The organism is Candidatus Phycorickettsia trachydisci (assembly GCF_003015145.1).
Lineage (GTDB): Bacteria > Pseudomonadota > Alphaproteobacteria > Rickettsiales > Rickettsiaceae > Phycorickettsia > Phycorickettsia trachydisci.
The window spans coordinates 461,372-519,042 of the sequence record NZ_CP027845.1 but is presented as its reverse complement, the minus strand read 5'-3'; the positions used below and the strand labels follow the sequence as shown (position 1 = coordinate 519,042).

The window sequence follows — 57,671 nt, the reverse complement described above, 5'->3', positions numbered from 1 at the left end:
AAGCGCTAAAATCTTTCTCAGAAAGTATAATTAAAAATTCTGAACGCTACCAATCACACTAATTAATAATTACTTAAAAGCTTTGGATTTATATGGATAGTCTCTGAAGTTCTACGTAAAAATGTACGTATGTGATAGTTGATTTAAATAAAGCTGTATGGACTAATTTTACCACAATTATTGAAATGGTGGGCGATGACAGGGTCGAACTGCCGACCTCCTCGGTGTAAACGAGATGCTCTACCACTGAGCTAATCGCCCTAGCTATCTAAATATACTACATGAATTAAAGTTACAAAGCAAGTTATTAAACAATGATATAAAAATTCAAAAAGATATAACGCATTTAAAATTGAAATTTTTAATCTTGCAGTATTGGCTTAAGAAAGGCTTACAGCCTAAAGAGAAGGATATTTTATTGTTTTAGTTTTATTTTAGCGTGAGCGTTTTAGCTTTTTTGGTTTTTTGGGTAGAGAAGTTTTGTTGTTGATATTCAAAACCACAGCAGCCACATCTTGAGTAATTTTCACTAACTCTGCAAATACTTCTGGTTCTAAACCATGAGCAAAATTTATATCTGAAACATGATTATTATCAATTATACTTTTTGGATTACTATTTTTATTTATTTTATCGTTTTTGTGAGACGTATTTTGTAAAAGCTGATTACGAATACGTTCAGCAGAAGATTGATCGGATCTTGATTTCATCTAAAGTGCCTTATTATTCTTCATTTGATGTAAGTATATAGCTTATTTTGAAACTTTAGAAAAAGTTTCACAGTGATATCGATTTATTTTAAAGGTTAGTTGTAAAATATCATTTAGCAACTAACATAAAATTCACTAAAAAATAATAACAGTCAAAATTACTAAAACTTGATTTTTAGATATAATATTTGTTTACTCTCGATTAAGTCTATTTCAAAAGTACTATCAAACTCTGATATTTTAACGGCTGGGAGTTTTATCTTTTGATTCTTCAGTGCCTTTTTCCTTATTTTTTGATTCTATTCTTTGAGCATACGTCTTTTTTAGTTGATTTGTCCTACCTATTTCTTGTTTTGTTAAAAAACCTGATACAAGCCCTAGTACATTTCCTTCTCCTAAAACCTCTCTACTTGGTTGAACATGTGCCAACGGATCGTCTTTGCGTAAAGTAATTGCTTTTTCTGTGTTATCATAACCTTCTAATCTGTATCTCTTACCCGAGGATGGTTGTTTAATTGTTTCTACTTGTCGCATTGTCCCTACTTGATCACCTGGAATAGTACCATTTGTAGTGTATAACGGATTTTGAGCCCCTTGCAAATTACCTTGTAAGTATTTTTCGCCAATTATTGTATTGATTTCTTCTATTTGATTTGATAATTCAATGTTTTTGGGATACTTAGGCTGTAATTTTATTAATATTTCTCTATATTCTGACAATTCTTCTAAATTATATTTTTTATTATTTTGAAAAATTTTTGGTATTAATTTAAGCATTTTATCTTCCAGAAATTTCAACATTTCTGGTGCAAGGGAGGTAAGTGAACTACCTATCAAATCATTCAAATCTTGCTGGTTTGATTTTTTTAAACTTTGTTCGAGTGAAGAATGATAACCTTTTATTATTTTGAGAAATTCTAATTTGTCTGATATCTTATTTTCATCAAAATTAACACTCGCTATAAAATCTTTGAAAAGTGCATCAAAATCGTTTTCATCCATGATTACCTACCTGTTAAATTATTCTTATAATTTAACATTATAAGACTTTTTTGATGCGAAGGTCGTAAAAAGTGATACAATTTGCTTTAATGAGAAGGGCTGTAATTTATCCGCATCTAACAGTTCATGCAAAATACTATCGGTATTAGTAAATTATTTTAGGTTTTATAAGAAAAATTTTATGTTGAGATGAAGAGGATGAATATTGATTCATCAAGAAATTACTAAAAAATTAGTTTTCGTTCAGCTCGTCTTCCACTCCGAGTAATTGGGTCTTTGTTGCGTAGCTTAATTCAATCTTCTCAACATCCGTCATGCTTAATTTATCTGCTTTGTTTTGACTTTTTTCTATTATCCTTTCAGTATCTGATTTAGGTCTTTTTATGGAACTATATATGCTTTTTGAGGGTTTGGTGGTTTGGCATAATCGACCAGCCTCCAATTTACCTAAAAATTCAGCTATATTTTTGCAAATATTTCTCTCTCCTAAAGATGGATTGGTATACATTTCGGGATTTTCTTTTATAAGCTCACGATGATACGTTACGCCTGAAGCATTTTCTTCTCTAGTGGTTAAATGTGCTTCTATCTTTGTGTTATATAGCGTATTACTAACCTGATCACTAATATGGTTAAGTAATGATTCATCAAATAATTCGAGCGTTTTCTTAAATTTTATATTATCATTAAACTCAGGATTAATATTAAGTAATTTTGCTATCTCGTACTCTTCTACTTCCATGTTTTTATTGGTATATCCTTCTTTAATCCTTTTGTATAGGGTATTGATTATAAATTCTTTCATCTCAAAATTTTCCATAAACACAGGAAAATCTAAGATGGTTTTGCCATTTTTAAACTTCAAACAAGCGTTATGATTGATGAGTATTTGAGCCACTTTTATATTCTTTTCTTTTATAGCAATCAACAAAGGAGTCCAATGGCGAGTAACTGCATTCACATCTGCTCCGTGATTTAACAATATCTCCACTACATCTATGTTGCCTACTTCTGCAGCTTCATGTAAAGGCGTTTTCCCTTTGTGCGTTTTTGCATCTACGTTTGCTCCTTTTTTTAACAATTTGTGAATTGTATCTATATTTTCTACCTGAACAGCACGATACAAAGGTGTATATCCAAATTCAGATGTTATATTTGCATCAGCCCCAGCATCTAATAGTAGTTGAACCGCATCTGTTTCACCCGCATGAGCAGCTATATGTAAAGCCGTATTTCTATCTTGATCTAGTGCATTTACGTCTGCATTTGCATTTAATAGTTCTTCCATTATATCTACGTATGCTGCAGCATACATTAGGGGTGTCAATCCTTGATCATTTTTTAGATTTGAATCTGCCCCTTTACTTAATAACAACTGCACTATACCTTTATTGTGCTCTTTTGATGCGATATGTAAAGCAGAAATTCCTTTGGTATTAGTTACATTTACATTTATTTCTAGTTCTAAAAACTTACGCACTATATCTATTCTGTCTAGATATGCAGCATAAAGCCAAGGTGTCAATCCTTTACTATTCTCTATCTCTAAGTTTGCACCTGCATTTAATAATATTTGGATCACTGCTTCCTTATTTCCGATCATTGCTTCGTGTAAAGCTGTATTTCCATATTCGTTAAACGCATTTACATCAGCGCCTTTTTCTAACAAATAGCTAATCATATATATATTTTCCTGGCTTACAGCCATCATCAAAGGTGTAAACCCTTGAGGATTTGCCAAATTAGGATCGGCTCCAGCTTCTAATAGCGTATTGACTAGACTTGTATTATTATCGTATATAGCTTTGTCTAGAGGTGTTAGCCCACGATGATCTCTTTGACTTATCTCTAAATTTTCCATAAGGGATTTTAATGCTTCTTTTTCTATAAAATACCTTGATATTATTTAAAGTATAAAACTTTTTTTAATCTTTTGCAATACTATGTTAAGTTCTTTTGCAAATTAAAAAATTATCCTTAACAAACTATGCAGAAAACTATAGGTATCAGTAGATTATCGTCTATTTTGAGCTTGGTAGAGAAAAATTCAGCTATTGTTGTTATTAATACTGCTGAGGCTAGTTTATAATACGATATCTCCCACAACAAAAGCTTTGCTGCGCTTATTGCAATAGCCAGACCAGATAAGAAAAATACTAAGCTTCCTTCTAAAGACTTACCACAAGATAGTTTACGACCGTATTGTTTGCCAATTATAGAGGCTAGGCTATCTGATATAATTAAAATTAACCAAGAAGTAATAGCTTTTTCCTTAGAAAAAAAGATAGCGGTTAGTAAGAACCCTAGAAACATGTAGCTGCTGCCAGATAAATTTTTTAGACCGCTCTTTTCGTGAGGCTTCATGATAGAAGCAAAAATTTTATCTATAGCCCCTTGTATTTCAGGTATGTAGTTCCTACTTATATCTATAGAAAGTATGAGCAAATTTAAAAAAAATAACAAAGTGATTATAGATGATTTGCTCCAAAAGTGGTATAATATAGGGAAGATGATTGAAAGGCCATGAAAAGCTTTTCTTTTAAACTCGAAGCTAAGCATTATTAAAATTATTTAAAATATTGAAGTTTTATTTGAATTAGGACTTTTGTATGTATAATTAAAATTTTAGGCGTTATAAATAAATTGTCAAAAACATTTTAGTATGAACAAATTTCCTATTACTCATCAAGGAGCAAAAAAAATGGAAGAAGAGTTAAAACAACTCAAACACATGCGTCCAGAAGTAATTCAAGCCATAGCCACTGCACGCGAGCAAGGTGATCTTTCGGAGAATGCTGAATATCACGCTGCAAGAGAAAAACAAGGCTTTATTGAAGGACGTATTGCAGAGCTAGAAAATAAAATTTCGAGAGCTGATATAATAGATTTTACAAATCTTCATCATGATACAGTAACTTTCGGTGCAACGGTTGAGTTACTTGATGAAGATACAAATGAGAAAAAAAGCTTCTCTATAGTAGGAGAATATGAAAGTGATATCTCAAAGGGTTTAATATCTAATGTTTCTCCTCTTGCTGAAGAGTTAATTGGTAAGCGTGTAGGTGATATAGTTGAGGTAAATACCCCAAGAGGCTTAGTGAGTTATGAAATTTTAAGTATACAATATAAAGAATTAAATATTTAAAATGAAACAAGATTTTGAATTAGATTTGGAAGAAGTATCGCAAGAGCAAGAAGAGACTTCATCTAGTGAACTGGTTCCTACGGAACAAGTAGTAGAACTCCCAAGTCTTTCATATGAAAATTCACTTCAGAGGTATTTGTCTGAGGTTAATAGAATACCATCCCTTTCAGCAGAAGAGGAATTCTTGCTTGCAAAAAATCTTTTAGAGCATTCAGACAAAAAGGCAGCTGGTAGGTTGATTACAAGTCATCTAAAATTAGTCGCAAAAATTGCTTTGTCTTACAGACACTACGGCTTACCTATTAATGAGCTTATTTCAGAAGGCAATCTTGGTCTAATTCATGCTGTTAAAAAATATAATCCTGACCTTGGTTTTAGATTATCAACATATGCTGTTTGGTGGATCAAGGCTAATATTCAAGATTACATTCTAAAATCATGGTCCTTAGTTAAAATTGGTTCTAGTGCAATGCATAAGAAGCTATTTTTTAACCTAGCAAGAATTAAAAATAAAATCTCTTCCATGTATTCTCGTGAAGTAAATGATCAAGATTATGAGAACATTGCTAAAGAACTTGGACTGGCCAAAAAAGATGTAATAGAGGTCGATGAGCGTTTATTCAAGCGTGATATGTCTTTGAATCAGCCAGTACAAGATGATCAAAACAGCGCTCAGATGATAGATTGTTTGGTTGATACGTCTCCTGATCAAGAAAACACTCTTGTGTTAAATGAGGAAAATATGATTAAAAAACAAGCTTTAGTCCAAGGTCTAAAGAGCTTAAATGAAAGGGAGCTATATATAATTAAACATCGTAAACTAAAAAACCCTGCCAGCACTTTAGAAGAACTGAGCAATAAGTTTAGCATATCTAAAGAGAGGGTACGTCAAATTGAAGGTAGGGCGTTTGAAAAGTTGCAAAATTTCGTACTTAGTAAGTTTGCGGAAGTTCAGCAAAACCCACAATTATTATCATGACCCACGTTGTAACTCAGGCTTGCATTAAATGTAAATATACGGACTGCGTTGAGGTATGTCCCGTTTCTTGTTTTTATGAAGGACGTAACATGGTCATTATTGATCCTGATGTCTGCATAGATTGCGGTGTATGCGTTGCTGAATGTCCAATAGGAGCTATTAGGCCAGAAAATCCAGATCACGCCGATATGATTACGACAGCTCGTAAGTTATCCAAAGTATGGCCGAACATTACACATGCTAAAAGGCCTTTGTCTGATGCTGATGATTATAAAGATGAGGATGATAAATGGGATAAGTACTTTAAAGAAGAGAATATAGATTTATGATAATAGATGAAATAAATAGTCTGATGTCAATCATCAGCGGGTATCTTTGAAGTAGATAAACTTCAACAAAAATTAGCTCTATTAGAACAAGAGATAAACTCTCAAAATCTTTGGGATACTCCCCAAAAAGCTCGAACTATTCTTAAGGAAAAAAGTGATTTAGAAAACACTTTAGAAGGTTATTTGCAACTTAATGAGCGTTTCTTAGAATATTCTGAATTTTTAAAAGATGATCTAGATGAAGACTTGCGCGCCGAAATAGAAGCTGAATTGTTAAGAATTAAGCAAGAAGCTGAAGAGTTTAAGATGAGTATGATTTTCAGTGGCGTCGATGATAACCAAAATTGTTTTATGGATCTGAATGCAGGATCTGGGGGTACTGAAAGCCAAGATTGGGCTGAAATGATGATGCGTATGTATCTAAGATTTGCAGAAAAACTTAAGATTAAGACTCAGATTATTGATACCTTATACGGTGAAGAAGCTGGTATTAAATCTGCAACTATTAGATTCAGCGGATATAATTCATATGGATGGCTTAAAACTGAAACGGGAGTACATCGTTTAGTGCGTATGTCACCCTTTAACGCGGCGGGGAAAAGAATGACTAGTTTTGCAAGCTGTTATGTATACCCTGAAAAAGATGATCAGATTAACATACAAATTGATGAAAAAGATTTGCGAATAGAAACCTATAGATCTTCAGGAGCCGGAGGACAACATGTTAATACTACGGATTCAGCCGTAAGGATTACTCATATCCCAACAAACACAGTTGTTACATGCCAAAATGAACGCTCTCAGCATAAAAATAAGGCAACTGCCATGAGTATGCTTAAGTCTCGTTTATATGATTTAGAAAAACAAAAACGTCAAGAAGCAGAAAATATTGCAAATTCTAAGAAGGCTGATAATACGTGGGGAAATCAAATTAGATCTTATGTGCTTCAACCAGACCAGATGGTTAAGGATTTACGCACTGGCCACCAAAATTTTGACGCCAAATCCGTTTTAGATGGAAATTTGAAAGATTTTGTCATAGAAGCTTTATGTCAAAAAATTTAAGGCCTCTTTTATCATATAAGGTTTACTTGCATTATAAATTACTATAATCATTAAAACTAGGGTAACTTATCATAGTTTTAATGAGACACTTAGTTTTTTTATCTTGCATCTTTTTGTTCACTTGTGCATTTGCAAGCGACAATTTTATTGCTCCAACTGATCAAAATAATAAAAAGCAACAAGAAACATTAGATACAAACGAACAAAAAGATCTGCCCCCCGTTTTTAAGGTTAATAGTTATAGTTTGTTAGATGAGATGAGACTAACACAAAAAATATATAAGAAAACAGTTTCTTCAACTAAAAAATTTGACCAAAAAAATATAGCAACAAGCAATGCAACTGATTTTATACCTTATGCAGATCCGTTTGATCAAATTTTGAATATATATGATAAGAATAAGATGTTAAGTTCATATCGTCAGTATAAAGTTGGTAAATTTGCCGCAAAAGTAAGACGAGTATCTTTGTTTGAGCAAAATCCTAAGGATGTTTTTACTACTTTTAGGATAGATTATGAAACTGGTTTAAATATCGTGCCATATGTTGAAGCTGTGCCGTTTGATCGTATCTCTAATAAGCCTATGCGCAACATTACGCCAGATATGAAAAAGCGCTCTACTTTATTCTTAATTGGTACCAAGATAGAGTTTTAATATGGAAGAAATTAATAAGCTAATAAAAAGCTGGATTAAGCATCTTACATTGGTAAAAAATTATTCTTCTAACACAATTTTAGCGTATCAAAAAGATATAGAAGATTTTTTAAATTTCTTAAAAAGTTACAAAGATGGTTTGGAGTTAAAAGTCCTAATTAATCTAGATGTATTAAGTTTTAGAAGTTGGATTGCAAATCGTAAAATGAAGAACTATAACAATCATTCAACTTGTAGAGCAATTTCGTCAATTAAAAGCTTTTATAAATTTCTAGCTAAGTACCATAATTATGTAAATCCATCTATTTCAAGCATCAAAGGTCCGAGAAAGGTTGACCTATTACCAAAAGCTCTACTTAATAAAGAAGTGCAAAGCGCAATCGATTCAATCGCTCATCTTGATAATAAAGAACCGGAGTGGGTTAAAAATCGTAATCAAGCAATTTTGGTTTTGATGTACGCTACGGGTATGAGGATTTCAGAAAGCTTATCTTTATCTAAAAATAGCTTCAATGGTAATGTCATAAAGGTGTTGGGGAAGGGGGGTAAAGAAAGATGTCTTCCTATGCTTCCTGTAGTGAAAAAATATATAGATTCCTATTTACAGTCTCTTCCTTGGGAGATAGGTGGTCCTAATGAACCTATTTTCAGAGGAGTGAAAGGTAAAAAGCTTGCTTCGGCAGTATTTGCTAGACAGCTCGTAAATCTGCGCAGGACTATAGGATTGCCCGAACATTGTTCAAGTCATGCCCTGCGTCATAGCTTTGCAACTCACTTGTTAGAAAATACCGGTGACCTCCGTTCTGTACAAGAATTGTTGGGTCATAGTAATGTTTCTTCAACTCAAAAGTATACTAAAATTAATTTAGATTATTTAAAGAAAGTATATGCAAATAGTCACCCTTTTTCACAAAAGCGCTAGCTAGTTAAAATAAATAAAAATTTTGTTGCCTATCAAGATAAATGGAATTATTATTAGAAAATGCTCAATAATGATATTTAAAATATGTCTAACACATTGATACCGTCTAGTATTTTACCTAAAGATTACGAGCCTTCCGAAGCTGAGCCGTATATGTCTCCAAAACAATTACTATATTTTAAAAATATACTCACTAAATGGAAAGACCAATTGTTGAATGAGGGAAATCAGGCTATTGAACACTTATCGGGTCTAAGTCAGCCGGACTTAAACGATCAGGCTGCGATGGAGGCTGAAGCAGCAATAGAACTCAGGCACGAAGATCGTAAAAGAAAATTGCTTAATAAAATTAATGATGCCTTGGAGCGAATTGACAACGGAGAGTATGGGTATTGTGAAGAAACGGGTGAGCCTATAGGACTTTGGAGATTAAAGGCAAGACCTATTGCTACCTTATGCATAGATGCTCAGGAGAGATATGAACGTCATAAAAAACAATTTGTAGATTCTAATGAAGATTCTGGCGATGATGAGTAATCTATTTTATCTTTTTTAAAACTTTTTTCTTAGTAGGTGGTTTTTTAGCTTGGGTAGAAATCCTTGCTTCTTCTGCATCTTCGAGCATTGCATCCGTAATTCTAGATGAATGTAGTTCCTCTGCGTTTTCTAGAGCATCTTCTGTTGGATGAATATCATATTCATGCAGTAGATGTATAATTGTAAGAGTTTTATCTGCATTATTACGTTTATGATATCTCAATGCTACTTCATATAAAGTTTTTCTTTCTTCCTCACTAAAAGGCAGATTTACTATCTCATCAAGTAGTTTTTTACATTTTTTATAATTAGGTTCTTTTTTTTGAAATTCGGCTTCTAATTTTTTATATATATTGTTAAAATTTTTCGAAATAAAATCTACAGGTCCTGTAATTAATCCTAAAATTATGCCGCCAATACCTCCAACCGATGCAAGAAAAATGGTCGGAGTTGCAGCTAAAGATAAAGTCCATGAGTGATCCGTTTCAGTTATGCTCTTAACTGTTTCGAGGATTATTCCAGTAGGCAAACCTATCACAATACCTCCTATAATACCTATTATAAAATACAATATTACAGCTTTGAAAGATTGAGACCTATTGCTCATAAGGAGGAAATAATAAATATACTATTACCACTATAACAACTAACCAATTTAGAGTTCTACGCTTTAAAATATTTTATAATAAAAATGATAGCTTAGATGTAATTTAGGCACTTTAGTTTTTGAAATTGATAAAAAGTGCTTAAGATACTTTAACCCTCCAATTCATCAGAAGTTACTATATCAGTCTTAAGATGTAACCCAGATAATTTACAATTTAATTGAGTTAATTCTGGATCAAAATAGTCAAACTCTTTTGCTATTTCCAACGCTTTCAAATCCGCTGGTGTTATGGTGTTAGCATCTAGCTTTGATTGAACCTCTTGTTTAACTGCATTTGTCATTGATCGGATGATAGGTTCAAGTAGAGTTTGAATAAGTTTTTTTTTGTCTTCTGGTCTTACTTTTTTTAATTGTTCATCTAAATTAGTTAGACGTTCTCCCGGATGAATAGTAGCAAGCACGCTTCCGGTGTCTTCTGGATCGAAGTATGATAAAACTTGACTTATTAATTCCCTATGAGTTGCTAATTTTTGCATAATTTTATGAGGTTCGCTTAAAGGCTCATCTTTATTTACAATTGCACTTATTGTCGGTAATGTAATTTTTGTGAGGAACTTGAGATTTGTTAAGTCTGAATATAATGTACTTACTTTAGAATCTTCAGAAAAATTCAGGTATATAATTTGTATCAGCTGCATATCTTCAAGGCTAATTGCTTGAGGATCTTTTAGCTTATCTACAAATTTTTCTATAATTTTATTTTTGATTTCTAGATTTATTTGATTCCTATTTTCAAATAGTTTTCTAGAAAGCTGCTTTAAAACCTCCCATTCTTTTTCGGGTGCGAGATAGTCGGCACATTCTTTAAGTATAACCGCTTGACTCATTAAGGTATATGGATGAAGGATGGATATGTCAGCACCGTAATCTAAAAGTATTGTGATAATTTGCTTAGCCTTTTCTTCAACTATTTGCTCTTTTATCTGCAATTGATCCGCAGCAAGTTTTATAATATCTTTATTGAGCCGCATTATTGCAGCGTCCAAAAAACTTCTACAAAAAGGCCTAACAAGAGTCCCATCGTTAGGATTTGCTCCTCGTTCTAAAGCTTCTTCTGCTCCTTTAGGGTCATATTCCATTAGGGCATCTTTTAATTTATTATTCCAAAATTTTGTAGTTGTGGTACCTACATCTGTATTATCTATGTTGTCCATAAAAATTTATACCATTAATTGTACTAATAATTAATAGTATATCATAAATATAACGTAAATTTAAACATTTAAAAATATCTCTAATTCATCGATATTATTAATATTTGAGAGGTTTAAGAGCTTAACGTTTTAAAATATTTTAATCCTAAGCTAGATGCAACTTGAATACTTTTATGATAGATCTTGATCTCGTGAAGTATTATTTTTGGATTTTTTAAGCTCCTTTTCAAGGAATGTTTGAGAATTTTGTCGTTTAGGCGAAGTAGAAGATTTTTTAGGATGTCGTTCAGCAAATGTTCCAAGAGGAGTATCTATTATATGGTTAGAAGACTCAGGTGGATTTGTTTTTGGTAGTGCATCTTGTGATGTAGAGATATTTGATGTGGCATTTTGGGTATTAGGTATTGAAGACATTTCTTTTTGGGGTTCGTCTTTTGGTAAAGATACTCTATCAATTGGAGCGGCCTTATGATTATCAGGCACTTTATCCAAATCTTTTGGTTTATTTATAGATTGGAACTCAACGTCTAATGGTTTATCTCCACTTGCTCTGAGAATCATTTCTCTTATTTCAGGTTTATCTTTGACTAAATTTAGTAAAAATTCATCTTTGAGATTAAGGTTATAAGCTGGTTTTAATAATAGCTCCACAAGTCTAAAATGATCTTTTTCGATTGCCATTTTTAATACAGAATTATCAGGCTTAATACCTTCATTGAGGAGAAATCGTATATTTCTTAAAGCTTTATTAGGGTCATAATCTGTATTTGATAAGGACATATTTAGTAAAGTTGCATGATTGACATATTGGGATTTATTTAAGTCTTTAATTAAATCTTGGCATTTTGAGAGATCAAGTGATGGCTCTTTAAAGAGCATTTCTAATTTTTTTGTTTTTTCATTAAATTTACCTTTTTGTATTCTATCAATTACCTTAGAAATTCCTACCACAAAACCTCTTGCGGCACCTATGGAGAATGCTGTTAAGAGAGTTATTGGATTGACAAGAAAAGGAAGAACTGTGTTGAGTGCGAAAGATGAAAGTGCTTGAAAAACAGGCATATTTATTCTTCCTATTGACATAAAGAACAGAGGAAAATCAATAAATATAGCAGTAAAAGGTGCACATACAACTGCGGTAAGAAATATTGCGGCACCTACCCCATAGACTATTCCTGCGCTGGCCATTCCGTCACGAGCAGTAAATCCTAAAGTTATACCTAAATTTATAAAAAAATTTTTTACTCTATCCATAAAATATCCACAAAATAATTACGTAAATCAACCTAAAGACTATTATAGAAATAGCTTATAAAGCAAAATGAATATAATTTTTAAAGTAAAAATAAAGATATAGAGGTAAATTAATCACTTAAAAATGCCTCTAATTCATCGGCATTACTGATGTTTTTGACCTCGTGAGGATAACCATCTTTTTTGGCCATGTTGCTAAGGGCATTACCTGAACCAATTTCCACAATCTCAAGTTCATTTTGTTCTGCAAATTCAATTATTTCACGCCATCTAACACCTGAAGTGATCTGTTTTTTAAGGTTCTCCTTAATTGTTTCAGCGTTTGTTGTGGATGCTGCAGTAACGTTCATGATGACAGGCTTTTGGGGTATTTTGAAATGACATTTTTCTATTTTTTCCGCCATAATGTCTTCTGCTTCTTGCATTAAAGGTGAGTGAAATGCTCCGTTTACCTTGAGTTTAATAGCTCTTTTGCCAATCTCTTTAATATGACCAATTGCTTCATCTATGAGATCTATTTCTCCGCTAATGACAATTTGATTACTAGAGTTATCATTAGCGATATTGCATACTCCTTTTCTAGATAATTTAAGGAAGATATTATGCAAATCTTCTTTTGATATTCCCATGCATGCAGCCATCGCCCCAGGATTTTCATCACACGCTTTTTGCATTGCTAGACCTCTTGCATCTAATAATTTTGTAGTATCTTCTAATGATAAAACCCCTACTGCATAAAGAGCAGTATATTCGCCTAAAGAGTGGCCTGCAACATAATTAAATTCTCCTTTGCCGTATTGCTTTAAAACTTCTAATATTGCAACTGAAACAGCCATCAAAGCAGGTTGTGTATTCTGGGTTAAGTTTAGCTCCTCAGATGGCCCGTTAAACATTATTTCTGTTAAATTTTTATTTAAGATATGATTTACTTTACCAAAAATATTTTTTGCGATATCATATCTATCATATATGCCTTGGCCCATACCTAAAGCTTGTGAACCTTGGCCCGGAAATACAAAAATTTTTCTCATCATGAATATAAACGTTTGGATAATTCTTTTGAGCTTTATAGCACAATTTACCTACAGTGATCAAGTCATCCATCGTGCATTTTCAGAAGTAGAGCAGGGCAATTTTTATCATGCGCTAGATGTCATTAAACGTGATCCTGATCATGTTGCAGCTAAAATTTTAATGACGCGTGCTATTTTTGATAAAAGGTGTCCTGAGGTTGGTTTTAAAGAAGCAAAGAAGTTCGTTTACAACTCTCCTGAGTGGCCTCAAAATATTTTTATTAAAAAACATGTCGAAAAGCTTATAGATAAAAGTGTAAGTAAAGAAGAAATCTTTGATTGGTTTAGTAAACATCCTCCTAGCACTCCTGAAGGTTTCAAGTATTACGCTTTATCTATTCCTCCTGTTTTAGATAAAGAAGAAGCAAGAGTAATCATTAAAAATGGTTGGGTCTATGGATCCTTTTCAAAAGATGAGCAAACTGCTTTTCTAAAAAAATATATGAATATTTTAAATTATGGCGATCACGTATCCAGAATTAATGAACTTCTTTGGAATAATAATACTGCTGAGGCAAATCGAATGCTTCATCTCATTAAAAAGGAAGATCAAAGGAGATACGTAACACGTATTGCAATCATTAATAAAGATCCAAGAGCTGAAAAGTTATTTAGAGCATTGCCTAGAATTGACAGGTTTAGTTCTGGAGTTTTATATAGCTATCTTAAAAGAAAAAGAATACCTAAATCTCCTGTTACAAACCTTGAGCTACATTTAGCTGTTCATATTCCTAATGACAAGGCTAAGGGAGATAAATGGTGGGATTTAAGGAGTTACTACATACGTGAATTTATGGATAAACATAGATATCACGACGCTTATCGTCTAGCTAAAAATCATGCTTGCGAAAGTCGCATGCAAATAACCCAGGCCGAATGGCTTGCCGGTTGGCTGGCCCTTAGGTATCTACACACTCCAAAACCCGCTTTAGCACACTTTAAACAGCTATATAATAACTGTTCAAGACCTATTAGTAGAGCGCGAGGAGCCTATTGGATTGGCAGAAGCTATAAGGCTCTCCAAATGCCCGAGAAAGCCAACGAATGGTTCAAAAAAGCTGCAAAACATGGACATACTTTTTATGGCCAGATGGCTCAGTATGAACTTGGATATAAACATCTTCAAGTTACTAAGACGCCGGGTATAAATAGTGACCTACAAGAAGTTTATGAAGGTTTGCAGATTATACAAACATTGGCAAAATATGATCAAAAGCACTTAATTAAGCCTTACGTTGAAAGTATATTCACTCATTCCCAAGATCCACGTCATATTCACCTTATCTTAGAAGAGCTGGATAAAACTAATCATACATGGCTGAAAGTTGAGGCTTCAAGACAGGCGGCATTTTATGGAGTTTTCAGTCTGAAGCATGGATATCCCGTCCTCAAAAACATTAAATATCCATTAATTGAAACACCGCTCATACACTCAATCATTAGACAAGAATCTTCTTTTGACGTAGCCGCAACTGATCCAACAGGTGGTCATGGTTTAATGCAGCTTCTTGCCTCTACAGCAAAAAATTCTGCTAAATCTTTGGGTATGACGTATAATAGAGATAAATTATTAAAAAATCCTGAGTACAACATTATGCTTGGTAGCAAACATTTAGCAGATCATTTAGAGCGTTACAAAGGCTCTTTATTACTTGCGATACCGTCTTACAATGCTGGTCAGCATAGGGTGGACAACTGGATTAAAAGATATGGAGATCCAAGAAAATTTAAAAGCTTATATTCCATAATTGATTGGATAGAAAGGATCCCTTTTAGTACTACGCGGGATTACGTTCATAGAATTATGGAAAATTTACAAATATATAAGTTGCGCATCAAAAATGATGCTAAACTAACGATAGTACAAGATTTAAAATATAAAGAGGTAAAAAAACATGGCCAAGTTGCAGCCGGGAGATGAAGCTCCTAAGTTTAATGTAGATGGTTTTAATTTAGACGATTATAAAGGTAATATTGTCGTTTTATATTTTTATCCTAAAGATAATACTCCAGGCTGTACGCTTGAAGCTAAAGATTTTGCAGATCATAAAAAGTATTTTGACGAGTTTGGAGCAAAAATTTTAGGAGTTTCGAAAGATACTAGAAAATCACATGAAAATTTTACGGAAAAGTGTGGACTTAACTTTGACTTAATTAGTGACGATCAAGATTTGTGCGAAAAATATGGCATATGGGTTTTAAAGTCGATGTATGGCAAAAGCTATATGGGGATTAGCCGTGCTACATTTCTAATTGATCGCGAAGGAAAAATAGCTTTTATTTGGCCTTCTGTTAAAGTTAATGGCCATGCTGAAGAGGTTTTAAATAAAATTAAAGAATTAAAATTATGACGCAAGTTACGGAGAAAGTTAAAGAGGTTTTATCTTGGTATTCAAACGAAAATAATGGAGTTAGAACAAATTTAGCAAGGATGCTAATGCATGGGAAGCTTGCTGGTACCGGTAAATTGGTAATAATGCCTGTGGATCAAGGTTTTGAGCACGGACCTGATAGAAGTTTTGCGGTTAATCCTGATGCATATGATCCTGAATATCATTTTAAAGTGGCGATCCAAGGTGGATGCAGCGCATACGCAGCACCTTTAGGCATGTTAGAAGCTGCTGCTGATAAATTTACTGGACAAATTCCTTTAATTTTAAAGCTAAATAGTTCTTACTCACTTGCATCTTCAGAGCTTTCTCCAGAGCAGGTCTTTACTGCAAGCGTGCAAGATGCTATGCGTTTAGGATGTGTTGGTGTGGGTATGACTATTTATCCTGGTTCAAACAAGTTTTATAAAAATCTTAAACGCATAAAAAAAACAATTTTCGAAGCAAAATCTCATGGTCTTGCAGTAGTATTGTGGGCATACCCAAGAGGTGAGGGTGTATCAAAGGAGGGGCAAAATGCTATAGATGTATGTGCCTATTCTGGTCATATCGCAGCTCTTTTGGGGGCAAATATAATAAAATTAAAACCTCCTGCAAATTTTGTCGAAAAAGATGAGATAAAGAAGATATATCAAAATACTGGAGTTAAAACCGAATCTTTATCTGACCGTATTCAGCACGTAATGAAAGCAATCATGAATCATAAGCGTTTGGTTGTATTTTCAGGTGGTGGAAAAAAATCCGACAAAGATATTTTAGATGAAATCAAGATGATTGCTCAAGGAGGGGGGAGTGGGTCAATAATAGGAAGGAATAATTTCCAAAGGCCTTTTAAAGAGTCTCTTGAACTATTACAAAAAATTTGTCATATTTACCATAGTTAAGAGAAAATATAGGCAAAAAATTTGCTCTAAGTAGAAAATTAAATTTTATGAATAAGAAAGAAACTGTTGTATTTGATGTTGGTAGTAGCAAAATTGCATCTATAGTTGGAGCGATTAGGGATGAAGAAATCGAAGTAACAAACCATTTTTTATCTGCGTCTGAAGGAATAAAGGCTAGTCTTATTACAAATTTTGCGCAAGCTGAAGAAAGTATTGTTAATACAATCATTGCAATTGAAAAAGAGTCAAAAAACTTTATTAAAGAGGCTGCTATATCTATTTGTACAAGCAGAGCAAAATCAACTTATGTTACATCTAAAGTAAAAATAGGAAGCGGCACTGTTACTGCTCAAGATCTTCAAAAATTAATCAACAAAGCTTTATCTGACTTTTCTGATAGTGCCGGACAGGTAGTGCATTACTTTCCTGTTGAGTTTATCTTAGACAATAACCATGGAATCGTAAACCCTGTGGGTATGCTTGGAAATGAGTTAAGCTGTAACCTTCATATTGTAAGCGTTGATCCTAATGTATTTACCAATTTGGTTCACTGTTTAAATAAGTGTCAAATTAAAGTTAAAGAAGTCATTTTATCTGGTTATGCATCTGCTTTAGGATGCGTTCCTAATACTCAGCAAGAGACCGGAACTTTGGTTATAGACTTTGGTGCAAGAACTACTTCTTTTATAGTACTTTTTGAAAGACGCATGATTTATTGCGGTTATGTGCCTATAGGTAGTTGGTATATCACATCGGATATTGCCAGAGCTTTTTCGATAAGTATGCAAGCTGCAGAAAAATTAAAATTACTGCACGGGAGTAGTAAACCTTCTCGTACCTCTCATTTGATCAACCTTTACGATATTGATCCAAATGAATTTGACTCTAATCAGGTAATTAGTTCTGTAGACTTAAGTGGCGTTATCGCGCCGCGCGTAGAGGAAATTTTTACTTTACTTAAGGAAGAATATAATAAACTTAAAATCAATGACATTATTGCTCAGAACATAATTATTACAGGCGGTGGAAGCAGGCTACCTGATTTAGCTGAAACCGTAGGTGATATATTCGGTAAATCAGTTAAAGTAAGCGCTGTGCAAGACCCTAATCTTGAGCAAGCACCAGATGCTTATACAACAGCTTATGGTATGCTTCGTTTTATAGCAGACAAGCAAAAACAAGATTTATTAGTTGATAGTGGTAATAGAGGGCTGTTGGGAAAAGTATGGGGCTGGCTTAAAAATAACGTTTAACAAGCTTTGAAATATGCCCAAACCTCATTCAAAAGAATATTTTGGTGAATGGAGGAATTTTTGGTGGAACAGAGACTTTCTTGAATTAATAGGTAAGAGATTTAACTTGAAAGATGTAACTCTCGCTTTGGATATAGGATGTGGTATAGGGCATTGGGGCAGGGCGCTTTATCCCCTATTGAGTAATAATGCTACTTTAATAGGAATTGACAGAGAAGAAGAATGGATCAAAGTAGCTAAAGATTTAGCAAAAGGTAATCTAAAATATCAACAAGCATCAGCAGAAAAGATCCCATTTCCAGATAACCATTTTGATTTAGTTACGTGCCAGACTGTACTAATTCATGTTAAAGATCCTAAGCATGTAATTTCTGAAATGCTACGAGTTCTTAAACCTGAAGGTAAACTTTTACTAATAGAGCCAAATAACCAGGCTACATCTATGGTTAGGGGTAATCATCAACTTAATCAAAGCGTTGAAGATCGTATCAAGATTATTAAACTCCAAATGACTTGCGAAGCCGGCAAGGAACTTATGGGTCTAGGTTTTAATTCAGTAGGTGATCAATTACCATTAATTTTATCTAATCTAGATCTTAGAAATATTACTGTTTACCAGACAGATAAAGTCTTTAATGTTTTACCTCCTTATGACACAGAAGATCAAAGGGTTATGTTGGAGCAAACTAAAAATTGGGCTGAGAAAAATTTTTGGATTTGGGATAAAGAAGAGACCTATACATACTTCTTAGCAGGCGGCGGTAATGGAGAGGAATTTGAGAATTTATGGGCAGAAGTAACAAAAACAAATGAGATGCTATTAGACTTTATCAAGCAAGAAAAGTACGCAATGGTTGGTGGCTCTATCTGCTACATAATTTTTGCACGCAAGCCTTTACACTTAGCACAATAGTGATATACTTTATTTTTTACAATTAAATATTAAATTATGAAGATATCATTTATTTTTTCTTTTGGTATTAAAGCACTATCTATTTTTACCGCTAAAACTAATCCTTCTCATAATATTAAATCACCATTTTCTTCATCAGTTTTAAGTGAAGATTTAATTGATGCTTTGAATGATCAAGGTTTGAGAACCGGTGAAGTATTGCCCAAAAGTGAAATTTATCGTTTAGGTAAGGTGCATAGAGTGGTACATTTATATTGGATAGACCAAGACGATAATCTACTAATACAACGTAGGTCTTATGATAAAAAGCTATATCCAGGAAAATTGAGTGTATCCGTTACTGGCCACGTTAATGCCGGTGAGTTTAGCGATCAAGCCTTAAGGCGTGAAATCAAGGAAGAACTAGGTATTCTTGCGGACAAATTAGATGTAAAATTCATGATGTCCTTTAGGAATGATGTCAAAGTTAGCCCTAGCTGTATGGTAAAGCATTTAAATGACGTTTATCTCTGTCAAAAAGACATTCCTTTACGAGATATCAAAATTGACCGTAATGAAGTTAGCGAGATATCTTTAATGCCTTTTGATAAATTTCTAAAAATGGCTAAGTTAGGAGACCCAGCGTTGATACCTTATTACTCAGAATCTGCTAGTAATATTGCGTATTTTTTAGAAGCTAAGCACTCTATCATACCCTCTGTAAGCGATGAATATCTTTGTGAAAATGATACTTGCAGTATTCTAGGAAATGATCAAGTGTGTAGCTTGGAAGAAGCGCAAGATTTATAGTAAATAAATCTACATATTTTAAAAAATATTATTCTCTTTATTTTTTTATTAAACTTACATAGTATAAAAGAAGAACCAAGTTAAGGAGAATTTTATTATGGAAACTAGAAAAGAAAAAATTAAGCGAGAAATAGACAATTTTGTTAAGGTTCTTGAAGAAAGGAGTGATAAAGATGCGGCAGAATTTTTTAATATTCCTGCAAGGATTCTCTGCATACAAGCGGAAAAACCTTTATGCTTTTTTCTGTCTGCTAGTGATCGTTACATAGATAGACTTGATGTAGCAATTGAAAGTGGTGCAGATCCAAATTTTCAAGATCTTTGTGGTCGTTCTGCTTTACATCTTCTTGCCTCTCGAGGAAAAAAAAGTCAAATAGAGCTTTTATTTAATAAAACTAGGGAATTAGGATTCAATCTAGATGTGAATTTACTTGATAATCAAAGAAATACACCTCTAGATCATGCAGTTAGTGGATTAAATAGTTCAATAATAACTTTACTGCAAAGCAAAGGCGCTAAGGCTTCAGTGGATCTAGATTATCATGCAAGTCGCAACTTAGGTGTTGAAATGCAAGAAACAAGAACTGAAGAAATTAAAAAACTTCTACAAAAAGCTGTTGAGCAAAATCACGAAAAAGCAATAGGCTTCCTCACTATGCTTCAATGCCATCCTGTTAAAGATGCATGGCCCTTACATATATGTTCCGAAAAAGAAGAAGATGAAGTTATAAATCTTAAAAAGTGGATGATAAAAAATGGTGCTAGTGTAAATCCAAAGAACGGTGATGGCAGAACCCCTTTACACGTTGCTGCTGGTTATAATTTAGCATCGACAGTTGAACTTCTTTGTGAAAATGGGGCAAGTGTTAATGTAGTTGATGGGCTTAAAAATACACCCTTATATTATGCTGTTGTACCTAAAAAGAACGATGATTCTGAATCATACAGAGCTAAAATTAGAATTATGAAAACTTTAATAAGTTATGGAGCCGATCCAAAAATAGCTGGTATGGATGGCAGAACACCTATGGATTTTCTGACTCCTAAAATAAAAGCTGAGATAGAAGAATATATAACTAAAATAGCATCTGAAAAAATCTCTAGCACAGATATGGATATTTCTGCTTTGAATATACCGTTGAGTGAGTTGAGAGATTCAAGTTCCTTGACTGAGCAAAAAAATGAATCTAAAGACTCAGATAAAGTCACTTTTATTATGGTAACTAAAAAAGAAAAAATTGAGCAAGAAATAGATAGTTTTGTTATGGCTCTTGAAAAAATGGGTGATTCAAATGCGGCAAGATTTTTCACGCAAATTGCTAAACCTAAGTGTATAGCTGAAAACAAACCTTTATGTTATTACCTAGCTACCACCCCCTATTACTTAGATAGACTTAATATAGCCATTGAAAGTGGAGCAGATCCTAATTTTCCAAATGTAATTGGTGATACTGCTTTACACGCTCTTGCTTTTTCTGGAAAAAAAGATCAAATAGAGTTTTTATTAAATATTAAGGGTGTGGATGTTAATATACGAAACCTTGCAGGATCTACCCCTTTAGATTTTGCTAATGCTAGATCGCAAAGTGAAACAATAGCTTTACTTAAGACCAAAGGCGCTATAGAAGGAAATGGTGACAAGGATCTTAGTCTTGACTTAAGTTCTGAGAATCAAACAAGACTTGCTGAATATGATACATTGTTACAAAAAGCTATAGAAGAAAACAAAAGGGAGACTATAGCTTTTCTTAAGACTTTTAAATCTTTTCCCGTTAAGGTATGGCCTTTACACGCTTTCTTTCTATTTCCTCAAAATATAGAGATTGCAGAATGGATGCTAGATAATGGTGCAAACTTTAATGCAAGAGATGGTGAAGGCAGAACGCCTTTGCACATGGCTGCTTTTTTTTGTAAAGAACAAATGGTCAAGAAGCTGTGTCAAAAGACTATAGATGTTAACGTAACTGATAATAATGGGTCTACTCCTTTACATTATGCTATTCTTCAAAAGAAAGAAATACCTGGCAAGATAAAAATTATAATACAAGATGAAGTTAAACTTCAGATAATAAAAACTTTAATAGATTGTGGAGCCGATCCAAAGATAAGCAATTGTCGTGGTAAAACGCCTATAGATCTTCTTGATCCAAAATTAAAAACTGAAATTGAAGAATATATTGCTAAAATAGCGTCTGAAAAAGTTCATAGCGTAGATGTTTCCTCTTTGGGCGGTCCAAGTGGAATGAAAGATTATACTTTAGGTCATCAAGACGAATCTCAAGATTCGGATATGAAAATCCTAAAAGATGCTTTAGAAGAAACGTTTAGAGATCTACAGGGTGAAGGGATTTAGTGATTTACTATACAACATAAGTTATCCTGAATCCAAATTACATGATTTAAACTTTTAATATTATTTATCCTTGCTTTCCTGCTCTTTTTCTTGCATTAGGGTCTAGAATAGCTTTCCTTAGCCTAATGGATTTAGGAGTGACCTCAACTTTTTCATCATCTTCAATATAAGCAATAGCTTTTTCTAGAGTCATTACTGTAGGAGGGGTGAGACGAACTGCTTCATCTTTTGTTACGCTTCTAACGTTTGTCAATTGCTTTGCTTTAAGTGGGTTGACTTCTAGATCATTCTCCCTGCTGTGTTCACCTATAATCATACCTTGATAAACTTGTTCACCGGGCTTAATAAATAACTTTCCTCGTTCTTCCAAATTCCATAAGGCATATGCAACGGCTTGACCATTATCGGTAGATATCAACACTCCATTACGTCTTCCTTCAATAGGGCCCTTGTAAGGACCGTAGCTGTGGAACATTCTATGCATCACGCCAGTACCTTTTGTATCTGTTAGAAATTGGCCATGGTATCCTATTAAGCCTCTTGAGGGACCTAAAAATGTAACACGCGTTTTGCCTCCTCCTGAAGGTTTCATGTCAAGCATTTCAGCTTTTCGTAAATTGAGTGATTCCACAACCGTTCCAACATGTATATCATCAACATCAATTTGAATTTCTTCCATAGGCTCTAGTCTTTGATCATTTTCATCGATCTTATAGAGTACCTTAGGCCTACTGATCGAAAGTTCAAACCCTTCACGACGCATAGTCTCTATCAATACCCCAAGCTGCAACTCTCCTCTACCTGATACTTCAAAGGAATCCCTGGAAGAGCTTTGTCGTACTTTAATTGATACATTTCCTTCAACTTCACGAGCAAGGCGGTCTTCTAAAACGCGTGATGTTACCTTCGATCCTTCTCGACCTGCTAATGGAGAATCATTTACCGAAAAGGTGATGGAAATTGTAGGGGGATCTATTGGAGGAGAGTCGAGCGCCTCTGTTATTTCTGGTGCACAAACCGTATTGGATACGGTAGCATTTGAAAGACCAGCTAATATTACAATATCACCTGAGCTTGCAGACTCTACAGCTATTCTCTCTAAACCGTGAAAAGAAAATAGTTTTGTGATTCGAGCATTCTCTACTAAGCTTCCATCTCTATCTAATACTTTAACGTTTTGATTAACTTTTATGGTACCGCTATGAATTTTTCCTGTTAAGATACGTCCCAGATATGAATCATATTCTCTTGTTGTGAGCAACATCTTAAATGGATCATTTAAGTGGCGTTCAGGTGCTGGCACGTGATCTAATATTAAATCAAATAGAGCGTGAATATTTTCTCTGGGGCTGTTTAAGTCCATAGAGGCCCATCCAGATCGACCTGATGCATATACAATAGGAAAATGAGCCTGTTCATCTGTTGCACCTAGGGCGATAAACAAGTCAAATACTTCATCTATGACTTCTTGAGGTCTGCCATCAGGACGGTCTATTTTATTTATAACAACTATTGGATGCAGACCGATTTTTAGAGCTTTATCAAGCACAAATTTAGTTTGAGGCATTACTCCTTCACTAGAGTCTACAAGCAGTATAACTCCATCAACCATGGTTAAAATTCTCTCAACCTCTCCACCAAAATCCGCGTGACCTGGAGTATCTACAATATTAATTTTGGTATTTTTCCACATTATAGAGGTACACTTTGCTAAAATTGTGATGCCTCTTTCTTTCTCTAGATCATTAGAGTCCATAGCTCTTTCAGAGATGTTTTGATTAGAGCGAAAAGTGCCGCTTTGTTTTAGCATACTATCTACGAGAGTAGTTTTTCCATGGTCAACGTGCGCGATGATTGCTACGTTTCGAATATCTTGGTTCATATTAAGTCTTTTTATTATCTAAATAATAGAAGTTGAAATTTTAGAATTTATTATATCATATTTTTTACTTAATTTCTTCCCTATACCACTAAATACGCTTTTGGAAGAAAATATTTTTTGCGCTTGATCTATCAAATCTGCTGAATTAAAAGAATCTATGTACTGTAAAATTTCTTTCGTAGTTATAGTTTTACCAAGCAAAGCAATGTCATGGGCTATAATTTCGGATTTATAGCTTACTAATTCTTCATCCATAATTAAATTAGCTCTGATCTGGTTTTTTACTCTTTGTATATCTTCCTCAGAAATTGATTCACATACTTTGGTAATTTCTAAATGTATCTTATCTAATACTTCTATACCATTATCGTTACCACTTGAAGCATACACATAAAATAACCCTATATCGCTATATGAATGAAAAGCGGCACCTATAGAATAAGTCAGACCATATTCTTCTCTGATGTTTTGAAAAAGTTTGGAAGAAATCCCTCCACCTAAAACCAAGGCTAACATCTCGGTTTTGTAAAAAGCTTGTAAATCTTTATAAGAAGCTGATGCAAATCCCCATGTAAAAGTAGTCTGTTTACAATCTTTATCTAATAACTTAATTCCAGGAGTGTAATATGCTTTAGCTGAAGATTTTGGTTGAGTGGTAGGTAAATCACCAAACAATTCTTGGACTTGTTTTACTAGTTGATCGTGTTTTACGTTACCGCTGACAGAAACAATAACATTTTTAGCAACGTAGTGCTTTTTAATATAGGCTTCTAACATCTCCTTATCAAAAGCCTTTAGAGATTCTTCAGTACCTAAAATTGTTTTCCCAATGGGTTGATTATTAAATGCTTGTTCGATGAAATTATCGTAATTTAACTGCTCAATATTATCATGAGACTCGCCCATTTCTTGCAACACCACCATTTTTTCCTTTTCCATTTCATCTTTATCAAAAACGGAATTTCTGAGGATATCGGCCAATATATCTAGAGCTATGTGCATTTTTTCAGCTAAAACTTTCGCATAGTATATAGTAGTCTCCTTAGCTGTTGCAGCATTAAAGCGTCCCCCAATGTCATCAAATTCTTGAGCGATTTGTTTATATGTGCGAGTTTTTGTCCCTTTGAACGCCATGTGCTCTAAAAAGTGAGAAATGCCATGTTCATTAGCTTCCTCGTATCTTCCTCCGGCTTTAACGAGAATAGTAATGCGTACTGAACCAAACCCAGGCATAAAGTAGGATGCAATACGCAATCCGTTTGGCAATGTGGTAGAATTAAACATGTAGGGTAAAAGTGCTATTGAAGAAGTTTCTGTAAAAATGAAATTTCTTGTTCCATATAAGGATCGCTTTGGAATAACTCTTCAACTTTGCGTATAGCGTGCATGACTGTAGTATGATCTTTTTTACCAAAGCACCTTCCGATTTCAACCAAGCTTTTTGATGTAAGCTGCTTAGACAGATACATAGCAATTTGTCTGGGTCTTGCAACGTTCCTCATACGACGTTCAGATGATAGATCCGCTACTTTTAAACCATACTTGTCAGCTACTTTCTTTTGAATTTCTTCAACGCTAATAATCTTTGAATTAGACTTTAAAAGATCTTTTAAGATCTCTTGGGTACTTTCCAAGCAAATCTGCTTACCGATTAAAGTTGAGTGAGCAATAACTTTATTTAAAGCACCCTCAAGTTCACGTACGTTTGAAGTAATTTTTTTAGCTAAAAACTCTATCACTTCTCTAGGAATTGCGATATTCATTTGCTCAATCTTAGATTGCAAGATGCCAAGACGAAGCTCATATGTAGTACTGTGTACGTCAGCTACAAGACCCCATCCAAGACGCGATTTAATACGATCTTCAATATCATCCAAATCAGAAGGAGAGCGGTCACATGAAATAACAATCTGACGATTATTGTCAATCAAAGCGTTAAATGTATGGAAAAATTCTTCTTGGGTACTATCTTTACCGCAAATGAACTGTATATCGTCAATCATAAGGACATCCACAGAACGAAAATGGTCCTTAAAAGACATAATATCTTTATTGCGCAAGGAACGCACAAACTGATACATGAACTTTTCTGCGGACATGTATATAACCTTGCGGTTAGGATTGTGATTTTTGATATGCCATGCTATTGCGTGCATAAGGTGGGTTTTTCCTAAACCAACACCTCCATATAAAAATAGAGGATTAGATTCTGCTATGGCACTCATTGATTCGGCAACAGCTCTTGCTGCTGTATATGCTAATTGATTTGGATTACCAACGACGAAATTATCGAAAGTAAACCTTGGGTCCAAGGTCGAGCTAAATATACGCTCAGCATCTTGCTTATCTTCAATTTGTGGCGATTGCGGTTGAGCTGTAATAACGTTATTTAAGGCTTCTGAAATAACTAACTCAACTTGTTTAACACCATCATCATAGTGTTGCCATAATTGCGAGATTACCTCCAGGTAATTATTTTTAATCCAGTCCCTCATAAATGCTGTTGGAACTGATAAGACTATACAAAACCCAGCAAACTCAGCTAGCTTAATTTTGGCTATCCAATTATTGAACGTAGCTTCTCCATATTTGAGCTTTAGATCTTGCCTAATAAATCCCCATACTTCTTTATAGTAATCTGGATTTTTCGTTGTGCAAGCAGTCTGTTGTAGCATAGTCATTTACATACAATTTAATTAAATTTTTTCAACGGCAAGCCGCTTTTTATCCATCCAAGGCCATACTTATTACCTTCAAATCCATCAATAAGATTGTAAGCAGGCGTAGTACTTTGTTTTTTATGTATTAGTGTTGCTTCTAAAGATCTGCTGCCATATCTGCATAAGAAAAATACAAAAGATTTTTCTTGAGTTTTTTTCAGGAGCACTTTCGCAAAATCGTTGTTTAATTCCATTTCTGGATAAAGCCTAATGCTATTTAAAAGTAATTGATTTGTATTCACATCAGGTGTACCAAGATTTTGCCATTCAATTTGGGTACGTACGTCTACTAAGATAGCGTTAGGATCTTGCTTTAAAATATCCCAAGCATCTAAACACGTACAAGACTCCATAACACTTAATTTTTCAATTACTCAAATTCGACTTTTAATTTTCAACAGCAGTAGTAATATTAAGTATTATTGTGACAAACATCAAGATAATTTGCAAGGAGAAAAAGCTGTATGTTAGAAGAGAAAAAATTGTTCATAAAAAAACTCTTGTTTAGGAGCAAGTATATGGGATGCAAAGAAAATAATATGCTTTTTGCATCATTTGCTGAAAATAATCTTGAAAATCTTTCAGAAATAGACTTAATACTTTATCATGAGCTAATCAAAAATGATGATGAGACTCTTTTAGGCTGGATTTGCGGAAAATTAAAAATTCCAGCAAAATTTACAGAAATCATAACAAAAATACGAAATTTTAAAATAAAATCATGAACTTGCAGTTTCTTTGGGATGTTTCCAAAGCTTCTAAATCATCATCTAAGTCTGACATATTAGTGATAGTTAAGGATGAACAAGATATAAAATTTGCCTATCAATTTCTATCTTTTTTTAATAAAGATATTTTTGTTTTAAATGCTCAAGATAGGGATATTTATTCTCCAAATTCTGCAAGTATTAAAAATGCGGCGCAAAGGGCTAAAGCTTTATCACAAATTGCAGCAGCTAATTCAGGAAAAATAGTTATTATATCTGCTTCAACCTTTTTTCAAAAACTTCCATTACCGGAGTATTTTATAGATTTTTTAGAGCTAAAGAAGGGAGCAAGGTTTTCACCTGATTATTTATCTAGACAATTAATTGATAAAGGCTTTTGCAAAGTATCTGTTGCAAGGGCTATAGGAGAATTTTCGCAAAAAGGAGATATATTAGATGTCACAATGGGTGAAGGGGAGGGATATAGGATATATTTTGAATATGATAGTCTTTCTCATATTAAAACCTTCGATACATATACTCAGAGGTCTATTGAAGATATAGATCAGATTAATATTTATCCTCTCAATGAGTTGATTTTAAGTGATGAATCAATTCAGAATTTTAGTAAAAAATTTGATGCAAAATCTTTGCGCAGGGAAGATCAAGTGCATTATGAAATGGTTTTAAAAGGTATTACATTTTGTGGAATAGAGAATTTTTGGCCATCATTTTTTACTGAAACTTGCACTATATTAGATTTTCTCTCTAATCCTTTAACTTTGTGTGATTTTGATATTCAAACTGAACATCAAAATTATTTACAAAAAGCTCAGCAAAATTTAGATGCTCTAAAAACCTCAACTGATTTATTTAGTAAATTAGATGAAATTATAATCCCTAAGCTGGGTAATTTACCAATAAAAAGACTTGATAAAAAGGCCGAAATAAAAAATGTTCCAAATTTTTATTTTAATGCTCAACACAAGACGAATAAAGCTGAAGAGCTTGCGCTTGATTTTATTAAGGATCATAAGTTAAAAATCATTATTTCCGGATATCGTATAGCAAGCTTTTTAGAAGAGGAGAATATTCGATACCAGAAAATATCTTCATACGATGAGGCAAGTGCAGAAATAATTAACCTGTACGAAGATGAATTGCCGATCTTTATCTCAGATGAATTGATCATAATTAATGATGCCCAAATTTATGGTGCTCAAACTCTCAAAAAGACAAAACGTAGATCTAGTAGTCTAAAACAATATGTTTTTGAGCTTAATAACTTCGAAGATGGTGAATTTGTGGTACATCAAGATTATGGAATAGGAAAATTTTGCGGTGTTGAGGTTATCGCTGTTGAGAGTCTTGTGAGAGACTATGTCAAATTGCTTTATGCAGACGATGATAAAGTATACATACCTGTTGAGAATGTAGATTTAATCAAAAAATTTGGAGAAGGGGATCCAAAGCTAGATAAACTAGGGAGTACTTATTGGCAAAAGCGAAAGGCTGGGTTAAAGAGTAGAATCACTGAACTTGCTTATCAATTGGTTAATTCTGCTGCGCATCGTAGTCTTGGTACTAAAGATCCTTTAGTAGTAAATCAAGATTCTTATAAAAATTTCTGTAAATTATTTCCATACGTTGAAACGCCTGACCAAGAAGCTGCTATTGAAGATATCATGAATGATTTTACTCAAGGTAAGATTGTTGATCGTTTGATTTGTGGGGATGTTGGTTATGGCAAAACAGAGGTTGCAATGCGGGCAACATTTTTCGTATTAGATAATGATCCAAAAGCTCAAGTGGCAATTATTAGTCCTACAACAGTTTTATCTCGCCAGCACTTTTTAGATTTTGAAGAAAGATTTAAACCATTAAGTTATAGCGTTGCTCAGCTTTCAAGATTAACCACAAAGCCTAAAAAAATTAAAGATCAGATAAAAGCTGGAGAAATAAGTATAGTGATTGGAACTCATGCTTTATTAAATAGAAATACAGAATTTAAAAACCTAAAACTTGTGATCATAGATGAGGAACATCAGTTTGGAGTAAAACAGAAAGAGGTTTTAAAGACTCTAAAACAGAATTGCCACGTTATCTCATTATCTGCAACACCAATACCAAGAACCTTGCAGATGTCTTTAATAGGAATAAAAGATTTAAGTTTAATTGCAACGCCGCCTTTCGAAAGAAAGCCTATCAAAACTTTTATTATAGAGAAAAATTTATTTTTGCTTTCAGACGTAATAGGTAAGGAACTTGGGCGAGGAGGGCAAGTATTTTATGTAGTACCTAAAATTGAAAATATAGAGTCTTGCTACCAAATGCTTTCAAATCTAAATTTAAATCTTAAGATAGGTATTGCTCATGGCGGACTTGATGCGGAAGAATTAGATAAAGTATTACAAGGTTTTTATGATAAAAATTATGATATGCTATTATCAACGAACATAATTCAATCTGGTCTTGATATTCCCAATGCAAACACAATAATCATAGATAACGCCCACCTGTTTGGCCTATCTCAATTATACCAGCTCCGAGGTCGTGTAGGCAGAAGCAACATTCAAGGATATAGCTACTTTATCGCTGATATGAATAAAACCGATACCTTAGCTTATAGGAGATTGCAAATAATCCAATCTAATCAAGATTTGGGTTCAGGCTTTAATATTGCAAGCTATGATATGGAATTAAGAGGTTATGGCAATTTACTAGGTGATCAACAGTCTGGAGTTATTCGAGAGGTTGGGATTGAGCTTTATCAAGATATGTTACGTGAAGCTGTTGAGCAAATTAAGGATAACAAAGAGGAAGGCGTAGATGATTACACTCCAAAGCTAAATTTGCAAATATCTGTGCATATTCCTGATGAGTATATTAACGATCCAAATTCAAGGCTCATGACATATAGACGAATTGCTAGTATAGATAGTCAAAAAGAAGGTGAAGACTTACTGGAAGAGCTAGCAGATAGATTTGGAAAGCCTCCAGTTGAGGTAACAAATCTATTAGGTATTGTTAAAATTAAATCTATATGCAAAAGTATGCAAATTGCTTCGTTTGATGTTGGGCCCAAAGGATTTGTTGTATCGTTTAGATCTAAAGAGGCAGTTCCTAAGCTAATAGAACTTGCAAGCCGCAATCCCGGACAATTAAAGCTAAGAGCTGATGGAAGTTTAGTAATAATGAAAAAGCAGGATGGCAAAACTGATGAAGAAAAGTTAAACTATATTTTTAGAGTATTAGAGAAGTTAAAACAAGTAATGTATGAAGATAATAGCGCAAAACCGTAAAGCTCATTTTAATTATTTTATAGAATACAAATTAGAAGCTGGTGTAGTACTGAAAGGTAGTGAAGTAAGATCATTGCGTAATAAAGGTACAGCAAATATTAGTGATTCATATGCAGGTGTTGATAAAGGAGAGGTATTTCTGTATAACTCTCATATAGCCTCTTATGCTCAAGCTTCTTATCAAAGTCACGAACCGACAAGAGTGAGAAAGCTCTTATTACATCGAGGGGAGATAAAAAAAGTAATAGGCAAAGTTAAAGAAAAGGGATATACAATTGTTCCAATTTCGTTATACTTTAATAGAAAAAATATAGTTAAAATAGAAATCGGTGTTGCTAAAGGTAAAAATACTGTAGATAAAAGACAAAAAATTAAAGAAAGGGATATTGAGAGAGAACAACGAGCTATATTAAAACGTAAATAATCATATGAGACCAGACTATTTTATCGAAAGGAAAAAACTGAAACAAAAGATTACCTATTTCAAAATCGCTAGCGTCATATTGATAGCTTTGATGCTTTCTTTAGGAAAATCTATGCTATCTGATAAAAAGAGTTTCAATAGCATACCTTTTTTAAGGCCTTCAGCTTATATTGGAGCCGTATATATTGATGGTGTCATTATGGAGGATAAAGATAGAGAAAAAATTTTAGAAGAGATAGCAGAAAATAATAAGGTTAAAGCTTTAATAGTACACATCAATTCGGGTGGTGGCAGTGTAGCTGGCTCTGAGCAATTATATAAAGCTTTGCGTGAAATTTCAAAACACAAGCCCGTGGTTGCTATGCTGGATGGTATTGCAGCATCAGGGGGATATATGACGGCATTAGGAGCTGATTATATTTTTGCTCGTCCTGCAACTTTAACTGGTTCGATAGGAGTTATAGGCCAAAATTTTGAGGTAACTGAGCTAGCAAAAAAATGGGGCGTGCAGTTTAATACTCTTAAATCTAGTCCTTTAAAAGCTGTACCAAATTGGTTTGAAAAACTTACTCCTGAAGGCGAAAAGGCTAATATGGCCGTGATTAATGATATGTACGATTATTTTGTTAACATGGTGATAGAAAGGCGTCAAATACCCAAAGAAGAAGTTTTAAAGATTGCAGATGGTAGAATATACACTGGGCGTCAGGCTCAAGCTATGAAGCTTGTTGATAAGGTAGGTTTTAAAGATGATGCTTTGAAATGGCTCCAGGAAGAAAAAAAGATCGATCCTAAACTAAAGGTTATTGAGCTTGATCTAGAAACAACAAATTTTATTATTAAAGCTCTTAATTCTCAAATTAAGGCCTTTATTTCAGCTGTTTTTCATAGTTTTTCTGGATTATTTAGTTAATTCTTTTTATGTTAAAATTAGCTTTTTGAGGTAGAATCATCATATCAAATTACGTCTTGCATTTCATAGCTTTCCGTAGATTCTCCTTTTAAGAAGGCTTCTATATCCATATCATATCCAAGGTTTTCATGGTCTATTTCTTTTATTTCTTCTTTAGTATCTTTTGTATTAGAATAGGTTATTTTATCTTTAACTTTACCTGTACGCTTTAAACTCAGCAAGTCCTCTATGCCATCATGGTTCGTCTGATGGTCAACAATCAATAATACTGCCTTAGTTAATAAATCAATATTTAGAGATTTAACCGCCCATCTTACTTTTGCCTGGCATTTCAGCTCCCATACAAGTTTTTCCAATAGTTTAAAACCGCTAGCTCCTTTAAATCTTGCAGCATAACCTTTATGAAAAGCATTTTGACATAAATCAAATGTCACGCTATCCATCCTTGATAATAACTTAGGAGAGATTATTGCATAAATATTATCCCACACTTCCACTACTTCGAAGCTAGCTGAAGTATATTTATGACCATCTATAAACCAAGAAGGAATAATTTTATGGTATATTTGTTCATTAGCATGCTCCCTATTTTTTTGGAAAATTTGGTGAATTTTGCGAGCTATTTCGCTGCTTTTATTCTTAAGGGCAATATCATGTTGATCCACTTGTGCTACAAAAACAGGTTGTACCTTTAAAGGTGTTTGGCTTGTAACGGATTGTGGAGGGATAATCTCATATTGTTTAGTTTCAATTACTATCTCGTCTGGTAATTGCTGTACTTGACTTGAAGCGCTAGGCTTTTCTTCTAATTCTACAGAAGGAGGGATAACAATACTTGTTTCTTGTTGAGGTTTTATTGGATCAGGTATTTGTTTTTTATATTCATCTCTTAATAGTTGGGATGTAGACCTTATACTCCCCGCCCTAGAAATTAAAGAATTAAAATCAATTTGATCCTTATTTTCCTCTATATCATTAATAAGCTCTCTAAATTGGCGTATCTCCGCATTGAAGGCTTTGTCTTGAAGAATATTCGCTGCTTTTGCTAAAGCGCTGATATAATCCCGATAGTCCCGATCATATTTAATAGCTGCAATCACCATAAACTGATTACTTGATAATAAAGGTGACTTATCCTTGTGAAGTAATATAAGGCCTTTTAGATGATTTTTATTTAGATTAAGTAAGATATCACTAGCTTTATCAAATATTTCTACAGCTTTATCCGAATCTATAGTTTTAAGAAGTAATTCGTTATACACAGCCAAGATAGAACCTTGAAAATGCACATCCCTATTTATATAATCATTTTCCGTAAAATTTATAGAATCAAAGACAAAATAAAACTCTGGATTAATATGACTTAATTCGTTTTGGAGAATTGAGTATAGTAAATTTATTTTAAATGCGTTTGCATCAGTCCCACTAGGCATATGGTCCAATAAAGCTCTAACTTCAACTATATTATTATTAAAGGCATAGTATTTAACTTTCGACTCAAAAAATCTCCGTTCTATCATTAGAGTAAGTAAACTGTCCTTAGGCAAAGATCCTAAGATTTGTTTTGTACTTTCTTGATACTCTCTAAATAATTCTTCCTCATTAATACTTTCTATTTTATGGTTCGATATAAGCCACTTTAGTAAATCACCTGTTTCGAATTGACACATCCTAGATTCTTCCTCATGAGTACTTATCATTTGGCGACTCTCAAACCATCTTGATAACTCAGCTGCCTCAGATGATTCAAGTCCTCTTGATAATAGATCATTATAATGCTTTGTTAACCAGCTTTCATCGAAGTCTTGTGGCGCGTAGATCAGAACCTTAGATATGTTTGGTTTAGTTGAGACTGGAAACAATAAATATGGTTTTAAAAGTTCCAAACATTCTTTTAATAATGATTTATTTAAAGGCATGATACCTAAGTCTTCGACTAAATGCATTGATAACTCTAAAACGTCTTGAGGAGATAAAATCTTTTTATTAGCTATTTGAAGAGAAACAAGCTTAACCTCTAAATATTCAGGTGAGTTAAGTCCTGAATACCTTTCTAAGAGCTCTTGCGAACGCTTTATGGCAAATGTTATAGCTTCAGGTGAACGTCTGTCTAAGGGAATCTTAGCAATAGTATCTTTTATATCTATCACCAATTCTTTCATTACTTTCAGTTCATGCGATTTACAATAAGTTAATAAATCCATCTCTTTAATATGATTAGTCAAAAGTCCAATCTTAGCCTCTAAGAGCAAAGGATAGTCTGCAGTATAAGAGGATTGGTTTAGTATGTCCGTAAACACTTTAAATTCTTTCCTAGCATCAACTAAACCATAAAAATTCATAGCATTCTTCAAGGCCATTCTTTGTACTGTTGGTTGTGTATCTAGGTCGAATGTACTAAGAATTTTAGGTATATCAAATATCTTTCTAACATCCTGATCACTAATTGGCTGTTCATTTAAAAGCAGATAGACTAAGTTAGCTAAATTCTCATAACAAGAGTACCATACATCAATGTCAGTAACATACTTAATACTACCCTTTTCTTTATCCCTTTTAGCACACTCGTGTACATATTTATTTTTAGTTTGTGGATTAAGCCTTTCAATAAAACATCTAGGACTAACCCAGAATTGAACGTCTAAAAACTTACCTTCTTCAACTTTATTGGTTAAAAATTTAAATAAAGGTTTAAATTTGTCTACGTTAATACCTAAACCTGTATCTTTTTCATTAATTAGGAAGCAAATTTCATAAGCCGCTTGCAAGAAAGCTTCTTGCATTTTTCTTACTATTAATATTTTTATTTCCCTTGGTATCTGTGACTCTTCACCTACCTTGGTACCAATAAAATTATATATAGCCACAACTGTTTTAAAATATTTTGGTGTGTGTATTGAATGGACTAACAATATATGTAAAGCTTCGATTACAATAGGATAATGACCTTCGAACTTAGAAATAGCTTCGCTATAAAGTTTAAAACCTATTTGAGGCATACTTGGTTGTGTAGACTTGCGCATGAAACCTTTATTTATTTTAATATTAATGTAATAGTATCGCATGGCTAATGTAATAGCTAGTAGTGTTGTCCATTATCTTTGACTGTTTAGGCCCTTGTATAAGGTTAGATCAAGGGAAACATGGTTATCAAGGGATGGGAGCTAAAATTCTACCGTTAACAAAATTATGTACCTTATCGCCGATTAATAAAATTAGAGCTCCGTTATTATCAACACCTTGGATAATACCTTCATGCTGACCATCAAATTCAGTATCAAAGGTTATTGCTTGGCCATCAAATTTTTCTAAATTATTGTTGATTTCGTCTATCAAATTAACGCTATCGAGCAAAAATTTCATATTTGCTTCAAAACTATTTGATAGCTCTAATATTATATCTTGAATATTATAGCTGGTGTTAGTTTCGATTTTCATAGATGTTGCCTTATTTCCTAAGTCTACAAAGTCGCTAATTTCAGAATTAATGTTTATTCCAATGCCAACTAAGATTCTATATAATTCTGTAGATGGATCCTTACCTCGATTCTCAACTAATATGCCGCAGACTTTCTTTTTACTAATAAGGACATCGTTAACCCATTTTATTTTGCCTTGAAGATTATACTTTCTCAAAACTTGAATAATAGATAGTCCAGCAACATATGGGATAAATTTGGCTAGAGAGAATTGAGATTCGGAAATTAAAAATCCATACGTAGCATTAACATTGACATTTGTCGGTGCTATCCATTTCCTATCACGCTGTCCTATACTTTGTGTTTGGCCATTTGCAGTCCATAGATACCAACTATCTTGTTTTATTTTATGGATTTGCTCTCGAGCCAAAATTTGAGTTGAAGGTATTATGTTATAGTGATGATGGTAAATTTTGATGCCAGATTTGAGTTTATACTCAGAGGTATTGCTTATTTGGTTTTGCATACTTAAACACACTAATGCTTACCTAACTTAACATATAATTATGTGGGTAAAAAATATCTTTAAATCTTAAAACTTGAGGTTTAGATATATTCCTTTATAATTAAAATATATTTTTATAAATTATAAAGCAATGATAGAGCAGTTGGTTTATGGTATAAGGTCAGAGGAGTTAACAAATGTTTTCATGTTGTTTCCTTTCTTAGCCAGTGATTACTTTTATATAACGTTTATAGCACTGGGTTATTGGCTAAGACCAACAAACAAAACTTTTACATCGCTAGGATTCTTAATCCCATTTAGCACCTTACTGAATTGTTTGCTAAAAAATGCATTCAGGATTTTACGTCCTGATTCTGCTTTTCACCTAATACTTGTAAAGGACAATATATTTGGTTTTCCAAGTGGAGATGTGCAAGTCGCAACTGTTTTCTGGATATTTATTAGTTTTAACAAACCGTTTCTCAGATATATTGGAATATTACTAATAACAGGAATAGGTTTTTCGAGAATATATTTGGGAGTACATAGCATATGGGATGTACTTGGAGGAACTGGATTTGGCTTAATTACACTCTATTTATGGGATCTTTATGGAGAAAGACGTATTTTGAGCAAATCACAGCATGCTTTTTGGATTTTCTTTATTAGCACTGCAGTGATATATGGAGTTATATCATCTGACTTAAGGTCACCGGTCGTAGTACCTGTAGCTTTAGGCTGCCTCATAGGTTTTGGACTGTCATTAAACTGGATAAATAACGAAGCACCAAAGCAACAATATCAAATGAATTTTTCATATTCAATTTTAGCCTTATTACTTACTATCACTATGCTGCAGATAATACCCGTGATGAAACAATCTAATTTAACTATTTTCCTCAGCCTAGTACTGAAATATGCTCTTCTGGTTTTCAATATTTTTGTCTTAACGCCTGTTTTAATTCAAAAGATAAGTCATAGGTCTATCGGGATTAGATTCAATAATAATAGAGCCGATAAAAAGTAATCTTCTATCATACATTAGTCCTTTTTATGAGTTGGTATGTTGTTAATAGAATATTATTTCAGTCATTTTGTTTGCCTAGTGGTTTATAGTCCCAATGAAGATTGCGATATTCGTCCATTATTCCTCATCTCCATTCTCTTTCATCTTTATTATACAAAAGGTCAACTTAAATTTACTAGATATTACTAACTAAGTATACAGTAAATTAGCTCCCCAAGTAACGCCCGCTCCAAAACCAACGGTCATAATCAGTTTATCTTTACTATTTGGTTGCCTTAAAAAATACTCCAAAGCTAAAGGAATAGATGCGGCAGAGCAATTTGCTTGATATTGTATTGTTTTGATTATCTTTTCATCCTCAATGCCAAGCTTATCTCTAATTGAATCGATAATTCGGATATTTGCCTGATGAGGTATTAAGTAGTCCAAATCATTTATTGTAAGGTTATTACTGGCAAGTATTTTTTCACTTACTTCACACATTTTATTAACAGCGTGTCTAAATACTTCACGCCCTTGCATATGCACAACATTAGGAGTAGTACAAGATGCTCCACCTCCTGATGTGTAAAGAATATCTCCTAGAGAGCCATTAGCGTGAATGATGCTATCTTGAAGTTTTCGATGATCATGAGTAACTACAGCAGCTCCGGCACCGTCTCCAAACAAAATACAAGTAGATCTGTCTTGCCAATCAACTATACTAGACATTTTTTCGGAGCCAACAACTAGAATATTTTTGTATATTCCAGTTGAAACAAAATGACTTGCTATGCTCAAACCATAAATAAAGCCGGTACATACCGCTTGAACATCGAAAGCAGGTATATTATTACAACCTAACGCAGCCTGCAGGTTGCATGCTATTGATGGAAAAGTTCTGTCAGGAGTTGTTGAAGCGACAATTATTGCATCAATGTCTTGAGATGAGAGATTAGAATTCGCAATGGCTTTAGATGCTGCTTCGTAGGCCATGTAATTACATGTCTCATGAGCTTGAGCGACATGCCTTTGCGATATACCAGTCCTTTCAAAAATCCACTGATCTGAAGTATCGACCTGCTTTGCTAAATCGTCATTCGAGACTACCTTTTCGGGAAGGTAGCTCCCAGCGCTAAGCAGCTTTAAAGTCATTAGCTGGCTTCTAACTCTTTAAGAATCTGTTTCTTGATAACCGGTTTTCCTTTGTACGTGCCATCAACTAAGCTCATTCTGTGAGATAGTCTATATTCACCGCTATGAGAATCTACGATGATGTTTTTATTATCTAAAGCGTGATGAGATCTACGCATACCACGACGAGACGGGGTTGTTTTCTTTTTAGGTACTGCCATTTATTAAATCCTCTTTTAAAAAAGTTGCTTATAACATATAATAATATCTTGAACAATTTTATCAGTAAAACATCTATATATCAACTTATGAGAACAATATTTTTTGCTATATTTCTTTCGTTATTTTTACAATCATGTGCTACAAAACATATTATAGGTCAACATGTCGACCCTTCAGATATATCAATAATCAAAGAAAAAAAGTATAATAAGGACCAAGTGGCTGAGCTTTTAGCAGCTCCAAGTTTTATATCAGAAAAAGATCCAAACGTATGGTACTATATCAGCCGCAATATGAAAACATACCCCCTATCTAAGCCAAGAGTAGAAAAACAACAAATCGTTAAGATCGCTTTCAATACAAAAGGAAATTTACAAAATCTAGAAGTAATTGAAGATACTAGCGAAAGCAAATTTGTATTTGATAGCAGCGTTACTTCAAGCCAAGGAACTCAGGAATCTATGTTTCAGCATTGGATAAGTAATTTCGCTAAATTTGGTAAAAAACAAGATCGTAAAAAACGTTAATTTATGAGCTTAGATAATTCATTTGGCCAATTTCTAATATTATTAGATAAAATATGGCATTTTGTCTTAATTTCGGTAGGCAATAAGCAAATTGAATTATCTAACATCATTATCGCCTTTTCATTATTTTATTTTTTTTTAAGACATTATCATAAAATAGGACCTTTTTTAGTTCACAGACTAGCCGAATCAGTAGCTCCTGAAAATAAAGAAATGATAGAAAAAATCTTTTCGGTCTTAATCGGAGTTGTGCTGGCTATTTTTATACTGCAGATTGCAAACATTCCTCTCGAAAGCTTTGCATTTTTGGGAGGTGCCTTAGCCCTTGGTTTAGGGCTTGGGGTCCAACATTTAATCAATAACTTGCTTAGTAGCTTAATCATAACCATCGAAAAACCATTATCTATAGGCGATATTATTACAATAGATGGTAAAACGGGTAAAGTGACAGACATTGGCAACAGATGTATTACCCTGAATACATTTTCAAATGCAACATTGTTTATACCTAATAGTTCTATCCTGCAAAGCAGCTTAGTAAATTGGACAAAAGAGTCAAAGCCATTAATACATCGAATCCAATTAATGGTACCTAAAGTTCTTGATATTGACGAAGTTACCGAATCTATTACCTCTTTGCTTGATAAAAAAACATCAAAAAACATTTCACCCAAAGTGATCTTAGAAAGCTTAAATGCCAACTATTACATTTACTTAATTACCTACAAAGCTAAAATAAATGAGGACTCGCTTCTATTTAAGCATCACCTCAATATAGAGCTAACTAAAGCCCTAGGAACCAAAATTATTATAGAAAATATTGATATAAACAAAGCGTGGGCATAATAGTACAAAAATTTGGCGGTACTTCTGTCTCTAATATTGAGAGAATAAAACAAATTGTTCCTAAGATTCAAAAAGAAATAAACCGGGGTCATTATGTTGCGGTTGTTATATCTGCTATGGCCGGCTTTACTAATTCCTTAGTAGAATACTGTAAAGCAATTTCTTCTTTAATTAATACTCAAGAAAAAGCAATTGTTGACTTTGTGCTCAGCAATGGAGAAAACATTAGCTGTGGCTTGATGTCGTTAGCATTAAATAACAATGGTATCAAATCTATACCGCTACAAGGTTGGCAAATTCCAATTACAACCGATAACCAGAATACAAGTGCTCTTATTTTAAATATTAACCATAAGATTATATTGGAGTATTTAAATCAAGGATTTGTACCAGTTATATGCGGATTTCAGGGCATTAACAATAATAACATTACAACCTTGGGGCGAGGGGGGTCTGACATTACGGCAGTGGCGGTTGCAGCGAGTATTTCAGCGGAACGATGCGATATATATACAGATGTATCGGGCATATATAGTGCAGATCCGCGCATTATTCATAATGCATATAAAATTTCTAAAATAGATCATAATACAATGCTTGAATTTAGCTATCAAGGAGCTAAAGTAATGCATCCCAGAAGTATTGAAATTGCAAAAACTTTTGGAATCAACTTAAACGTTTTATCTTCCTTTGAAGAAGAAATTGGAACACAAATTGTAGCAAACAAACATATGGAACAGAGTAAAATAATAGGAATTGTCTGTAACCCAAATATTTTCATGGTTGAAATAGAATCTACTAAACCATTACACAAGATTTTATTAGAACTAAAAGCTGAGGTACTATCTGCTTTTAATAGTGGAAAGATCATAAAAATTATTTGTTCCATGGAAGAAATGAATAAAATAGAACAGATTTTAGAAAAAAATTATGATATGTTTACTATTAGGAGCGATGTAGCAATAGTTAGCGTTATAGGGAACAGACTGCTAAATGAAAAATCATTAATAAATAAAATTTTAAAAGTTATTTCTGATTTTGAAATTAGCTATTTCAACCCAGAGCATTCAAGGATCAGTATGCTGCTAAACGAAGAGGATGCACAAAATTTAACTCAAAAACTTCATAAAGAATTTATAGAAGATAATCATTAAACTAGAATTAATATGCAAGCTACACCATTAGAAGATTTGAAGACGCAAGGATTATTAACTTCTTCTGAACTGCCTGATATAATTAAAGAGGAGATTACAAAATTAGAACCATCTAATAAAAAACAACCTGCAAACTTAGATAAATCTGATTTAGAACCTGAAACTATCCTCTACACAAAAGACCTATTATTTGTGGCTCAATTGCCGGAAGGAATTGTAGTAAACGATGGAAAAATATTAACAAAAGACTGCGTTATTATAAAAGATACACAAACCTCTCCTGAAAATGATCAAATTAAGCTAAGAGAACTAGATGAAAAATTTTTATATTACAACGGAAGACTTGCTGTAATATCTTCACCCGGATCGGAAAATTGGTACCATTGGTTAGTGCAAGTTTTGCCTCGTCTTGCTATACTAAAAGAATCAAAAATCGAATATGACCATATATATATCAACGGATTAGAAGAATGGCACAAAACGTCTCTTAAAAAATTTTTAAGTTGTAATGGTATAAACGAGGAAAAGTTATTGATCATTAACGAAGATTGTATTATTAAAGCGCGGGAGTTAATAGTCCCCTCAGTACCACATATACCCTGTAAGGGCCATCATGGCTTATCTTGGTTAGAAGAAACATTAGAAGGTGTTTTTCTTAAAGATGATACAGAATGTGAAACATATGATAAGATCTACATTTCTAGAGCAAATGCATCTTCCAGAAAAATTATAAATGAGGAAGAGATAAAATGTAAACTCGAAGATTTGGATTTTGAAATTCTATATTTAGAAAAACTTTCACCAGAAGTGCAGGCTAAAATTTTTGCTCATGCAAAAATCATCGCTGGACCACATGGTTCAGGTTTTGCGAACTTAATTTTTGCGGAACCTGGTTTTAAGTTGATAGAAATAGATTATGAAAAAGAAAGAAGTTACTTTAAGGAAATGACAGAACAGTTAGGAGGACAATATGAGCTTTATCATGTGAAAAGCGAAGATATTAGTGAAAACGCTGATCCTGAAAAAGATCCAAATATGAAGTTATGTGATGATTTCTTCATTCGGTTATCAGGTCACCTAGGAGAAATTAATACATAATTTATTCATAGATTTTGCGAAGGAGTTATTTTCTAAAGCTGCTACTTACAAGTTTGTTGTAAACAAGCCCCAAATTTTTGATCCAGAAAGCACTTTCAGTATCATTAAGGTTACGAAAATTAAAGCAACTATTAGTTCAGTTCAATTTATCCAAGATAATAAAATTCAAGCCCTTTATCCTAGATCTTCCGACTGTATGTTTACATATCCTTGGGAATCTTTCCCCGTTTCTTCTACCTGTACTACAGTTTGCAGGCTTTGCACTGAGGGGTTATTATCCACCTCATTACCACTAGCATCTAATTTAATCGGCTCTGCACAAAGTTCTGTTGAAGAATCACTAATTGTAGAATTAGGTTCTGATTTTTTTATTTCTATAGTTATCTTAATATCAGCTTGGGGTTCTATGCATTCTTTAATCTTGTCAAAAATCGTTTCAGTATAAGAATTACGAGTGGAAGGCGTGTCTAATTGTGCGATTAAATTTTTGAAATGCTTACCAATCGCTTTGTCATTTAAGAGAACACTCCAAACCTTCAATGGGTCAGGAATGGAGTTTATTAATATTTTTTCTACCGCTTCCTGTTTATCTTCTTGTATCTTGAGTTTTTCTATCAGCTCAGACAATTTTTTTTTAGAATTATCACCTAAATTTTCTTTTTTTAACTTTAACATAAATTGGCTAACATTTAATTAATAAATTTATTGTATCTTTATTTTAGAAGCATATCAATATAATTATTTAATCGACCATGAAATTAGGCGATTATTCAAATCGAACTCTGACAACTAGTGAGTTTAGAGTAAATGGCAGAGATTTAAAAATTGTATTAAAATGATAAAAATTTGCATCATAAGATAAAATTACAAATCTTAGCTTAATCAAGGTTTAGCTTTCAATGAATATTTGGATCAAAATTTTCTGAACTTTAATGAATTGCATCCTTTCTAAAATATTTATATTATAATAAATTAGTAATAATCATATATTTTTATTTTGATTCTAACGAAATTTCTAATTAAATCGTTTAAAATCTAAACTATTTCGAATAACATTTAATATTTTTATAAAACCCACACTATACATTAAAAAATTAATAAGCTATAAATAGAGTTATAATATAATACATGCTTTTAATTAATTAGGTGATAAATTATGGTTTCTCAGATTGATATAGCCATTTTCATAGGGTTTATAGCTTTAACTATGATTATTGGTTTATCTTCAAGCTATGGAATTAAAAGCATGAGAGAATATGCCATAGGTGATAAGAAATTCTCAACCGCCACTATTGCTGCTACCATTGTTGCCACATGGGCAGGGGGGAGAGATTTTGTATTAATCATTTCAGAGACTTATAACAACGGTTTATACTTTATATTCTCTCAGCTAGGGGGGGTGCTAGCCATATTACTTGTTGGTATAATTTTTGCTCCTCGTATGGGAGAATTTTTAAACAACCTCTCGATCCCTGAAGCAATGGGCTCTTTGTACGGCACAAAAGTGCGTATAATATCAGCTATTTCAGGTTTTGTACTCTCTGCAGGGATACTTGCGGGACAACTAAAAGTTTCTGGACTAATATTCGAGTATTGTTTTGGTTATCCTGAAATATACGGCGTAATCATGGGGGGAATACTTGTAACGTTATATTCAGCTCTTGGGGGCTTAAAATCTGTAACTTTTACTGATGTAATGCAGCTTTTAACATTCGGTACGATGTTACCGACTCTTGCATTTTATATATTTGATAAAATTAAAGATGCAAACATAATAATAAACACTTTATCGACTAATAAATTGTTTGATTACACAGAAGTTTTTAACTTCACTCAACCTAAATCAATATACTTCTTATTTTTATTCTTTTGGGCTATTGTTCCTGGTTTCTCTCCTGCTTCCTTTCAAAGAATTGCTATGGCGAAAAATGTTGAACAATCTAGGAAATCATTCATTATAGCTGCGCTTATGTGGCTTTTCATAGTTTTAACCCTAGTGTTTATTAGTGTATTGATTTTAGCCACAAACCCTAACCTAGATACTAAAAATGTTGCTAAATACATCTTGTTAGAACAATCATATACAGGACTAAGAGGCTTTATTTTAGCGGGTCTCATGGCGATGGTAATGTCTACGGCAGACTCATATATTAATTCTGCTTCTGTTATATTTATACATGATCTATGTAAACCTTTAGGATTTAAAATACAAAAAGAGTTAATGGCCACTCGTATTGCAGCAATGGTACTTGGCGCTATAGCAATTGGATTTGCCTTATCTGGTAGTAGCCTATTGCAATTAGCTTTATTTACTAGCATGTTTAGCATGCCAGTTGTAACAGTTCCTTTCATAATGACTATTTTTGGTTTTCGTAGTAGTGGCAGGTCTGTTTTAATTGGTATGGGTGCCGGAGTTATTACTTTAATAATTTGGGAAAAATTTTTGCATATAAAACATATTCCAGGTGTAATACCTGCTATGGCATCTAATCTAATATTCTTATTGTTTAGTCATTATTTTTTGAAACAAAAAGGTGGGTGGATTAAAGTTAAGAGTTTAACTCATTTGATTAATACAAAAGAAAGACAAAATATAATAACATTATTTACTCAGTATATTAAGGAGTTTAATTTTTCAAAATTTATGGAAAAAAATAGCCCCAATAATGAGTTAATGTATGTATATACTGCTGTCTTTTGCTTTATATCTTTATACGGCAATATTGCTACTATTGATCATGATACTAAATTACGCTTTCCTCAATTATTCCAATTTATTACCCCTTCTGTTCTATTTTCAGCCACGGCTTTATTAAGTTATCCTCTCTGGTCTGATTCTTGGAAAGCAAGAGAAGTAATAGCTCATATGGTCTGGAATATTGTTGCTTTCTACGGATTGATTTGCATAGGATTCCTATTTACTATGCTAAGCGGATTCAATCCATTACAGGTCATGCTTTTAACGCTTAGTATTATTATTGTAGCGATGCTAGTTAAATGGCAATGGGCACTTTCTATAACCATATCTGGTATCTTGTTTACTTTCTTCTCAACTAGGTATTATTTTCCAACCGTATTGTCTTTGAGCGGTTTATCAATAAAGCTGCAAATAATATATTTGTTAGTACTTACTAGTGGCTTACTAGTAATGTTTATAAAACCTAAACAAGAACAAGAAACATTACTTACTTCAAGAGTTAATTATTTAAGGAGAAAGATTTTAGCTAAAGAAGAAGATATGATGAGAGCATTATCTCTTTCTAAAGTTGAAAATAACAATCACAAACCCTTGAACAACGTCATATTCATATCTCAAATGCTTTTTGATTTTTATGACAATTTGAACGGCTCCGAAAAACAAGAAGCTGCAAGGATAATATTGAAAAGTTTTATGAGATTAGAAAATTTTGAATCAAACATAGCTAATTTAAGCAAATTAGCCACTTTAGATTTTGATTTAAATCAAGAAGAAATAGATTTAACTACTTTAATTAATACTAGACTTAGAGTTTGTCGTAATTTGTATGAAGAGGATGATTCAAAACGAGAATTTGTTGTTAATATAAAAGAAAATATCAAAATTAATGGCAACAAGTCCTACCTAGAGCAGATGATAGATAATTTGATCATTAATGCAATTATAAACTGCCCTAAAGGTATAATAAATATTAATTTAGAAAGGTTTGGATCTAATTCTCTAAGCTTTTGTATAAAAATATCATGATTAGCCTAAAGTGATGAAGAAAATTTGGCTAGATTTATTTCAGTATTGTTCCAAGTGCAGATGCTACCATTCATTAGCATTTCTAAATTGTTTAAATGTAAAAAATTAACTAATAAGTAATAAATTATGATATCTCAGATTGATATGGCAATTTTTATAGGTTTTATAGCTTTAACTATGATTATTGGTTTATCTTCAAGCTATGGAATTAAAAGCATGAGAGAATATGCCATAGGTGATAAGAAATTCTCAACTGCCACTATTGCTGCTACCATTGTTGCTACATGGGCAGGAGGGCGAGATTTTGTATTAATCATTTCAGAGACTTATAACAATGGTTTGTATTTTATATTCTCCCAGCTAGGGGAAGTGATAGCCATATTGCTTGTCGGTGTAATTTTTGCGCCTCGTATGGGAGAGTTTTTAAATAACCTTTCTACTCCTGAAGCAATGGGTTCTTTATACGGTACAAAGGTACGTATAATATCGGCAATCTCAGGTTTTATGGTTTCCGCAGGAATATTAGCTGGTCAACTAAAAGTCTCTGGACTAATATTCGAGTATTGTTTTGGTTATCCTGAAATATACGGCGTAATCATGGGGGGAATACTTGTAACGTTATATTCAGCTCTTGGGGGCTTAAAATCTGTAACTTTTACTGATGTAATGCAGCTTTTAACATTCGGTACGATGTTACCGACTCTTGCATTTTGTATATTTGGCAAAATTAAGGATTTAAACATAATAATAAACACTTTATCGACTAATAAATTGTTTGATTACACAGAAGTTTTTGATTTCACTCGACCTAAATCTGTATACTTTTTATTTTTATTCTTTTGGGCTATTGTTCCGGGTTTTTCTCCAGCTTCTTTTCAAAGAATTGCTATGGCGAAAAATGTTGAACAATCTAGAAAATCATTTATTATAGCTGCACTTATGTGGCTTTTCATAGTTCTAACTTTAGTGTTTATTAGCGTATTAATCTTGTCCACAAATCCTAATCTAGATACTAAAAATGTTGCTAAATACATCTTGTTAGAACAATCATATACAGGACTAAGAGGTTTTATCTTAGCGGGTCTCATGGCAATGGTAATGTCCACGGCTGATTCATATATTAACTCTGCTTCTGTTATATTTATACATGATCTCTGTAAACCTTTAGGTTTTAAGATACAAAAAGAATTAATAGCAACTCGGATTGCCGCTATATTACTTGGAGCGATAGCGATTGGTTTTGCTTTATCTGGTGGCAGTTTGTTGCAATTAACTTTATTTGCTAGCATCTTTAGTATGCCAGTTGTAAGCGTGCCTTTTATGATGACTATTTTCGGTTTTCGTAGTAGCGGCACATCTGTTTTAATTGCTATGGCAGCTGGTGCAACAACAGCGGCCTTCTGGAAGATAAATCCTATTATAGATGTTCCTGCAGCAGTACCAGGAATGGCTGCTAATTTAATATTCCTAATAGGTAGTCATTATATTTTACGTCAACCAGGTGGTTGGGTTGGCATTAAAGATCCCGCTCCTCTTATAGCCCTTCAACAAGAGAGACAATTCAAATGGAAAAAATTCAAAGAGAATTTGCAAAACTTTGACTTTACAAAGTTTATGTCTAAAAACAGCCCTAATAATGAGCTTATGTATGTATATACCGGTTTGTTTTGTTTCTTTTCGCTCTATTCCAACATGGCAACAATATCTCATACCGCAAAGTTGGCATTTCCTTTGTTTTTTGAGTTTGTCACCCCATCTGTATTATTTTCTGCTACAGCCCTTCTTAGCTATCCACTTTGGCTTTATTCATGGAAAAAGAACGAAGTTATAGAACATGTCGTATGGAATTTAGTGACTTTTTACGGATTAGTGTATATAGGATTTATCTTCGCTATTATTAGTAACTTTGCACCTACTCAAGTAATGATTTTAATAATCAACTTGATACTAGTTGCAGTATTGGTCAGATGGCAGTGGGCTTTAGTGATGATATTTGCAGGAGCTTTCGTCTCATCTAAAGTTGCAAATATCTATTTTCCTGGGGCACTTGCTTCTTCTACCATTTCTTTGAGACTACAAATCATATATTTACTATTGCTAATAGGAAGCTTACTGATTATCTTCTTAAAACCAAAACAAGAGCAAGAATCATTGTTGGAAGAAAGAATAGATCACTTAAGAAACAGGATTGTAGACCAAGAAAAAGAAATGATCTCAGCTTTATCATTAAAGTCTGAATTTATACGTAATGTGCAACACGAATATCATACTCCAATGACCGGTATTATGTCTATGTCACAAATGTTATACGATTCATATGATAGCTTAACAGATACTGAACGCAAAGATGCTGCAGAGGTTATATTTAAAAGCTTTGTAAGATTAGAAAGCTTTGACTCTAATATTGCAACCTTATCTAAACTCAACCGCTCTGGATATGAGTTAAAAGTAGAAAAAATCAATATTAGCGAATTGATCCAAGAGAGGTTAAAAGTATGCCAAAAACTCTATAAAGATGAAGCTGAGAGTGAATTTATTCTTAATGTAGAAGAAGGAATAATAGTTAAGGGTGATAAGTATTACCTCGGTCAAATGATGGACAACCTTATTATAAATGCTATAACTTACTGCAAAAAAGGTTCTATTACCATAGGACTTGAGAAGGTAGGTATTTATGCTGCGCGCCTTACAGTTAAAGACGAGGGAATTGGAATTCCTGACAACGAACTTTTGGATATATTTGGAGAATTTATGGTTAGTTCAAAAACAAGAACACCATCTGGTGGCAGAGGCATTGGTCTTGCTTTATGTAAAAAGGTTTTAGAAATTCATGATGGTAGTATCTTTGCGGAAAGTGATGGTAAAAGTTGGACTAAATTTACAATAACTTTACCGTTAAGATAGAAAAGCTACTGCTTTTGTGCAGTAGCTTTTGTAGAACGTTGAGCTTTACTTTTAGACGAGTCTTTTTGTTCTACAGTTTTGCTAGAGGATGGTTTATGATGACTACTTGCGCCCTGCAAAATGCCTTCAATTTTCGTGTATCCTCTTTTTCTAGCGCATTTTAATGCAGTAAGACCTTCCTTATCTGTTATATCTAGTTGTGCGCCTGCTTCTACTAATGTTTTTACTATATCAGGATAATTATTTGCCGCTGCTACATGTAAAACAGACCAACCGTTTTTATCACATAAATTAGGATTTGCTCCTTTTTCTAATAAAAACTTTACAGCCCATAACTGACCGTAAGTCGCAGCCCTACTAAGAGGAGTATTACCATCTTTATTTTGGTGATCGATATTTGCACCTTTATCTAATAGCTCTTTTATAAGGGGTATAAATCCACGTTTTGCGGCTATGATTAAAGCTGTATCACCACTTCTATTTTGTATATCTGGATTTATCCCTTTACTGAGTAATTTTTGCACAACGCTCAGATGACCTTTGCACGCAGCAATATATAAAACTGTTCTACCTTCTTTGGTTTTAGTATGTATATCTGCCCCTTTGGAAAGCAGCGTATCTAATATATGAAGGTGACCCTTTAAGGCTGCAATATAGAGTGCGGTTTTGCCTTGCCTGCTTTGTGCATTAATGTCAGCTCCATTTGCAAGTAGTTCTTCGACTATATTCAGATAGCCTTTCTTAGTAGCCCAAATCAATGATGGTTTATACAAATCTCGCGAATTAGGATCTGTACCTTTTGCAAGCAACTCTTTAACTTTATCAAGGTTACCATTTCTTGCAGCTTGAACTAATAATTGTTTATCCACGAACTTACGCACAGGGGTTCCAACGTTTTCATCTAGCCATTTTACACCAGATTTTAAATAGTCATTAATTTTCATAATAGGCCTAAAGAAATTAATCTAGTTTTTATGTTAATACAAAACGACAAAATTTAAAGTAGGATTTTATCTTTTTGCCTTAAGATAAAATAGATATGTGTTCTTTATCTTTGACGATTCGAAGAAGCGTTTAGTTTTCTTTGTTCGTTAATTGTTTTAGTATTTTTTCTTTCAGCAGCTGGTGATGACCTCGTGGCTCCAGCAGGTAGCGATGTTGTGACTCCGGCGGCCGTTGGTGGCGTTGAAGCTCCAGCTGCTGGTGGCGGTGCTATGACTCCAGCTGCTATCATTTGCTTTCTCGTATTTTTCAATGAAGGTAATATGTCTGAGATTATAGAACTACTTTTATCTTCTGGATAATGTGGAGCAGAAGGTACTATTTCTGCAAAAATAGGAGCTTGGGGAGGTAGTACTTGCCCAAACTCCTGTTGAGTTTTATCAGAATGTCTTCCTTCTTTTAAATAAGGAGAGGGTGGAGCTGAAGGTTCTAGTAGTTCATATGTGATTATTTTTGCTTCAGTAGCTTCTTTTAAAATATTTACAACTTCTGTATGCCCATTCTTTGCAGCCCATATCAAAGCCGTCTCGCCTTTTTGATTTTGTGCATTAGGATTTGCTCCTTTTTCAAGCAAAGCTTGAGCTATTTCCTTATGTCCATTACGTGCAGCCAATATCAAAGCCGTATAGCCTTCCTGGCCTACCTCATTAATATTTGCTCCTTTGTCAAGTAAGGCTTGAGCTATTTCTTTATGTCCTTTAAATGCAGCCACCATTAAAGACGTCTGGCCTTTTTGATTTATAGCATTAGGGTTTGCCCCTTTGTCTACCAAAAATTGAGCTAGTTCCTTATGCCCTCCGTATGCAGCCAACATCAAAGCCGTATTACCATTTTTATCTACCTGATTAAGATTCGCTCCTTCCTTTATTAGCCTTTGAACTTGTTTTATATCTCCATTGAATGCAGCATTAATAAGATTTGTTGGTTGTTTATATTGTTTTATGATATTTTCTATTTCCTTATGCCCTCTATTTGCAGCCAATCTCAAAGCCGTATTTCCATCTTGATTTTTTAAACTAGGATTCGCCCCTTTTTCAAGCAAAGCTTGTACCATTTTTACGTTCCCATCACGTGCAGCCCATATCAAAGCCGTATAGCCATCTGACCCTTGAAAATCAGGCTTCGCTCCTTTTGCAAGCAAAGCTTGTACTATTTCTGTGTGCCCATTACGTGCGGCGTCGGTTAAAGCTGTAGAATCACTTATACCTTTTAGATTAGGATCTGCATTGGCTTTTAGTAAATCTTGCACTATTTCTTTGTGACCCTTTTCGGCGCCCAACATTAAAGGTGTGGTAGCTATACCTATTAAATTAGGATTTGCATTGGCTTTTAGTAACTCTTGCACTATTTCTTTGTGACCCCTCTCAGTAGCTTCAAATAAAGGAGTATATCCCCAAAAACTTTTTGCATTAACGTTAGCTCCTTTACTAATCAATTCTCTAACTTGACCTATATCTCCTTCTGCTGCAGCTTGTCTTAATTTTGAAGATAATCTTCTTTTAGTAAAATATTCTCTTACAGGCTTAGTAGTATTTACAAATAAATTATTAATTGAATCAAAAACTCCCATATAGTTTACCTTTTTGTTTAAGCTTATCATCAAAAATTGCTATAGGTATTATTTTTATTATTTTGAAGAATTATATTTATAGATTATGTTAAATTAGCACTTTGCGAGGGGATGTTTTTGCATTACTTGCTCAAGTTTATTTGTGCTGACTTGGGTGTAAATTTGCGTCGTAGAAATATCGCTATGTCCCAATAAGGTTTGTATACTTCGTAAATCAGCGCCATTGTTAAGAAGATGAGTAGCAAAGCTATGACGTAAAACGTGAGGTGAAATTTTGCTACCATCAAGTCCTGCTCCATACGCCGCTCTCTTAAGACCAATAGCAAAATTTTGCCTTGTCAGGTATCCTTGTTTCGATTTAGAAGGAAATAAATAGATACTATTTTTTCCAAAATGCTCTCTACAGGCTATGTAATTGTTAAGCTTTTCTAGTGCTATATCATTGGTAATAACAGCTCGCTCCTTAGATCCTTTACCTTTGATAATAAACATATCTCGCACTTTTCCCTCTTTAAGCATTACATCAGCTAATTTTAAACTAACTAATTCACTCACTCGAAGACCGCTACAGTAAATGAGACAAATCATAGCGGTAAGCCTTATGCCTTCAGGGGAGGGGTCTTGAGCGCAGAAATCTACCAATGCTTTAATTTCATCTATAGATAATATATTTGGTAATTTAGATCTATATTTAGGTGATTCAAGCATGATTGAAGGATTAGAGGGAATTAGCTCTTCACTCATTAAAAATTGATAATAACTTTTAATAGCTGATATTTTGCGTGCTATTGATCTTGGATTTAAGTTTTGATTTTTAAGATTTGAAATAAATTGTTCAATTTCTTCCGTAGATATTAGATCTTCTTTATAGCCTTTAGTAACAAGGTAAGTATTGAAAGTCTGTAAGTCGTTTTTATATGCCAATATGGAGTTGATAGAACAACCTTTTTCAGCTAAACAATTTTCTAAAAATCGCTGCAAATAGATCATTTGGTGTACTGAATATTGGAGGCTAGGACTGGAATCGAACCAGCGAATAGAGGATTTGCAGTCCCCGGCATTACCACTTTGCTACCTAGCCCTTAGACCTTGATAAATTCTATAGTATCTTGCGAGTTTTGTCTATAGTTTTTAAAAATAGATATTCTAATTTAGCCTTTATATCTGTATAATCTAGACAGACAAATTTAAAGGATTAAAAAAATGAATCATCTAGCAATTATCATGGATGGTAATAGTAGGTGGGCTGAAAAAGTTGGATTACCGCGTTTTGCCGGTCACGAAGAAGGATCTAAAGTTGCAAAACAAGCTATAGAATATGCAGCAAAAAATAACATTAAAAATTTAAGCTTATTTGCTTTTTCTACAGAAAATTGGCAAAGACCTGAAGATGAAGTTGAATATCTATTATACCTTCTTGAGAAATATCTTGATGAAGAAGCAAAGAATTTAGCTAAAAATAAGATTAAACTATTTGTAATAGGTCGTCTTGAAAAACTAACTCACTCCCTACAAGATAAAATAAATCAAATACACCAAACGGCTGTAAATGACTCCGTGATGAATCTATATATTACATTTAGTTATGGTGGCAGGCAAGAAATTGTAGATGCTGCCAAAAAATGCTTGATCAATAAACTAAATCCGGAAGACTTAACTGAAGAAACTTTTCAAAAATTTTTATATGCCCCTAACATGCCTGATATAGATTTTGTCATCCGTACAGGTGATAGAAGACGTATTAGTAATTTTTTGCTCTGGCATATGCCCTATGCAGAAATATATTTTAGTGAGAAATATTGGCCAGAATTTTCTCAGAAAGATCTGGAATTAGCTATTAACGATTACCAAAACCGCATCCGTACTTTTGGCACACGTCTCTAGATCCTGAACTTAAAGGTAGAGATTTTCAATAAACACAAAGAAAAAATAGAGTTATCTCTTTTATCAAAACCATAACTTAACTTTTTAATTAAAACTAAATTTGATGGTAATATTATTATTAAATTTATTGATTGAGCCTAGTGAACAGTTATAGTACAATTTGGTCAACACTTATTTAAATTTGATATTATAATGGAGACCCCAAAACATCAAGAACAACTGACAGATCTGTTGAATAGGCAAGATGATCAGGGAAGAACTTTTTTATATCGGGCGATTAAAGATCATGCTAAAGATGTGCTTAGTAATGGAGGTATGTTGCGATGGTTGGTGACTTCAGAAATCAAGGACAAGGGCTTCGAAGAATTTGCGAATACTTTACTAATTCATGTAGAAAGTGGTAATTTTATAAAATTTTTACAATGTTTAATAGATGAAGGGGTAGAAGTTAATGGGAAATATAAACCTCTTGGTGGAGGAACTCCTCTGCATTTGATGGTTCAAATGGCTCCTGGTGGGGGTATATCCTTAGACATAATAAAATTTTGGCTAGAAAATGCTAAAGCGGACGTAAATGCAACAGAAGATGATGGTACTACACCCCTACATCAAGCGGGTAGGTTGGATAATATTGATGTAATGACAATCTTACTTGAAGCTGGTGCTAATGTGGGTGGTTTAAGTAGTTATTACATGTTTACTGAAGGCTCTTCTAAGGGAATTTTTGCAAATCTTTTCCCAATACCTCTTGATCCTAAGCTCCAAACCTTGTCGTTATTAATAAATTATGGGGGTATAATAGATACTCAGCGAGCTTTTAACTCTTATGCAAAAAACATAGAAGAAATATGTAATGTAAGTGATTCATTAGGGCAACATAGATCATTATATGGTGTGATACAACTACTTAAAGCTTCTATTTTTTATGAATTTCCTGAAACGGTTGATAAGCAAAAATTTTTTACTCATTTAAATAACTATATCCAAGGTATTGAAACAACTAGCTGGACACCAAAAATATCACCAGCCCATCCTTTCGAAGACTTTAAGGAATATGAAAGCCTTATACACATCCTGAAATGCGAATCCGCTACAGAGTTATTTAATACTATTAAAACTAAGTTACAAGCAAATTTGACTCAAACAGCAGCTTCTTCCTCAATTTCAGCTGAAGATAGCATTATTACTACTGATGCTTTTGTTCAAAATGAGCATCAAAAATCCGATCTTAAAACAATGGGTGAAGCTCCTGATCTTTCTGAATTAGTTTAAATTATCCATAAACCTTCTAACTTCATAGTCAAAAATCTTCATATTGGGACTTTACAGTTAAAAAACTCTTACTTACCCCTGAGAAACTTGCTATTAAATTAATACATCAAAATTTTTGATTTTTTTACTAGACTTTCATTTTTATATCCTTATGATACCTCTTTAAAATATCTCAAAAACTTAAATTAAGTTATAATAAATCTTATGATAGATTCAGGAGAAGGATAAAACTCCTTAACACTCATATATAAACTCAAAACAACGATTCTTCAGAAGATTTATTCGAAAAAGTAATAGAAATTTACGACATTCTAGATTGCATTTGATGCCCATTGGAGCAAGTAGTGGTAAATTACGGATACTTAGATGGAAAATTAAGGGAGATGATCCTGAAAACCCTGTTTAATAAAAAATTTTTATGGTTATAATATGGATGAAATAATGACGCCTTTGCATATAGCCGTTCTAAACAAAGAATATAGTGCGGCAGCTTGGCTATGCGATCAGGGCGTAAATGTGAATGCTCAAAATTATAATGGTGACACTGCGATGCACCTTGCCGCCAAGATGGATGATTGGCTAATGGTTAAATTGCTTGCTCTTAGCGGTGGCAATATTCACCTTTTTAATAAAGCGGGCCAAAATGTCGCGCAACTTGCATTCTACAAAGGATATATTGGTGTTGTCCAAAGAATTTTCGAACAAAAAGCTAATTTACAAGACGATTTTTCATACGGTCATAAATTAAGCCATATAGCAGTTAAATATGATCATATTGATCTACTTCAAAAACTTATTGAAAAAAAATATCAGATAGATGGGACCAACAATCTAAAAGAGACAGCATTACATTATGCTGCACAGAAGAATTATCTGAACACAATCACACTTCTAATAAACGCTGGGGCTAAAGTAGATAGTAAGGATATTTACAAACAAACACCTCTACATCACGCTGTTCAGCATGGTAATCTAGATGCTGTTAAAACCCTTTATCAAAAGGGTGCAGATCTTTATGCTGAAGATATAAATAATGCAAACTTAGTCCATATTGCGGCACAATATGGTAGGTTAGATATTTTAAAATGGGTCAATCAAGAACAAAAGTTAGGCATACATTACTTAGACAACGAAGAAGAATTACCCATACATTATGCTGCTCGAAATGGGGAAGTGGAAATTATAGAATATTTTCGCAACAAAAAATGCGACGTTTACGTTAAGAATTCTTATAACGAAAATCCATTATTTATAGCTGCTATAGAAGGACAAATCGATGTAGTAAAGCATTATTGTGAAAAACTAGAAGCAAGCATTAATTCTGTTAATGTAGAAGGTGATTATTTAATTCATATAGCAGCTTTTGAAGGTCATCTTCCGCTTTTAAAATACCTTATACAAAATGGGGCAGATATTAATGCGCAAAACTCTGAAGATAATACGCCTTTGCACGTAGCTATATGTTCTAAGGAATTAGAAATTATTTCTTTCCTTAAAGATAATGGTGCTAATATAAATATAAAAAATGAATACAATCAAACTGCTTTAATTTGTGCATTAGACCACGAGTTAGACCCTTCTTTATTCCTAACTCCAGAAACAGAGTTAGATTTATCAAATATAGAATTATATGAATATCTAATCCGAAATATTGATGAAATCTTATCTAGAAAGACTTTGCGAGAAAAAATATTGATAGGCATTAAAATCCTAAATGATTTTAAAGATTTAGAAGATACAACTGAAGCGAAAGAATTTACTGAAAACTTGTCAAGAAAGCTAATGTATATAATAGAAAGTTCAACAGAAAATTTTCTTGGAACTTATGTATTGCAACAGAAGATGCCTGATCTTTTAGAACGCACAATAGTCGAAATACGAGAATTAGAAGATATATTTAAAGAAGCATTAAATTTTATACCCAACCCCTCAATTGTTAAAAACGCACTAAATTATGCTAGATCAAGGATTAATAGCTATTTAGTCTCCGAAAAAGCTTCTACAAATTTATCAAAACAAGATACTGATAATTACGGAATAGATATCATGTCTAATAAATTTAAACATTTACTTAAAAATTCTGAAGAAGCAAAGCCTTGCAAGGTTCAAAAAATTTGCAATAAAGTTATTAAGAGCGACGACTTAATTCAAGAAAAATATATAGAAAGTTTTGATGATACATCAAATAATTCTCTTAAAGTGATGGGAGAAATAAGCGAAGAATCATAGATTACAGCATGCAAGAATATAACGCTAAAAAGATCTCCGAATTCGTAGATTTAAATATTTTAGATAAAATCTTTTGGGAAGAAATAGAACGAAAAAACAAACTCTCAACAAAACTGTATTATGCCGTTTGTAATGGTGATTGTACCCAGGTGCATTTATTAATTTTTCAAGGAGCAAATGTAAATACAATAGATTCTCAAGGTAATTCTTTAGTATATATTGCTGCCATGAAGGGGCGTCTTGATATCCTCAAAGTACTTATAGATCATTCTGCAAATTTTGAAGCTGTTAACGAGAAAGGCTGTAAACCTATATATGCAGCCGCTATTTGCAATCAGTTAGATACAATGAAATACCTTGTACAAACAGGAGCGGATCTAGGTCTCCATGGATATATTTTACTAAACACGGCTGTGACTAATAATGACGTTATCTTGATAGACTTATTGATTAATCGAGGTTTGAATCTGAATACTCGTGACGAATTGGGACTTAGCGCATTACATTATGCTGCTCAACACGAAAGCCTAGAGGCAATCAAGTATCTAGTTTCAAAAGATGCTGATATAAATACATCGTCAATTAATGGCTATAAACCTATAGATTATGCTATATGCTATAATAAATATCATGCTGCCATGTTATTATGTAGTTTGGGAGCTGATATAACAGGACATTCTTGGTATTTTAAAAAATATTCTGATCAAATTTCTATTTTTGGGCCTTTAGCTCAAAATCTTGCTGCAGTTTTAAATATTTACTGTACTTTTTTCCAAAGTGATCAAGATTTCAAAAACGGTTTACTAAAAAACATAATAGTCATGGTTAAACTTTTTGAGCAAGAAAGTAATTTCGATAGAATTAAAGAATGGTTAGAAGATAAAAATTTAGGTAGCTTGCAAGAACTGATAGATCAGCTGCAAGCTCTATCTAAATCTTATTGTAAGATTAAGAATAAACTTAAAGAATCGAAACTTGAAACAGATAATCAAATATACGAGGTAATGGAGAAAATTGATTTCAATACCTTATCAAATTTGCTGCAAGGATACCATCTTGAATTATTAAAAAAAGCTTCAAACTTAGGTTATATTCAAAGTATTGTTCCATCCCTATCAAGACTTGAATACATAGATGTCACTAAAAATTCAA

General features: G+C 33.3%; 49 protein-coding genes and 2 tRNA genes (1 of these 51 cut by a window edge). 29 read left to right on the top strand and 22 right to left on the bottom strand.

The genetic code is table 11. The features are described from left to right. Positions 1-186 precede the first annotated feature (186 nt). The 5 genes from phytr_RS02270 to phytr_RS02250 all read right to left on the bottom strand — a co-directional run bounded on the left by phytr_RS02270 (position 187) and on the right by phytr_RS02250 (position 4,157). A tRNA-Val gene (locus phytr_RS02270) sits at positions 187-261 on the bottom strand. Between the two features lie 173 nt (positions 262-434). Then, positions 435-710 carry a hypothetical protein gene (locus phytr_RS02265; protein ID WP_106874275.1) on the bottom strand — a complete coding sequence of 92 codons (276 nt, stop codon included), beginning with the start codon at positions 708-710 and terminating at the stop codon, positions 435-437. Positions 711-950: 240 nt separating this feature from the next. Further along, the gene (locus phytr_RS02260; protein ID WP_106874274.1) at positions 951-1,712 is read right to left on the bottom strand and encodes a hypothetical protein; all 762 of its coding nucleotides are present in this window, start codon (positions 1,710-1,712) and stop codon (positions 951-953) included. Positions 1,713-1,944: 232 nt separating this feature from the next. Then, positions 1,945-3,600 (bottom strand): ankyrin repeat domain-containing protein, encoded by a 1,656-nt coding sequence (locus phytr_RS02255; protein WP_267895100.1) that lies wholly within the window; start codon positions 3,598-3,600, stop codon positions 1,945-1,947. 89 nt (positions 3,601-3,689) lie between these two features. Then, entirely contained in the window at positions 3,690-4,157 is a 468-nt protein-coding gene (locus tag phytr_RS02250) for a diacylglycerol/polyprenol kinase family protein (protein WP_158706829.1), read from the bottom strand. 217 nt (positions 4,158-4,374) lie between these two features. Between phytr_RS02250 and greA the strand changes: the two genes are divergently transcribed. The 7 genes from greA to dksA all read left to right on the top strand — a co-directional run bounded on the left by greA (position 4,375) and on the right by dksA (position 9,345). Then, positions 4,375-4,857 (top strand): transcription elongation factor GreA, encoded by a 483-nt coding sequence (greA, locus tag phytr_RS02245; RefSeq protein WP_106874271.1) that lies wholly within the window; start codon positions 4,375-4,377, stop codon positions 4,855-4,857. Position 4,858: 1 nt separating this feature from the next. Continuing rightward, complete coding sequence (locus phytr_RS02240; protein ID WP_106874270.1) at positions 4,859-5,836, top strand: RNA polymerase factor sigma-32; 978 nt, start codon at positions 4,859-4,861, stop codon at positions 5,834-5,836. Then, positions 5,833-6,165, top strand: coding sequence for a ferredoxin FdxA (fdxA, locus tag phytr_RS02235; RefSeq protein ID WP_106874269.1), 333 nt, complete (start codon positions 5,833-5,835; stop codon positions 6,163-6,165). The genes phytr_RS02240 and fdxA overlap by 4 nt, the downstream gene beginning before the upstream one ends. A 42-nt stretch (positions 6,166-6,207) precedes the next feature. Further along, the gene (prfB, locus tag phytr_RS02230; RefSeq protein ID WP_106874268.1) at positions 6,208-7,230 is read left to right on the top strand and encodes a peptide chain release factor 2; all 1,023 of its coding nucleotides are present in this window, start codon (positions 6,208-6,210) and stop codon (positions 7,228-7,230) included. Positions 7,231-7,310: 80 nt separating this feature from the next. Then, positions 7,311-7,886 (top strand): hypothetical protein, encoded by a 576-nt coding sequence (locus tag phytr_RS02225; RefSeq protein ID WP_106874267.1) that lies wholly within the window; start codon positions 7,311-7,313, stop codon positions 7,884-7,886. Position 7,887: 1 nt separating this feature from the next. Beyond that, complete coding sequence (locus phytr_RS02220; RefSeq protein WP_106874266.1) at positions 7,888-8,808, top strand: tyrosine-type recombinase/integrase; 921 nt, start codon at positions 7,888-7,890, stop codon at positions 8,806-8,808. 84 nt (positions 8,809-8,892) lie between these two features. Next, positions 8,893-9,345, top strand: a complete 453-nt coding sequence (dksA, locus tag phytr_RS02215; RefSeq protein WP_106874265.1) for an RNA polymerase-binding protein DksA — start codon at positions 8,893-8,895, stop codon at positions 9,343-9,345. Between the two features lies 1 nt (position 9,346). Here dksA and phytr_RS02210 read toward each other — a convergent pair whose 3' ends face one another. From phytr_RS02210 to fabD, 4 genes are all read right to left on the bottom strand, one after another. Then, on the bottom strand, positions 9,347-9,952 hold the full coding sequence (locus phytr_RS02210; protein WP_106874264.1) for a hypothetical protein: 606 nt from the start codon (positions 9,950-9,952) through the stop codon (positions 9,347-9,349). 149 nt (positions 9,953-10,101) lie between these two features. Further along, positions 10,102-11,166: a hypothetical protein gene (locus phytr_RS02205; protein ID WP_106874263.1), complete on the bottom strand. Its 1,065-nt coding sequence runs from the start codon at positions 11,164-11,166 to the stop codon at positions 10,102-10,104. A gap of 171 nt (positions 11,167-11,337) precedes the next feature. Continuing rightward, positions 11,338-12,420 carry a hypothetical protein gene (locus tag phytr_RS02200; RefSeq protein ID WP_106874262.1) on the bottom strand — a complete coding sequence of 361 codons (1,083 nt, stop codon included), beginning with the start codon at positions 12,418-12,420 and terminating at the stop codon, positions 11,338-11,340. 110 nt (positions 12,421-12,530) lie between these two features. Beyond that, positions 12,531-13,454 (bottom strand): ACP S-malonyltransferase, encoded by a 924-nt coding sequence (gene fabD / locus phytr_RS02195; RefSeq protein ID WP_234352501.1) that lies wholly within the window; start codon positions 13,452-13,454, stop codon positions 12,531-12,533. On the opposite strand from fabD, the gene phytr_RS02190 reads away from it, so the two are divergent. From phytr_RS02190 to phytr_RS02160, 7 genes are all read left to right on the top strand, one after another. Continuing rightward, positions 13,453-15,414 carry a lytic transglycosylase domain-containing protein gene (locus phytr_RS02190; protein ID WP_158706828.1) on the top strand — a complete coding sequence of 654 codons (1,962 nt, stop codon included), beginning with the start codon at positions 13,453-13,455 and terminating at the stop codon, positions 15,412-15,414. The genes fabD and phytr_RS02190 overlap by 2 nt on opposite strands. Further along, entirely contained in the window at positions 15,389-15,844 is a 456-nt protein-coding gene (locus phytr_RS02185) for a peroxiredoxin (protein WP_106874259.1), read from the top strand. Before phytr_RS02190 ends, phytr_RS02185 begins: the two co-directional genes overlap by 26 nt. Beyond that, the gene (locus tag phytr_RS02180; RefSeq protein ID WP_106874258.1) at positions 15,841-16,767 is read left to right on the top strand and encodes a class I fructose-bisphosphate aldolase; all 927 of its coding nucleotides are present in this window, start codon (positions 15,841-15,843) and stop codon (positions 16,765-16,767) included. The genes phytr_RS02185 and phytr_RS02180 overlap by 4 nt, the downstream gene beginning before the upstream one ends. A gap of 47 nt (positions 16,768-16,814) precedes the next feature. After that, positions 16,815-18,020: a cell division protein FtsA gene (gene ftsA / locus phytr_RS02175; protein ID WP_106874257.1), complete on the top strand. Its 1,206-nt coding sequence runs from the start codon at positions 16,815-16,817 to the stop codon at positions 18,018-18,020. Positions 18,021-18,033: 13 nt separating this feature from the next. Further along, positions 18,034-18,933, top strand: a complete 900-nt coding sequence (locus phytr_RS02170) for a class I SAM-dependent methyltransferase (RefSeq protein ID WP_106874256.1) — start codon at positions 18,034-18,036, stop codon at positions 18,931-18,933. Between the two features lie 36 nt (positions 18,934-18,969). Next, on the top strand, positions 18,970-19,722 hold the full coding sequence (locus tag phytr_RS02165; protein ID WP_106874255.1) for an NUDIX hydrolase: 753 nt from the start codon (positions 18,970-18,972) through the stop codon (positions 19,720-19,722). Positions 19,723-19,819: 97 nt separating this feature from the next. Continuing rightward, positions 19,820-22,075, top strand: a complete 2,256-nt coding sequence (locus tag phytr_RS02160) for an ankyrin repeat domain-containing protein (protein ID WP_106874254.1) — start codon at positions 19,820-19,822, stop codon at positions 22,073-22,075. A gap of 64 nt (positions 22,076-22,139) precedes the next feature. Here the strand turns inward: phytr_RS02160 and typA are convergent, their stop codons facing one another. Genes typA through phytr_RS02140 form a run of 4 tightly spaced genes read right to left on the bottom strand, consistent with a single transcriptional unit; the run spans position 22,140 to position 27,030 of the window. Then, positions 22,140-23,957, bottom strand: coding sequence for a translational GTPase TypA (typA, locus tag phytr_RS02155; protein WP_106874253.1), 1,818 nt, complete (start codon positions 23,955-23,957; stop codon positions 22,140-22,142). Positions 23,958-23,975: 18 nt separating this feature from the next. Next, on the bottom strand, positions 23,976-25,241 hold the full coding sequence (locus tag phytr_RS02150) for a M16 family metallopeptidase (protein ID WP_106874252.1): 1,266 nt from the start codon (positions 25,239-25,241) through the stop codon (positions 23,976-23,978). A 14-nt stretch (positions 25,242-25,255) separates the two neighbouring features. Beyond that, on the bottom strand, positions 25,256-26,632 hold the full coding sequence (gene dnaA / locus phytr_RS02145; protein ID WP_106875027.1) for a chromosomal replication initiator protein DnaA: 1,377 nt from the start codon (positions 26,630-26,632) through the stop codon (positions 25,256-25,258). Positions 26,633-26,649: 17 nt separating this feature from the next. Further along, on the bottom strand, positions 26,650-27,030 hold the full coding sequence (locus phytr_RS02140; protein WP_106874251.1) for a rhodanese-like domain-containing protein: 381 nt from the start codon (positions 27,028-27,030) through the stop codon (positions 26,650-26,652). Positions 27,031-27,141: 111 nt separating this feature from the next. Between phytr_RS02140 and phytr_RS02135 the strand changes: the two genes are divergently transcribed. Genes phytr_RS02135 through sppA form a run of 4 tightly spaced genes read left to right on the top strand, consistent with a single transcriptional unit; the run spans position 27,142 to position 32,023 of the window. Then, entirely contained in the window at positions 27,142-27,402 is a 261-nt protein-coding gene (locus phytr_RS02135) for an FAD assembly factor SdhE (RefSeq protein ID WP_106874250.1), read from the top strand. After that, positions 27,399-30,686 carry a transcription-repair coupling factor gene (mfd, locus tag phytr_RS02130; protein WP_106874249.1) on the top strand — a complete coding sequence of 1,096 codons (3,288 nt, stop codon included), beginning with the start codon at positions 27,399-27,401 and terminating at the stop codon, positions 30,684-30,686. The genes phytr_RS02135 and mfd overlap by 4 nt, the downstream gene beginning before the upstream one ends. After that, positions 30,661-31,110: an SsrA-binding protein SmpB gene (gene smpB / locus phytr_RS02125; protein WP_106874248.1), complete on the top strand. Its 450-nt coding sequence runs from the start codon at positions 30,661-30,663 to the stop codon at positions 31,108-31,110. Before mfd ends, smpB begins: the two co-directional genes overlap by 26 nt. A gap of 4 nt (positions 31,111-31,114) precedes the next feature. Then, positions 31,115-32,023 (top strand): signal peptide peptidase SppA, encoded by a 909-nt coding sequence (gene sppA, locus phytr_RS02120; protein WP_106874247.1) that lies wholly within the window; start codon positions 31,115-31,117, stop codon positions 32,021-32,023. A 44-nt stretch (positions 32,024-32,067) separates the two neighbouring features. Here sppA and phytr_RS02115 read toward each other — a convergent pair whose 3' ends face one another. Together phytr_RS02115 and phytr_RS02110 are read right to left on the bottom strand one after the other, a co-directional pair. After that, on the bottom strand, positions 32,068-35,046 hold the full coding sequence (locus tag phytr_RS02115) for a hypothetical protein (protein WP_158706827.1): 2,979 nt from the start codon (positions 35,044-35,046) through the stop codon (positions 32,068-32,070). 127 nt (positions 35,047-35,173) lie between these two features. Next, on the bottom strand, positions 35,174-35,968 hold the full coding sequence (locus phytr_RS02110) for a biotin--[acetyl-CoA-carboxylase] ligase (protein WP_106874245.1): 795 nt from the start codon (positions 35,966-35,968) through the stop codon (positions 35,174-35,176). Positions 35,969-36,098: 130 nt separating this feature from the next. On the opposite strand from phytr_RS02110, the gene phytr_RS02105 reads away from it, so the two are divergent. After that, on the top strand, positions 36,099-36,974 hold the full coding sequence (locus phytr_RS02105; RefSeq protein WP_234352500.1) for a phosphatase PAP2 family protein: 876 nt from the start codon (positions 36,099-36,101) through the stop codon (positions 36,972-36,974). 189 nt (positions 36,975-37,163) lie between these two features. Here phytr_RS02105 and phytr_RS02100 read toward each other — a convergent pair whose 3' ends face one another. Beyond that, on the bottom strand, positions 37,164-38,108 hold the full coding sequence (locus phytr_RS02100; protein ID WP_106874244.1) for a beta-ketoacyl-ACP synthase III: 945 nt from the start codon (positions 38,106-38,108) through the stop codon (positions 37,164-37,166). After that, positions 38,108-38,308 (bottom strand): 50S ribosomal protein L32, encoded by a 201-nt coding sequence (rpmF, locus tag phytr_RS02095; RefSeq protein WP_106874243.1) that lies wholly within the window; start codon positions 38,306-38,308, stop codon positions 38,108-38,110. Before rpmF ends, phytr_RS02100 begins: the two co-directional genes overlap by 1 nt. A gap of 87 nt (positions 38,309-38,395) precedes the next feature. Between rpmF and phytr_RS02090 the strand changes: the two genes are divergently transcribed. Genes phytr_RS02090 through phytr_RS02075 form a run of 4 tightly spaced genes read left to right on the top strand, consistent with a single transcriptional unit; the run spans position 38,396 to position 41,934 of the window. Next, positions 38,396-38,836 carry an outer membrane protein assembly factor BamE gene (locus phytr_RS02090; RefSeq protein WP_158706826.1) on the top strand — a complete coding sequence of 147 codons (441 nt, stop codon included), beginning with the start codon at positions 38,396-38,398 and terminating at the stop codon, positions 38,834-38,836. 3 nt (positions 38,837-38,839) lie between these two features. Next, positions 38,840-39,682 carry a mechanosensitive ion channel family protein gene (locus tag phytr_RS02085; protein ID WP_106874241.1) on the top strand — a complete coding sequence of 281 codons (843 nt, stop codon included), beginning with the start codon at positions 38,840-38,842 and terminating at the stop codon, positions 39,680-39,682. Continuing rightward, complete coding sequence (locus phytr_RS02080; protein ID WP_106874240.1) at positions 39,673-40,836, top strand: aspartate kinase; 1,164 nt, start codon at positions 39,673-39,675, stop codon at positions 40,834-40,836. The genes phytr_RS02085 and phytr_RS02080 overlap by 10 nt, the downstream gene beginning before the upstream one ends. A gap of 12 nt (positions 40,837-40,848) precedes the next feature. Next, positions 40,849-41,934, top strand: coding sequence for a glycosyltransferase family 61 protein (locus phytr_RS02075; RefSeq protein ID WP_106874239.1), 1,086 nt, complete (start codon positions 40,849-40,851; stop codon positions 41,932-41,934). A 174-nt stretch (positions 41,935-42,108) separates the two neighbouring features. On the opposite strand, the gene phytr_RS02070 is transcribed toward phytr_RS02075, so the two are convergent. Then, on the bottom strand, positions 42,109-42,609 hold the full coding sequence (locus phytr_RS02070) for a hypothetical protein (RefSeq protein ID WP_106874238.1): 501 nt from the start codon (positions 42,607-42,609) through the stop codon (positions 42,109-42,111). A 481-nt stretch (positions 42,610-43,090) separates the two neighbouring features. On the opposite strand from phytr_RS02070, the gene phytr_RS02065 reads away from it, so the two are divergent. Then, complete coding sequence (locus phytr_RS02065) at positions 43,091-45,658, top strand: sodium:solute symporter family transporter (protein ID WP_106874237.1); 2,568 nt, start codon at positions 43,091-43,093, stop codon at positions 45,656-45,658. Positions 45,659-45,784: 126 nt separating this feature from the next. Next, positions 45,785-48,562 carry a sodium:solute symporter family transporter gene (locus phytr_RS02060; RefSeq protein ID WP_106874236.1) on the top strand — a complete coding sequence of 926 codons (2,778 nt, stop codon included), beginning with the start codon at positions 45,785-45,787 and terminating at the stop codon, positions 48,560-48,562. Positions 48,563-48,567: 5 nt separating this feature from the next. On the opposite strand, the gene phytr_RS02055 is transcribed toward phytr_RS02060, so the two are convergent. The 4 genes from phytr_RS02055 to phytr_RS02040 all read right to left on the bottom strand — a co-directional run bounded on the left by phytr_RS02055 (position 48,568) and on the right by phytr_RS02040 (position 52,215). Further along, the gene (locus tag phytr_RS02055) at positions 48,568-49,506 is read right to left on the bottom strand and encodes an ankyrin repeat domain-containing protein (protein ID WP_106874235.1); all 939 of its coding nucleotides are present in this window, start codon (positions 49,504-49,506) and stop codon (positions 48,568-48,570) included. Between the two features lie 104 nt (positions 49,507-49,610). After that, positions 49,611-51,134, bottom strand: a complete 1,524-nt coding sequence (locus phytr_RS02050; RefSeq protein WP_158706825.1) for an ankyrin repeat domain-containing protein — start codon at positions 51,132-51,134, stop codon at positions 49,611-49,613. A 93-nt stretch (positions 51,135-51,227) separates the two neighbouring features. Next, positions 51,228-52,124: a site-specific tyrosine recombinase XerD gene (locus tag phytr_RS02045; protein WP_106874233.1), complete on the bottom strand. Its 897-nt coding sequence runs from the start codon at positions 52,122-52,124 to the stop codon at positions 51,228-51,230. Positions 52,125-52,140: 16 nt separating this feature from the next. After that, positions 52,141-52,215 (bottom strand) — tRNA-Cys (locus phytr_RS02040). A gap of 122 nt (positions 52,216-52,337) precedes the next feature. Between phytr_RS02040 and uppS the strand changes: the two genes are divergently transcribed. The 4 genes from uppS to phytr_RS02020 form a co-directional block, all read left to right on the top strand. Beyond that, positions 52,338-53,018 (top strand): polyprenyl diphosphate synthase, encoded by a 681-nt coding sequence (gene uppS, locus phytr_RS02035; RefSeq protein WP_106874232.1) that lies wholly within the window; start codon positions 52,338-52,340, stop codon positions 53,016-53,018. Between the two features lie 192 nt (positions 53,019-53,210). Next, entirely contained in the window at positions 53,211-54,290 is a 1,080-nt protein-coding gene (locus phytr_RS02030; protein WP_106874231.1) for an ankyrin repeat domain-containing protein, read from the top strand. A 405-nt stretch (positions 54,291-54,695) separates the two neighbouring features. Next, complete coding sequence (locus tag phytr_RS02025) at positions 54,696-56,519, top strand: ankyrin repeat domain-containing protein (protein WP_338140606.1); 1,824 nt, start codon at positions 54,696-54,698, stop codon at positions 56,517-56,519. Between the two features lie 8 nt (positions 56,520-56,527). Continuing rightward, positions 56,528-57,671: the 5' portion of an ankyrin repeat domain-containing protein gene (locus tag phytr_RS02020; protein WP_106874229.1), read on the top strand. 143 nt of this gene lie beyond the right edge of the window; the window shows 1,144 of its 1,287 coding nt (coding positions 1-1,144); the start codon lies at positions 56,528-56,530; its stop codon lies beyond the right edge, outside the window.

Bases quoted from the DNA above. Each gene is read 5' to 3' on its own strand.
- phytr_RS02050 (WP_158706825.1), bottom strand. From the start codon at position 51,134: ATGGGAGTTTTTGATTCAATTAATAATTTATTTGTAAATACTACTAAG.
- phytr_RS02260 (WP_106874274.1), bottom strand. From the start codon at position 1,712: ATGGATGAAAACGATTTTGATGCACTTTTCAAAGATTTTATAGCGAGT.
- phytr_RS02220 (WP_106874266.1), top strand. From the start codon at position 7,888: ATGGAAGAAATTAATAAGCTAATAAAAAGCTGGATTAAGCATCTTACA.
- phytr_RS02065 (WP_106874237.1), top strand. From the start codon at position 43,091: ATGGTTTCTCAGATTGATATAGCCATTTTCATAGGGTTTATAGCTTTA.
- phytr_RS02070 (WP_106874238.1), bottom strand. From the start codon at position 42,609: ATGTTAAAGTTAAAAAAAGAAAATTTAGGTGATAATTCTAAAAAAAAA.
- phytr_RS02165 (WP_106874255.1), top strand. From the start codon at position 18,970: ATGAAGATATCATTTATTTTTTCTTTTGGTATTAAAGCACTATCTATT.
- phytr_RS02205 (WP_106874263.1), bottom strand. From the start codon at position 11,166: ATGGACAACATAGATAATACAGATGTAGGTACCACAACTACAAAATTT.
- phytr_RS02100 (WP_106874244.1), bottom strand. From the start codon at position 38,108: ATGACTTTAAAGCTGCTTAGCGCTGGGAGCTACCTTCCCGAAAAGGTA.
- phytr_RS02240 (WP_106874270.1), top strand. From the start codon at position 4,859: ATGAAACAAGATTTTGAATTAGATTTGGAAGAAGTATCGCAAGAGCAA.
- phytr_RS02045 (WP_106874233.1), bottom strand. From the start codon at position 52,124: ATGATCTATTTGCAGCGATTTTTAGAAAATTGTTTAGCTGAAAAAGGT.
- fabD (WP_234352501.1), bottom strand. From the start codon at position 13,454: ATGATGAGAAAAATTTTTGTATTTCCGGGCCAAGGTTCACAAGCTTTA.
- phytr_RS02225 (WP_106874267.1), top strand. From the start codon at position 7,311: ATGAGACACTTAGTTTTTTTATCTTGCATCTTTTTGTTCACTTGTGCA.
- phytr_RS02265 (WP_106874275.1), bottom strand. From the start codon at position 710: ATGAAATCAAGATCCGATCAATCTTCTGCTGAACGTATTCGTAATCAG.
- phytr_RS02135 (WP_106874250.1), top strand. From the start codon at position 27,142: ATGTTAGAAGAGAAAAAATTGTTCATAAAAAAACTCTTGTTTAGGAGC.
- rpmF (WP_106874243.1), bottom strand. From the start codon at position 38,308: ATGGCAGTACCTAAAAAGAAAACAACCCCGTCTCGTCGTGGTATGCGT.
- dnaA (WP_106875027.1), bottom strand. From the start codon at position 26,632: ATGCTACAACAGACTGCTTGCACAACGAAAAATCCAGATTACTATAAA.
- sppA (WP_106874247.1), top strand. From the start codon at position 31,115: ATGAGACCAGACTATTTTATCGAAAGGAAAAAACTGAAACAAAAGATT.
- phytr_RS02055 (WP_106874235.1), bottom strand. From the start codon at position 49,506: ATGAAAATTAATGACTATTTAAAATCTGGTGTAAAATGGCTAGATGAA.
- smpB (WP_106874248.1), top strand. From the start codon at position 30,661: ATGAAGATAATAGCGCAAAACCGTAAAGCTCATTTTAATTATTTTATA.
- phytr_RS02075 (WP_106874239.1), top strand. From the start codon at position 40,849: ATGCAAGCTACACCATTAGAAGATTTGAAGACGCAAGGATTATTAACT.
- phytr_RS02180 (WP_106874258.1), top strand. From the start codon at position 15,841: ATGACGCAAGTTACGGAGAAAGTTAAAGAGGTTTTATCTTGGTATTCA.
- phytr_RS02140 (WP_106874251.1), bottom strand. From the start codon at position 27,030: ATGGAGTCTTGTACGTGTTTAGATGCTTGGGATATTTTAAAGCAAGAT.
- fdxA (WP_106874269.1), top strand. From the start codon at position 5,833: ATGACCCACGTTGTAACTCAGGCTTGCATTAAATGTAAATATACGGAC.
- phytr_RS02115 (WP_158706827.1), bottom strand. From the start codon at position 35,046: ATGCGCAAGTCTACACAACCAAGTATGCCTCAAATAGGTTTTAAACTT.
- uppS (WP_106874232.1), top strand. From the start codon at position 52,338: ATGAATCATCTAGCAATTATCATGGATGGTAATAGTAGGTGGGCTGAA.
- phytr_RS02160 (WP_106874254.1), top strand. From the start codon at position 19,820: ATGGAAACTAGAAAAGAAAAAATTAAGCGAGAAATAGACAATTTTGTT.
- mfd (WP_106874249.1), top strand. From the start codon at position 27,399: ATGAACTTGCAGTTTCTTTGGGATGTTTCCAAAGCTTCTAAATCATCA.
- phytr_RS02105 (WP_234352500.1), top strand. From the start codon at position 36,099: ATGATAGAGCAGTTGGTTTATGGTATAAGGTCAGAGGAGTTAACAAAT.
- ftsA (WP_106874257.1), top strand. From the start codon at position 16,815: ATGAATAAGAAAGAAACTGTTGTATTTGATGTTGGTAGTAGCAAAATT.
- phytr_RS02210 (WP_106874264.1), bottom strand. From the start codon at position 9,952: ATGAGCAATAGGTCTCAATCTTTCAAAGCTGTAATATTGTATTTTATA.
- phytr_RS02030 (WP_106874231.1), top strand. From the start codon at position 53,211: ATGGAGACCCCAAAACATCAAGAACAACTGACAGATCTGTTGAATAGG.
- phytr_RS02110 (WP_106874245.1), bottom strand. From the start codon at position 35,968: ATGCAAAACCAAATAAGCAATACCTCTGAGTATAAACTCAAATCTGGC.
- phytr_RS02085 (WP_106874241.1), top strand. From the start codon at position 38,840: ATGAGCTTAGATAATTCATTTGGCCAATTTCTAATATTATTAGATAAA.
- dksA (WP_106874265.1), top strand. From the start codon at position 8,893: ATGTCTAACACATTGATACCGTCTAGTATTTTACCTAAAGATTACGAG.
- greA (WP_106874271.1), top strand. From the start codon at position 4,375: ATGAACAAATTTCCTATTACTCATCAAGGAGCAAAAAAAATGGAAGAA.
- phytr_RS02170 (WP_106874256.1), top strand. From the start codon at position 18,034: ATGCCCAAACCTCATTCAAAAGAATATTTTGGTGAATGGAGGAATTTT.
- phytr_RS02150 (WP_106874252.1), bottom strand. From the start codon at position 25,241: ATGTTTAATTCTACCACATTGCCAAACGGATTGCGTATTGCATCCTAC.
- typA (WP_106874253.1), bottom strand. From the start codon at position 23,957: ATGAACCAAGATATTCGAAACGTAGCAATCATCGCGCACGTTGACCAT.
- phytr_RS02185 (WP_106874259.1), top strand. From the start codon at position 15,389: ATGGCCAAGTTGCAGCCGGGAGATGAAGCTCCTAAGTTTAATGTAGAT.
- phytr_RS02200 (WP_106874262.1), bottom strand. From the start codon at position 12,420: ATGGATAGAGTAAAAAATTTTTTTATAAATTTAGGTATAACTTTAGGA.
- phytr_RS02190 (WP_158706828.1), top strand. From the start codon at position 13,453: ATGAATATAAACGTTTGGATAATTCTTTTGAGCTTTATAGCACAATTT.
- phytr_RS02090 (WP_158706826.1), top strand. From the start codon at position 38,396: ATGAGAACAATATTTTTTGCTATATTTCTTTCGTTATTTTTACAATCA.
- phytr_RS02060 (WP_106874236.1), top strand. From the start codon at position 45,785: ATGATATCTCAGATTGATATGGCAATTTTTATAGGTTTTATAGCTTTA.